Here is a 57,671-nt window from a genome sequence, read left to right as displayed (position 1 = left end):
AACGCTGGGTTCAACTATGGCGCGATAGCCGGGCCATCGAATTGATGATCAAACCGCAGCATAATGCTGATGACAAGGTGGTTGCAAAAATTGATTTTAAGGATGGACGAAACGTTGTCATCACAGCAGTTGATGATGCCTCCAGAGTGGTATTTTACCGCGCAAACGAACAGATTGGTTATTTGTTTACAGATTCAGTAAGCCGGCAATTGCTTAATCCTGCTGGTATCGGGCAAGAGTAGTCCGGAAAAAATTGCGGAATCTGGAACAGGCAATTTATCATGCCAGAATTACCTGAAGTTGAAGTTACGCGTATGGGTATAGCGCCGTATCTCGAGGGACGGCGTATTTCACAAGTCATTATCCGGCAGCCAAAGCTGCGCTGGCCGATTCCCAGGGAATTGCCGTTTCAACTGCAGGACCGGAAGGTGGTTTCAGTAACAAGACGAGCGAAATATCTTTTGCTTAATTTTGACAAGGGTACTTTGATTATTCATCTGGGCATGTCTGGCAGTTTGAGAATGCTGCAAACCGATAATCAACCGCTAAAAGAAGTAACAGAAGCATCGGCGAAAATTGAAAGTGTGGAATCCGGATATCCTCCGGGCAAACATGATCATTTTGATTTGATTCTGGTAGACGGCAGTGTCCTGCGGTTCAAAGATCCGCGTCGATTTGGTGCTATTTTGTGGCATCCAGGTTGTGTTGATCGACATACTTTATTCAGTCATCTGGGGCCCGAACCGTTCAGTAGCCATTTCAGCGCAGTATATCTGTACCAATTATCGCGGGGTCGTAAAATACCTATTAAAACATTTTTAATGAATAATCAGGTGGTTGTTGGCGTGGGTAACATCTATGCTAATGAGGCGCTATTTCATGCGAAGGTAAGTCCGCGTACAGCCGCTGGCAGGATAGGGCTTTCACGTTATGAGAAACTTGTGCAAAATGTAAAATCCGTATTGCAAAATGCGATAGACGCTGGCGGCAGCAGTTTGCGCGATTTTGTCAACAGCGATGGCAATCCGGGTTATTTTCAGCAGCAATATTGGGTATATGGTCGTGCGGGAATGCCTTGCAGGCACTGTGGCAAGCAGATAAAGCAGATTAAGCAGGTACAACGATCCAGTTTTTACTGCCCGGTTTGTCAAAAGTAGTAGAACGTATTCTACCGCTGTTTTAAAAAGATCAAACGTACAACTCTTTTTAACTTTTACGAAAACGGATAATGAAAATAACATTTGTTGGTGGTGGTAATATGGCATCCGCCTTGATTAGCGGGTTGTTGAAGCAAGATTTTTCCACTGAACAGATCGGTGTGATTGAAATTAATGAAGAAGCTCGTGCCAGAATACAAGCTACGTTTGGCATTACAGCTTTAGCAGATATGACCGATGGTCTTTCATCAGATACGCAGAACAGTGATTCTCATGTAATTATGCTTGCGGTTAAACCACAGCAGTTGCAGGAGTTGGCTCAACGTATGAAAGGATTGCTGGGTGGGCAATTGGTGATATCAATAGCGGCGGGTATTCGCAGTTCGGATTTAATAAGATGGCTGGGTGGTTATCAGCGGGTTGTGCGCGCCATGCCCAATACACCTTCTCTTGTCGGAGCCGGTGTAACCGGGCTCTATGCAGCGCCAGAAGTCAATGATCAGGACAAACGCACTGCCGAGTCTATCATGAAGTCAGTTGGAACGACGTTATGGGTGGATGACGAGGACATGTTGCATACCATCACGGCGATTTCCGGTAGCGGACCAGCATATGTGTTTTATTTTATTGAATCCATACAGGCAGCAGGGATAAAATTAGGTTTAAGTAGGGAAGAAGCACGAGAGCTTTCATTGTTGACATTTCAGGGAGCAATCAAACTTGCAAACGCAGGAAATGATGATGTGGCTGCATTGCGGGCACGAGTTACATCGAAAGGTGGGACCACGGAACAGGCAATTGCAACAATGGATGCAGACGATCTACAAAACAGAATTATTGCTGCAGTTTTTGCTGCCAATACACGTTCACGCGAGATGAGCGATGAATTCGGTCAACAATAGCCTGATATTAGGTAGATATTAAGAGCAGTATGTATGCAACCGCAAATAACAATTAAAGGGAACGAATGATGACTAACCAGATTATGATTTTCCTGATAGATACGATTTTAGGTCTTTTTTCCCTGGCGTTATTGCTTCGTTTTTATTTTCAGTTGTTACGGGTTCCATATTACAACAATATTGTGCAGTTTTTGATCGCAGTAACAGATTTTATTGTACGGCCTGCACGTCGTATCATACCCGGCTGGAAAGGACTGGACTTGTCTACACTGGTTCTGGCATGGTTGTTAGAATGCATTATTGTCTCAACCGTGTATCTGTATCAGGGATTTGATTTCGGTTCAAATATGATTTCTGCGGGAACCGTAATGGGTTTGCTGGGAATGGTTGAAATTATCAAGATGACACTCTACATTGTGTTGTTCATGATAATAGCCCAGGCCATTATTTCATGGGTCAACCCCTATAGTCCGATTGCACCTTTGCTTAATACATTCACGCAACCATTTTTATCAGTCTTTCGACGTCGTATTCCGCCAATTGCCAATGTGGATCTTTCGCCATTATTTGTACTGATTGTTATCCAATTGTTGCTGATGGTCGTGGCCGGCGTTCATATGGAAATCAGGACAATACTTGATTAAAACGCTGTCAGTTCATCATGGTCAGACTAATATTGTGATTAATGACTTTTATGGCCTGGTATCAGTATGAAAGCAAACAATATTGTACTTTAACTTTGTATATACAGCCTGGAGCGAAACGGACCGAGGTTTCAGGGTTGCACGGCGATGCATTAAAAATAAAGATAGCGGCCGCACCGACTGAAGGAAAAGCAAATGCTGCACTGATGAAATACCTTGCAAAATGTTTCGGTGTGCCGCGAAATCAGGTCGTGCTAAAGCATGGGGCGACATCCAGGCGAAAGGTTGTGCTGATTTTGGAGCCCAGGTATTCACCAGATATGGCGCTTCAGGCTCAACAACAGTAAGTGTTTGTTTATAATCTGATGGGGCAATTGACCGATAAGGGCACGAAGCAGGTAATAAAGGTGGCAGTGTGGGTTATTAATGAAATTCGCTATTGCTTTCGTGTCTTTTCAGCCTTTTTTCGAGAACTTAAAAGAACAATGATCGCATTGTGTGATGATTTAGATTTTTTGTGTGAACGCTGGGGTCAGGTGAGAGTCTAATTTTTTTGTTGGTTACTGTTAATTGGACTTGTGGTAGAGATGCACTTTCATCAGATCTGCTCACAGCCAGGTGTCTGAGTATGTTAAGGGCTTTTTGCTTGCTGATACTGCTGATGAGATTCAGTAGTCAATTTGATGTCACGATTGATATTGTTTAACAAACCTTATGGGGTAGTTTGTCAGTTTACTGCGGTTTCTGGCCACTGTTCGCTTAAAGATTATATATCTCTGCCGGGTTTTTATGCAGCTGGTCGTCTGGACGCTGACAGTGAAGGCTTGCTGTTATTAACTGACGATGGGAGTCTGCAAAACCGGATTAGCCACCCGAAATACAAGCTGCCCAAAACTTATTGGGCCCAGGTGGAAGGTATACCGAGCAAGAGAGCTCTACAGCAACTGCGTCGAGGGGTGATGATTAAGGATTATCAAACGCAACCGGCTAAGGCTGAACTGATGAGTGTGCCAGAAAATCTGTGGCCAAGAACACCGTCAGTACGTTTTCGCAAACATATTCCTACGGCCTGGATAAAACTTATTATACACGAAGGAAAAAACCGTCAGGTACGGCGAATGACTGCTGCAGTTGGACATCCGACATTGAGATTGATTCGGTTTGCGATCGGCGATTATTCGTTGGATGATCTGGCAACCGGCAGTTGGCGTTTATGCCATATTTAATATTTGTCAGTGCTTTATGATCCTGTTTTGCAGATTGAATTGTTAGTGGCTCGGTTAAATTATAGGTTCGCTTTTTCCATGGATAGGATTTAGAATAGGTTAAATTCATGTGACAAATTTTGACAGTCGCTGTCATTAAAGTGTTAAGATGTTGCATGTTAAATGTCAATCAGTTTGACAGAAGGAATGTGGTTTAATTATTAAATACGCTTACAGGTATTAAAGATTAAAAAGAATACTTGTTGACAACTGGATTTGTATAATTTGAATTGCCATGTTTGAGCTGTAATTCATGTTTCAAGAACCAGCTGGTATCTGGGCAATCAATTTTTTTGTTATTAAAATTTCTACTATCAACTTGTATACAGGATTCAGGTTTTAAGAAGGACGATCTTTTATGATTTCAGATTTTCTCAATTTAATTTCAGGTGTTGTAGATATGCCATGGTGGGGATATGTTGTGGTTACACTTGTTCTAACGCATATTACAATTGCCAGTATTACAATATATTTACATCGGCATTCAGCCCATAGGGCGCTGGATATTCATCCTATCCCCAGCCATTTTTTTCGTTTCTGGCTCTGGCTGACTACTGGAATGGTGACAAAAGAATGGACAGCGATTCATCGTAAACACCATGCCAAATGCGAAACGCCGGATGATCCACACAGTCCAATGATATACGGTATCAAAAAAGTTCTGACCGAAGGTGCAGAACTATATCGGATTGAATCGAAAAATAAAGAAACATTGGAACGCTACGGATACGGTACGCCGGATGACTGGGTGGAACGGAATATATACAGTAAACACAGCGCAAAAGGTATTGTATTGATGTTGATTATCAATGTGATATTGTTTGGTCCGATTGGGTTAACCATCTGGGCTGTTCAGATGATGTGGACGCCGCTTTTCGCTGCTGGTGTAATTAATGGTGTAGGACATTACTGGGGGTATCGTAATTTTCAGGCGGAAGATGCGAGTCGTAATATTGTGCCATGGGGTATTCTGATCGGTGGTGAAGAACTGCATAACAATCACCATGCTTATGCAACATCAGCCCGGTTGTCAAATAAGTGGTATGAGTTTGATATTGGATGGTTGTATATACGGCTACTGGAAATGATGGGGCTGGCGAAAGTTAAAAAAGTTGCACCCAAGTTAAGATTTAATAGAGAGAAGACACAATGTGATCTGGATACATTACACGCAGTAATTTCTCATCGCTATGAAGTTCTTGCCAAATATTCAAAATCACTAAAGGTAGCCTTTGCAGAAGAAATTGTTCATCTGAAAGAGTCAATTTCGCATTACGATATTGATAAATCAACACTAAAACGCTGGCTCCTGGCTGATGCAAAAACACTACAGGCGCATGAGCGTGAAACTCTCAGTCAAGTTCTTAGTAAAACCAAAACCCTCGATACAATTTATAATATGAGAGAAGAATTGATTGAGATTTGGCAACGCTCTACAGCATCAAAAGATGAACTGGTCAAACAGTTGGAAGACTGGTGTAAGCGTGCTGAAGAAAGCGGTATAGAAGTATTAAGATCTTTTTCTCAACGTTTGCGTTGTTACGCTTAAGTAATCAATAATGCTATTTATTGATTGTTTAAATTACAAAATGATTGTACGAAGATTCAAGACCAACGTTCTGTGATTTTGTGAATTAAACTGGAAAAAGTATAGTCGTCGAAAACAAAAAAACCCGTTATCAGACGGGTTTTTTTGTATCTGTAGTTTGTGCTCGATAAGAATGACTAATTCGTATTTTCAGGATCAATTTTTATATTTGTTGTTTGAAACTATCTTAAAGACTTTTGAATAATTAATAGCTGTCAAACAAATCATTCCGTTCAAATTCCCGTTTCTTATTTTTATTGAGAATTTATAAATGCTGCATACAAACAAGCGATCTATGCGATTGCCCATTGCGGCTTTAATATTTGGTGCTTTTATATGGGGTTTGGTCTGGTATCCAATTCGTGCGCTGGAACAAGCCGGGATAAGCGGTGTGGTTGTAACAACATTTACTTACTTGATCGCCCTGGTACTGGGTGTGGTTCTGTTTTATAAAAATATTCGAAATGCCAATATTTTTAATGAAGATGCCCATTTATTGTTTTGGATATGTTTTTTTGCTGGATGGGCAAATGTCGCATATATTCTCGCCATTATTCATGGAGAAATTGTCCGCGTACTTCTATTATTTTATTTAGCGCCATTATGGACAGCTGTTTTTGCCAGAATACTGCTGAGCGAACAACTAGGTACGCAAGGGTTTTTTGTTATGGCACTTTCAGTTGCCGGTGCAATAGTCATGCTTTGGCAGCCAGAAGCACTTGTTCCCTTGCCTGATTCTTACGGTGACTGGATGGGATTACTCGGTGGCGTTATGTATGCGTTGGTTAATGTGCTCATTCGTAAGGATCAGTCGCATTCAATTCAAATTAAATCAATTGCTATCTGGCTTGGCGCGACTGTAATAGGGCTTGGCTGCAGTTTTATTTTAGCGCTGCCGCCCGTTATTTCAGAAATTAATTTGCAAAGCTGGATGGTTTTGCTGTCAGTTGGCATATTGATGTTTGTCTTAAGTATTGTAGTTCAGTATGGGTTGACATACGTGCCAGCAAATCGGGCAATTATCGTTTTGATGTTTGAACTGGTAGTAGCTGCAATAGCATCCTATGTGCTTGCGGCTGAAACGCTAACATGGAAGGAAATTGTGGGAGGTGGCATGATAATCTCAAGCGGTTTGTTTTCTGCAAAACTGAATCCGGCTTCTTCACAAGGTGTTGCAAAACCATGTCGTTAATGGACTATTCAGAATTTGTTCAGGCAAGCAGTTTTACAATTGTCACTACAATCAAGAGATGATTAGAAAATATTTCGTAAACAGGGAATCATGATTCACAATAAAATATCAAGCGTAGCTTTTTGGCAAATTGTTGTGATACCGGTGGATCAGCCAGTGATCGGCCCAGTAGCTGCGCCGTTGTTGTGTTTAATCATCAATAAAAACGTGTGTCCGTTAAAACCTAGTACTCTATCAATATGATATTGCCGGGTTCAGTGCGCTTGTCAGCGCTCATGGCGAGGCGTGTCTTGCAGGAAATAGTCATTCTATTACCAAAAGACACAACACAGTCCAATGGGCGCTGACAAGCGCACCTACCGGGCGTTACCGTGGTGTCCTGCAGCCGCGTTACAGTACTTGAAAAGGGAATAACCCTTTCCCGTGTACTGTGCCTTGCTGCATAACATCACGATAACGCTGTACCTGACAATATCATATTGAAAGAGCACTAGTTGCCTGTGATACTAAAAGCACCAGACACCAACAATACCATGCTACTGTCGCAGTCTCTGTTAAGTTTCTAAATGATTTGCCGATAAATGGGTAAATGAACATGCGCTTTGTCGATTTTGATTCATGGATAAACGTAAATTGTTTGAACCCGAGTTTAATTGGAGTACAGAATGCCAGATAAAAATTTAAAATTCTTGGTTGTAGATGATTTTTCAACGATGCGCAGAATTGTTCGTAATCTGTTGAAGGAACTTGGTTTTATTAATGTGGATGAAGCAGAAGATGGCGCTGCTGCATTGCGAAAACTTCAAGATGGCAACTATGATTTCGTAGTATCTGATTGGAATATGCCTAATATGGATGGACTCACAATGCTGCAGACTGTGCGTGCTGATGAGAGATTGAGCAAAATCCCGGTACTCATGGTGACAGCGGAAGCAAAAAAAGAAAACATTATTGCTGCGGCTCAAGCCGGTGCCAGCGGTTATATTGTGAAACCCTTCACGGCCGCAGTACTTGATGAAAAACTAAACAAAATTTTCCAGAATATGGAAAGCAAGGTATCTGCCTAAGGGTACTGATATCAAGTCTACAATATACCAAAGAGTCCAGACATGAATACGAGTACACATATTCGGGAGGAAGCAGGCATGCTATCTTCTAATAACATGCATGATGTATCTGAATCTGCGGAGATGGGCAGGGCTACTGAAGCGGATTCAATAACTGTAGAAGATAATTTACAGCCATGTTCTGATGATAACAATTCCAGTAAAAAACATTCGAATTGTGCACCATCTGCTCATACTACTGAATCAATAATATCACCGAAGATAGATAACAATACAGGTACGTCTGAACATGTTGTTCCGGAAACGGTGTTGATGCAAGTAGTCGATGAAATGTCACATTCAATCAATACAGATCCTCTTCAGGAAACTGTCGATTCTAAAACCGCCGGTGTGACAACCAGATCAAATGAAGAGGATAGAAATATCCTTGACCAGGTTGGCTGCCTGACACGCAATCTGCATAATAGTTTGCGTGAACTTGGTTATGATAAACGTATAGAATCACTTGTATCAGAAGTACCCGAAGCTCAGGATAAGCTGGCTTATGTAGCCACTAAAACAGAACAGGCGGCAGAACGGGTTTTGAATGCAACCGAGACTACCATGCCTATTCAAGAGAAGCTTTCATTGGAAGCGACTCAGCTTTCTGAAAAATGGAAGCTCGCATTCGAAGAGCAAAGGTTGCAGCCAAATACAGAAAAATTCAAACAGTTATTGATCGAAACACTCAGTTTTATTGACAGAGTACCCGAGCAGACCGATGCAACTAATGCGCAATTAATGGAGATAATGATGGCACAGGATTTCCAGGATTTGACGGGTCAGGTGATAAAAAAAATTACGCACATGGTGCAACGACTGGAGCATGATCTTGTTCAACTTCTGCTGGCAAATGTGCCACCCGCAAATAAACAGAAAGTAATCAATGAAGGGCTGCTGAATGGTCCTGTGACAAACCCTGAGAAATCATCTGAAGCAGTGACCAATCAGGATCAAGTTGATGACTTATTGGCAAGCCTGGGATTTTAATTATTGTAAATTCGTGAGTATGACCGGATGCCAACTGGCCATACTCATGACTGCTACATAATAATTACATCATATTGTTCCTGGGAATAAGTTTCTTCAACCTGAAGGCTGATAGGTTTGGCAATAAAATCACCAAGTTGTGCAAGGCTTTGGGATTCTTCATCAAGGAATAAATCTATAACCTGCTGAGATGCGAGTATGCGGAATTCATTGGCATCAAATTGCCGCGATTCCCGCAACAGTTCCCGCAGAATCTCGTAACAAACCGTTTGCGCAGTTCTAATTTCTCCGCGTCCGCTACAGGTTGGGCATGGCTCGCAAAGAATATGAGATAGGCTTTCACGCATGCGTTTGCGTGTCATTTCGACGAGACCAAGTGGACTGAAATCGTTTACGGTCATGCGTGTGCGATCTTTTGAAAGCGCTTTCTTGAATTCAGTCAAGACTGCTCTTTTATGCTCTTCTGAATCCATGTCGATGAAATCGATAACAATGATGCCGCCAATATTGCGTAAACGCAGTTGCCTGGCAATAACCTGGGCGGCTTCCAGATTGGTTTTAAAAATTGTGTCATCAAAGTTGCGTACTCCAATAAAACCACCTGTGTTGACATCCATGGTGGTTAATGCCTCTGTTTGATCTATGATGAGATACCCTCCGGATTTCAGATTGACACGTTTTGCCAAAGATTTTTGAATTTCGTCATCGACGCCATAAAGATCGAACAAGGGACGTTCGCCGGTATATAACGAGATTCGTTCGGCTATGTTTGGCATATAGCGACGAGCAAATGTAATCAGACGCTGGTGATTTTCTCGTGAATCGATCTGTATACATGATGTACTCTCATTAACAAAATCGCGCAGAACTCTATGGCTCAAATCCAAATCTTGATAGAGTAGTATAGGAGAAGAAGCGGTTATGGCGGTTTCTTGAATATTGTTCCAGAGTTTGTGCAGATAGTCGATATCTGCTCTGAGATCATCTTCATCTGCAGTTTCAGCCATTGTGCGTATTATATAGCCACCGGATTCTTCCTGCGGCAGTACCTGCATTAACTTTTTACGCAAAAATTCACGTTCGACATCATCCTCAATACGTTGCGATATTCCTATATGGGATTCCTGAGGCAAATAAACAAGCATGCGACCTGCTAAACTGATTTGTGTGGACAGGCGTGCACCTTTCATGCCGATTGCGTCTTTAATCACCTGAACCAGGATATAGTTTCCTTCAAATAATAATTTTTCGATGGGCTGAGTCAATCGACCGTTATGACTGGGTTCCCAGATGTCGGCAACATGTAAGAAAGCTGCACGCTCGAGTCCAATATCAATGAAAGCGGACTGCATACCCGGTAATACACGGCTAACACGTCCGTGATAAATATTTCCGACAATGCCGCAATTGCTGGTGCGTTCAATATGCAGTTCCTGGGTAACAGCTTGCTCCAGAATGGCAACACGGGTTTCCTGAGGTGTAATGTTGATTAGAATTTCATTATCCATAGAAAGAGACAGGCAAATCAAACAGCAATAATATAATGCTATGAATGGATTAAAACAAAGATCACTTACATCATAGCTGCCATTATTTGAAAATTTCTATCCCCACCTCTTCCAGCAATTGTGATGTTTCAAACAGCGGTAGTCCTTTGACGCCACTGTAACTACCATTGATTTCAGAAATAAAAACTGCGGCTAAGCCCTGAATTGCGTAGGCCCCAGCTTTGTCATATACATTGTCATAATCAATACAGTAGCGGATTTCCTGTGGCGTGATATCACGAAAACGGACAGTTGTAGTCGACAGCTTTATTTGAGTTTTATTTTTAAAAACAATGCCGATGGCAGTCAGCACTTGATGAGACCGGCCCGAAAGTGCGGTTAGCATTTCTTCAGCATGCGCCTGATTCTTTGGTTTTCCTAGAATACAGCCATCCAATGAAACTACGGTATCTGCCACCAATACAGGTAATAATGGTAATTGTCTCTGAGTCAGTCGCAACCAGCTTGCTTCTGCTTTTGTGCTGGTAATGCGATATACGTAATCATTCGGTGATTCGTCCTTAAATGGTGTCTCGTCAATGTCACTGGGACGGCTCAAAGTCTCTCGCATGAGTAGAATTTTAAATTTAACACCAATCTGCTTTAGTAGTTCTCGTCTTCGTAAACTGCGTGATGCGAGATAAATCTTATTCTCCGGAAACGCCATAATGATAAATATTTCAAAAAAAATTTTAATAACCAATTCTTAAAGTCGTGATTATTTACGATGATAGGGATGGTTCTTAATCAGTGAAACAGCACGATAAAGTTGCTCAATGAGCATCACGCGAACAAGTCCGTGCGGAAAAGTTAGTTTGGACAAAGCAAGGGAGTGCTGAGCGTTTGATTTAATCTCGTCATGTAATCCATCTGCCCCACCAATGATAAATGCATAATCACTGCCTTCAAACATCCATTGCTTCATAGTATTGGCAAGTTGAACAGTCGTCCATTGTTCGCCATGTTCGTCAAGTGCTATGATGCGACACCCCGCAGGTATCGCTGCTTCAATACGCTGCCATTCAGCGTGTAGTACCTGCTCTTTATGCTTGCCGCTGGTCCGTTTTTCAGGCTTTATTTCGAACAAGTATACTTTTATTTCCTGGCAAAGACGTTTTGCATATTCTGAAAAAGCGGCGTTTATCCAATCAGGCATTTTGTTACCTACGGCAAAAATATAGAGCTTCATGTATCACAATCAAAAAAATTCTCAGCAGACCGTCTTTTGGCCACACAAGTATCCTGTATCATAAATGGATTATAGAGCTAAAACGGTTTCAATGGATAACATCCTAGTACTCTATCAATATGGTATTGCCGGGTTCAGTGAGCTTGTCAGTGTTCATGGCAAGGCGTGTCTTGCAGGAAATAGTCGTTCTATTACCAAAAGACACAACGCAGCCCATGGACGCTGACAAGCTCACCCACAGGGCGTTACCGTGGTGTCCTGCAGCCGTGTTACAGTACTTGAAAAGGGAACAACCCTTTCCCGCGTACTGTGCCTTACTCCATAACACCACGGCAACGCTGTACCTGGCAATATCATATTGATAGAGTACTAGTTTCACTTGAACGGGGAAATTGATTGTGCAGGAATTCTAAAAAATAAGAATATTGAGTGCCGGAGTGAGATGAGGGTAAGACAAGCGATTTAAAATATGCAAGACTATTGTTGTTGGCGGCTCTTTTCAATGATCGCCTCAGTCAGTTTGTATAAATTTAAATTTTTTTCAGTATCGACGATTATTTGAAATGGTAACTCATCCTTGTGTACGGATTCAGCTGTGCGCAGTTGCTGTTCAAGAACAGAAATATCGGCATCTGAGACACCTTTTGGTCTTGCTTGTATGCGTTGGCGCAGCGTATCGGGAGACGCAATCAACGATAGCATAACGAAAGGTGTCTCTCGGTTTTGAGCCAGTTTCAAGAAGCTGCGCCGTTCATTGTATTTAAGAAAAGCTGCATCGACAATCACAGAAAAGCCGGATGCTAGTACATCATCGGTCAGTTTGTAAAGTTGAGAATAAGTCTCGTCGCTGGCTTTTTGCGAATAAATATGTGTAAGTTTCTCATTCCGGTTGTGTGTGTGATCGGAATTCGAATCGCTGTTTATTGCGCCTGAACTATCAAGCAAACCAAACATTCGTTTTCGCTCAACATCTGAGCGTATGCGAATGGCGCCGATATGCTCAAGCAATATTTGTGACAGCGTGCTTTTCCCTGAAGCAGATAAGCCGTGCACAATGATCAGAACCGGTTTGTTGGGCCTGGCGTACGACAGTGCAAGCTCCAGATAGTCTTGACAATCTTTCTCAGCTTTGTGTTTTTTCTCGGCTGTGACGCCTGTTTCTTCAGCACTGATTGCATTCACCATTGCTCGAATGATTGCGCGGTAGACCAGATAGAAACGAAACACCTGCAGGCCGGAGTAGTCACCGCAACATTCCATATAGGTATCCAGGAAGTGATAAGCCAGTTGCGGATGTTGTCTGTCCTGCAAATCCATGACTAGAAATGCAATATCTGAAAGTGTGTCTATCCAGCGCAAATTGGGATCAAATTCAAGACAATCAAAAGCGAGTGGTTTGTCATTTAACCAAAGCAGGTTGCGTAAATGCAGATCACCGTGGCATTCCCGAATAAAACCGTCAAGTTTTCGCTTTTCAAACAGTTGTTTATGAGTCGATAAAAAGGTTTTGTTCCATTCTTCAAGTTCTGTCAGGCGTCTACTGTGTTGCTGTACTTGGGTGCATGAGTGGATTTTTTCAAATGTCCGTGTAACAGGCTGATAAACATGTTCAGGGCTGCCAAAACAGGTATCCGCATTGGCCGTTTCGGTATTTTGGTGGAATTCCGCCAGCAGGTGCGCAAATGCATCTATGTGCTTGTTACCAAGTTTACCTTCAGCGAGCATGATATCCAGTTGAGCTTCTTGAGGAAACTGAACCATCTTGACTGCATATTCAATGGTTTCTCCAGGCCCCTGTAAAACAGGGTGAGTAACGCTGCCCGATATGGCCACAATGTCGAGGTAAACAGAGGCGGCGAGCCGTTTATTCAGACGTAGCTCTTCAAGGCAAAACTGCCTGCGTTGCGACAAGGAGGAAAAATCGAGAAACCCAAGGTTGTAGGGTTTTTTTATCTTATAAGCATAAGTGCCAGTCAGGATTACCCAGGAAATATGTGTTTCAATAAGTTTAATGGATTCTACGGGATGATCGTATATTTCAGCCCGCATCATTGAATGAATAAGTGTGTTGGAAGGATTGCTGTTTGTATGCATAAGCGGCTCACACGCTGGAAGCGATACATTATAATTGGTTGGTACGCCATACCGCTATGAAAGTTTAGTACATAACGCCATTATATTTCCAGTCGGTAAGAAACAGGCGCGTCTGTTACTCTCTATTACTCTATCGAGCGAATAACAATCGTCACAGCTAATTCGCAGCTCTCTGATGTAAACTTTACCATTGACGTTCTCAAATAACAAAAAGGAAATTTTATGGAACACAGCCTGATTCTGATAACAACAATTGCGGCCGGCTTTGGCCTTGCTTTGATGCTTGGTTTTATTGCAGAGAAGCTGAAAGTTCCCGCACTTGTTGGTTATTTGCTGGCCGGAATTGCCATTGGTCCTTATACGCCCGGTTTTGTCGCAGACACGCAGATTGCGTCTGAGCTGGCTGAAATCGGTGTGATGTTATTGATGTTTGGTGTCGGTCTGCATTTTTCTCTGGGTGATTTGCTTGCAGTTAAACGCATTGCAGTACCTGGGGCTATTGTTCAAATGACAGTCGCAACCGTGCTTGGCATGATGCTCGCCGCATCGTGGGGCTGGGATATGTCAGCTGGGTTGGTGCTTGGTTTATCGCTCTCATGTGCCAGTACGGTCGTATTACTCAAGGCACTTGAATCACGCGGTCTGCTGGAAACCATGAACGGCCGAATTGCAGTTGGCTGGCTGATTGTCGAAGATCTGGTTACGGTTTTAATACTGGTGCTGTTGCCTTCATTTGCGCATTTGCTGGGGGATTCGGGAGAATCGTCGGCTACCGCAACACCATTATGGCAGACTGTAGCCTATACACTGTTGCTGGTATCTGTTTTTATTGCGCTGATGTTGATTGTCGGTCGCCGTCTGCTGCCCTGGCTGTTGTGGCATGTTGCCGAAACAGGTTCACGTGAGTTGTTTACACTGGCTGTTGTTGCTTTTGCCATTAGTATTGCCTATGGTGCAGCGGAATTATTCGGCGTGTCGTTTGCTTTGGGCGCATTTTTTGCTGGAATGGTAATGCGCGAATCAAAATTCAGTCAACGTGCTGCTGAGGAGTCGCTTCCATTACGAGATGCGTTTGCTGTACTTTTTTTTGTTTCGGTCGGAATGCTGTTCGATCCGTTTGTGCTGATAGAAGAGCCAATGCATGTACTGGGTGTTGCGGCGATCATAATTGTTGGAAAATCCATCGCTGCATTGTCTCTGGTACTGGTATTCCGTTATCCTTTGAATACAGCGCTGACCGTTGCGGCCAGCCTGGGGCAGATCGGTGAATTTTCGTTTATTCTTGCTGGCCTTGGCTTGTCTCTTAACCTGTTACCTGTAGAGGGGATGAGTCTGGTGCTTGCCGGTGCTTTGATTTCGATTGCCTTTAATCCGATCGCTTTCGCGGTCATTGCGCCTGTCAGCGGATGGATTACCCGTTATTCAGAATTCGCACGTCGCCTGGCCACTCGCGACGATCCGTATGCCGAACTGCCTATGAGCACTGAACGAAAATATCTTGAAAAACAGGTTGTTATTGTCGGTTATGGGCAGGTTGGCAAGCGTATTGCCCGTGTTTTGAGTCAGCAGGATATACCATATATTGTAGTCGATCAAATACGCGAGCGTGTACAGGATTTACGCAATCAGGAGCTGGCGGCCGTTTCCGGTGATGCGTCGGAACCATCAGTGCTGATCCAGGCGCATATAGCAGAAGCTTCGATGCTTGTTGTCGCAGTGCCTGATCCGATCAATGTGCGTCAAATGGTCAAAACCGCGCGCACGCTAAACCCGGATATCGAAGTCGTAATACGGACCAATAACGAAGATGAATCGGAGCTGTTGCATAGCGATAATCTCGGTACAGTGTTTTATGGCAAAGAAGAGCTTGCGAAAAATATGACACAGTATGTGTTGAAACGTTTTGACCGTGAAATTCCGGAAAGATAATCCGGTTTTTTTCGAAACTGTCTGATCAGTGCGCATGCTGTGAATACATGTTTTTTTCACGATATAACAGTGAAGCTGTGAAGAGCGGATGGGTTTTATCGCTGTAGATTTTGTATCAGACGGGCAAGTGCCTTGCCCCGGTGGCTGATTGTGTTTTTGACATCCGAGTGCAGTTCAGCTGCCGTTTTTTGCAGCTCCGGGATGTAAAAGTAAGGATCATAGCCAAATCCGCCATCGCCGCGTGGAGTCAAGATAATGTTGCCCTGCCACAATCCTTCTGAAATGATGGGTTGTGGATCATCAGCGTGTCGCAGCAGCACGATGACACAATAATAATAAGCGCTGCGGTCAGGCGCCTGACGGAGTGTGTCGACCAGCTTCTGATTGTTTCGCTGATCCGATTTCGGTTCGCCGGCGTAACGTGCCGACAGAACGCCAGGCGCACCGTTTAAGGTGTTAACACAGATGCCGGAATCGTCGGCCAACGCAGGTAAACCGCTATGGCGGCAGGCGTGTCTGGCTTTGATGAGTGCATTTTCAATAAACGTAGGATACGGTTCATCAACTTCTGGCATTTCAAATGCTGATTGTGGCAACAGTTCTAAATTCAATGGATCAAGCAGTGCGCTGAATTCGCGCAACTTGCCCGGGTTGCCGCTGGCTATCACCAGTTTTTTTATATCATTTAGCAAATCAGTGTGTTCCTAAAGCGGATTTCTGTATTGATATCAGTTCCTGAATACCGGATTCTGCCAGATCAAGCATTTGGTCGAGTTCGTTACGCGTGAAAGCTGTTCCCTCGGCTGTACCCTGTATTTCCACTATGCCGGAATTTCCTGTCATGATGACATTCATGTCAGTATCGCACGCTGAGTCTTCCCGATAATCCAGGTCGAGTACTGCTGCACCCTGGAAAATACCCACTGACACTGCTGCCACATGGTCCAGAATCGGGGATGTTTCGATAAGCTGCTGATACAACAGGCGTTCTACAGCATCGTGCAAAGCGACAAATGCGCCGGTAATACTGGCTGTTCGTGTGCCGCCGTCAGCCTGAATTACGTCGCAGTCGATCTGAATGGTTCGTTCTCCAAGCATATTCAAATCAATGATTGCACGCAATGAACGACCGATCAAACGCTGAATTTCCATAGTGCGTCCGGATTGTTTTCCGCGCGCGGCTTCGCGTTGAATGCGCTCATGAGTGGAGCAGGGGAGCATGCCATATTCTGCTGTCAGCCACCCCTGATTTTTGTCCTTGAGAAAGGGGGGCACCTTTTCACTGATACTGGCGTTGCAGATAACTTTTGTATGCCCGTATTCAATCAGCACGGAGCCGTCGGCGTGTTCGATATAGTTCCGGTTAATTTTAACAGGGCGAATTTGCGTGTTAGTGCGGTTATGGCTGCGGGTTATCATGTCAATGGTTGATAATCAAAAACGGTAGATAGGTTTGGGCGTCGCGCCGTTGGAAACAGTCAGAACTTCATGTCCATCCTCGGTTACCAGTACGGTATGTTCCCATTGAGCTGATAAGCTGCCATCCTTGGTGGTCACTGTCCAACCATCTGGCAAGTAACGGATTGCAGCCTTTCCTGTGTTGATCATCGGCTCTATGGTAAACGTCATGCCCGGTTCGAGTTCAAGCCCTGTTCCTGCTTTTCCGTAATGCAGGACCTGCGGATCTTCGTGAAATTTTTTGCCGATGCCATGACCGCAAAACTCTCTGACAACGCTGTAACCAACCCCTTCAGCGAGTTTTTGAATAGCATGGCCTATATCTCCAAGATGGTTGCCTGGTTTGACCATGTCTATGCCGCGCCACATGGCTTCCAAGGTAACTTCACAAAGACGCTTGGCCTGGATGGACGGTTCCCCAACATAAAACATACGGCTGGTATCACCATGATAACCCTGGCTGATGACGGTGACATCAATGTTGACGATATCACCGTTTTTGAGCTTTTTCTGGCCTGGAATGCCGTGGCAAATCTGATTGTTGACCGAGGTGCAGATGGATTTGGGATAGGGTTTATGGCCCTTTGGAGCATAATTCAAAGGTGCAGGTATGGTCTTTTGCACGTCAACCATATAATGGTGGCATAACGAATCCAGTTCTTCAGTTGTTATGCCGGGTTTTACGAATGGTGAGATGTAATCCAGAACCTCGGAGGCCAGCTTGCCTGCAACACGCATTTTTTCAATTTCTTGTGCTGTTTTTATGGTTACTTGCATAAGTGATTCAATGATATTTCAAGCGAAACGAGTTTATTTGATTTGAGAAATATTATAAGCGTTCACAGGTTGTCTGTGTCAGCTTGCTGTCTGGAAATTGTTCAATCAATGGCTGTAATGCAATATTATTGCTGGTGTCTGTTTCAAAAATTAAAAACTTTTTTTGTTCGGTTATATACTTACTGATAATTGTGCCAGTTATATCCTGAAGGTTGAGTTTTTTTTGCAGCTCTTGTGCTGATAACGCGTCAGCAAACTCACCAAATGAAATCGAATTAAACCAGATGCCCTGTTCCATAATGCGAAAGCTGCTGATGCCGGAATTTCGAAATTTGGTAATTTCTCTATCGGCAGCCTGCTGATCTTCGAACGGATCAGTGTGAACTCGATACTGTGTCAATGGTGTGGCTGAAGTTACTCGGTATGGTCTGTTCAGATCTAGCGCCTGTAGGGCTGTCTCAGCGGATTCGATTTCTGGAAGCGAAAAATTTCCCCACTCAATGCAGCTTACTTCAGCTGGCAATAAAATGATTTTTTCTGAATTTACAGCATGAGTATTGGAATTGTTATTCCTTGCCTGCATTGCCGGTTGGTAGACTTGCAATGCTATCAGCAGAATATTTGCGGCCAGGAGCAGGAAAAAAATTATTTTCATTCAGTGGCTCAATGGAGGCGGACACTTTCAATGAATCTTGTTGTGAACAATGCTATGCCTTGATAAAATAACATGTTATTCCAGGAATCAAGAGTTATCCTTAAAAATAACAGAAATTTAATGGCATAAAAATACGGAATACATGAAATTATGAAAATTTTGAAAAATAGCTTTGTCGTGGTAAGCACTTTGGTTATCGCATTATCGTCATCGGCTTTTGCGGCAGGTGATGTTGCCAGAGGCCAGGAGATCGCGGCGGGTGTTTGTGCAGGTTGCCATAATCCAGATGGTAATAGCATTATACCGATTAACCCCAGCCTGGCCGGTCAGCACGCCGAGTATATTATTAAGCAGTTAATGGATTTTAAAGCCAAGGAAGGTGAAAAACCCAATCGAAACAGCCCTGTGATGGCATCTATGGTTGCTCCACTTTCACAGCAGGATATGGAAGATGTTGCTGCCTTTTATGCTGCCCAGACACCAGAACCGGCCGGAAACATCAGCAGTGATGAAGATCTGCTCGAAATGGGAAGGATTATGTATCACGGCGGTAATATTGAAAATGGCGTGCCTGCCTGTGCAAGCTGCCACGGACCGACCGGTACGGGAATTCCACCGCATTACCCCGCGTTAGCAGCTCAGCATGCCGAATATACATACACACAGCTTGACCTGTTTAACAAGGCCGAGCGTGGAAACGATAACGGTGTTATGCAAAAGGTGCTCACACGTATGAGTGGGGCGGAAAAACGTGCGGTTGCCGAATATATCCAAAGTATGGATGTGCAGTGATTCTGTTTGATATTCCCTGGTTGCGCATCAGTTGGCTGATGGGTATTGCAACGATGCCCTAGTGCTATTTCAATTTGATATTGCCGGGCTCAGTGAGCTTGTCAGTGTTCATGGCAAGGCGTGTCTTGCAGGAAATAGTTGTTCTATTACCAAAAAGACACAACACAGTCCATGGGCGCTGACAAGCGCACCCACCGTGCGTTACCGTGGTGTCCTGCAGCCGCGTTACAGTACTTGAAAAGGGAATAACCCTTTCCCGTGTACTGTGCCTTGCTGCATAACACCACGATAACGCTGTACCTGACAATATCATATTGAAAGAGCACTAGTGGTGAAAGCGGCAAATGGTATGGTGTAAGATGCAGCTGTTGTGCAGTTGTGGTTTGTCGTGATTTTAATTATTTCAAGCCAATAAAGCGTCAGGCGTATCACTATCATCAAAAGGCTGATAGCAGACGCCTGCCGTTTTTTTGTGTTCCGCCAGCCTTACCAGGCTGCAAAAATATTCTCAGCAGCACTCAATGTTTCGTTAATTTCCTTGCTGCCATGCGTGGTAGAGACAAAACCGGCTTCAAAAGCGGATGGCGCAAAATATATGCCTTTATCCAGCATTGCATGAAAAAACCGGTTAAAGCCGTTTTTATCACAGGCCATCACTTCAGCAAAGCTGGCTGGAATATTTTTGCTGAAATAGAGTCCAAACATGCCGCCGATTGACTGCGCACAAAAATCAATTCCGTGTTTTTGTGCACAGGTGGTCAAACCATCAGTTAACTGGCGCGTTGTATCAGAGAGATTTTCATAAAACCCTGGTTCCTGAATCAGCTTCAGCGTTGTCAATCCGGCTGCGACGGCAACAGGATTGCCTGATAATGTACCAGCCTGATACACAGCACCGACAGGTGCCAGACATTGCATGATATCCCGGCGACCGCCAAAAGCCGCCATTGGCATGCCGCCACCAATCACTTTGCCAAGTGTGGTTAGATCGGGTTGAATTTGATAGACGCCCTGTGCACACTCAAGACCGACACGGAATCCTGTCATGACTTCATCAAAAATCAACACGCTGCCATGTTGAGTGCATAATGAACGAAGGGTTTCAAGGAATCCGGGTTTGGGCGTGATCAGATTCATATTCCCAGCAACCGGCTCTACAATAACCGCAGCGATCTCCTTGCCGATTTGTTTAAACGTTTCTTCTACGCCGGCGGCATCGTTAAAATCCAGTACAATTGTGTGGCCTGCGATTTCCTGCGGCACACCTGCTGAACTTGGATTGCCGAATGTTAATGCACCAGAACCGGCTTTTACCAGCAGTGAATCATCGTGCCCATGATAACAACCCTCGAATTTAATGATTTTGTTGCGACCAGTAAAGCCACGTGCCAGCCGGATGGCGCTCATACCTGCTTCAGTGCCTGAACTGACCAGCCTTACCTGCTCGATAGATGGGACCAGTTTACAAATCAATTCAGCAATTTCCAGTTCCGCCTCGGTTGGTGCTCCAAAGGTAAGGCCATTTTCTGATGTCTTCTGGACGGATTTGACGACATCCGGATGTGCGTGACCTAATATCAATGGTCCCCAGGATCCGACATAATCAATGTAAGACTTACCGTCGACATCCCATACGTGCGCGCCTTGTCCCCGTTGAAAGAAAACGGGATTGCCGCCAACAGATTTGAACGCGCGTACTGGTGAATTGACACCGCCAGGAATAATTTTTTGTGATAGTTCAAATAATTGTTGATTTCGTGAAGTCATTGAATTGCTCTCAAGAAAAATTAAAAATAAAAAAACTTAAACTGAGTGAAATCAGCCAAACAACCTTGAAATCGTAGCAGCTGATTCGCGTTCGTTACCCGTCTGATATATCGCCTGGCATACAGCTACCGCATCAGCACCGTTTGCGATTAAAGACAGCGCATTGTGCGCATTAATACCGCCAATACAGACAACCGGCACATCGAGAACACTTTTGGCGTGCCGTACAATATCAATTGATGCATCAACTGTATCATGTTTGGTGGATGTGGGAAAAAATGCGCCAAAAGCGACATAATCGGCACTGTTTGCAGCAGCTTGCACAGCAAGTTCTATGCGGTTATAACAGGATGCGCCGATGATTTTATCCAACCCCAACTTTCTTCGCGCCAGTGTAATGTCCATATCCTTTGCGCCAAGATGAACGCCATCGGCATCAATTTGTAGTGCGAGCTCAACGTTATCGTTGATCAGTAGGGGAACATCATATTTTCGACAAAGCTGCAGAAGCGTCTCTGCCTGCAGCAAGCGCAATGTTTTGTCGGCAGATTTGTTCCGCAATTGTACTAGTCTGGCGCCGCCCTCAAGTATTTGATGGGTTTTGTCGAGCAGAACATCGGTGTCTGCCAAGTCAGGTGTTATTCCGTACAGTCCGGAAATTTTATAGTTATTCAACGCTTTGCCGGATACAGGTGGTTTGTTCTTTAATGCTATTACGAAAATAGCGGTCGGGAATGTATTGTCCAAGCCCAGGTTGGAATCCGGCGCTTAATGCGCCCCATGTATACGATTGCGCTGCAACAACACTGTCGATTATCGTTTGCCCGGAAGCAATAGACGCGGCAATAGCCGATGCAAGCGTACATCCGGAGCCATGATAGCTGTGAGGCAGCCGTGTCCAGCTATCGGTGCGTATAAGCTTGTCGTGTGTATACAGCGAATTGGTAACCTGGGCAGTGTGTTCATGTGTGCCAGTAATCAGGACAAAGTCACATCCTGTATCAAGAATTCTGGATGCGCACGTATCAAGTGAGTGATTGGGCGATGAAGCAGCATCGATTTTGTCTGCAAAAGCAAGCCGCTTTGCTTCCATACTATTGGGCGTCAGCAGCGTGACCCGTGGTAACAGTAATTTGCGCATTGATTTTATCATGACTTCCGTGGTTAACGCGTCACCACGACCGGAAGCCAGCACTGGATCCATGACCACAGGTATATCAGGATAATCCGTCAGAATTTCTGCAATCACGTTTATGATCGCGTCGCTGCCCAGCAGGCCGAGTTTGAATGCGTGCACAGGTATGTCATTCAGGATGGCTCTGGTTTGACGCGCTACCCAGTCCGGTTCAAATGGGTACAGATCATGAACACCAGAAGTATCCTGAACAGTTATTGCTGTGATGACTGAAAGGGGATGGCATCCCATGCTCGCAATAGTCATTACATCTGCCTGACTGCCAGCGCCGCAGCTTGGGTCGCTGGAAGCAAACGAAAGTACAATTGGGGGTGGCTGTGACATGCATTAATACCGTAAAATACCATTTTAACCCAAATGAGAATGACGATCTATTATGTCTGCTGAGGAAAATCAAAACTATAATCGGTACATGTGTCTAATCTGCGGCTATGTTTATGATGAAGAAAAGGGAGCGCCGGAAGAAGGCATACCTCCAGGTACACGCTGGGAAGATGTTCCAATCAATTGGACATGTCCTGAATGCGGTGCACGTAAAGAAGATTTTGAAATGGTGAAAATGTAATGCGAATTCTGCATACGATGCTGCGAGTCGGTGATCTTGAAAAATCACTGGAATTTTATACCCAAGTGCTGGGTATGCGATTGCTGCGGCGCAAGGATTATCCGGACGGTCGATTCACATTGGCATTTGTCGGTTACCAGGATGAAGCCGATGGAACAGTTTTGGAATTGACGCATAATTGGGACACTGATCAGTATGAGCTTGGTGAAGGTTTCGGTCATATAGCGATAGAAGTCGACGATGCTTACACCGCCTGCGAAGAAACACGAAAGCGGGGTGGTAAAGTAACACGGGAGGCAGGGCCGATGAAGCATGGCACCACTGTGATTGCTTTTGTAGAAGATCCTGACGGTTATAAAATCGAATTCATTCAGAAAAAAAACCAATAGTAGCCTACCGGTTGGCATGCAATAAAAAGATGGTGGGTATTTTTTGGAAGTCTGGTTGCTTCGATTTCCACTGTTTGATCGATCGAGTCGTGACACGCTCTTCCACGGAAGTCAACTGCATTGCAAGGCATAAATCTGTATCATCACGGCAGGTCTTTACGAGCAATTCAAAGAGATTTTGATTCCGGTACGGAGTTTCAATAAAAATCTGTGTTTGATCCTGTTTGCCGGATTGTTTTTCCAATGCAGTAATTGTTTGTGTGCGTGCATTTCTATCAATCGGCAGATAGCCGTGAAAACAGAATCGCTGTCCGTTGAGTCCTGAAGCCATTAATGCCAGCAGTATTGATGAGGGGCCGGTGAGCGGGATGATTTTGATTTGTTTGTGGTGCGCCAGTCGAACCAGGTTGCTACCCGGGTCGGCTATGGCCGGGCAACCGGCTTCAGATAACAAACCCATATCATGACCAGCCAGTAAAGGCTGCATCAGAGTCTCGAGTTCATTTGTGCGGGTGTGTTCGTTGAGAATTCCCATGTGAATGTCCTGTAGCGGGTAATTGCATTCAATCTGCTTCAAAAATCGTCGGGCTGTTTTGGGCTGTTCAACGATAAAAAATCGAAGTTGTTGAATGGATCGTTTTACCGCGATAGGTATTATCCAGTCCAGATTGCAGTCGCTTAAAGGTGTTGGAATCAGATACAGAGTTCCTGTCATATCAGTTAGTTTGAATGTTTGACCGAATTGCCGGGCAAGCCGATGTACCGTTTTATATGGAGTGTAGAAAGACCTGCAGAGAAAGTAAAGCGCAGAAACTGAGTAAGATTCTGCGCTTTTAATATTAGTGCATCATGCCGGTCTGGTACCGGCTGGCTAATTTTTGATGTATGGTCGCGACGCGGCGTTATAATACGCCACTTATTTTTTCTGACTTTTTTAGATTATTTTATTTTGCTATGAAAATTTCTGCTTTTGAGGTTCGTGTCGGCAACCTGATCGAATACCAGAATAAACTCTGGAGGGTTAATAAAAAGAATCATGTCAAACCGGGTAAAGGTGGAGCCTTCGTTCAACTGGAAATGAAAGCCGTCGTTGACGGCACCAAACTCAACGAGCGGTTTCGTTCAGAAGACAAAGTAGAAAAGGCACATGTTGAACCGCGTCAGATGCAGTTTCTTTATAATGAGGGCGATTCTTATATCTTTATGGATAACGAATCATATGAACAGCTGGCTTTGCCGGCAGATGAGCTTGAAGATCAGGCGCCATATTTACTGCCCAATACAGACGTTTTGATCAATTTTTATAATGAAGACCCGATTGGGCTCGAACTGCCAACGAGTGTCATATTGGAAGTGACTGAAACCGAGGTCATGATGAAGGGACAGACTGCGGTCAGCGGAGGCAAGCCAGCCGTTTTGGAAACCGGCCTAAAGGTTTCCGTGCCTCAGTTTGTCAATATAGGCGATAAAATTAAAGTCAATACGGACACAGGCGAGTACATCGAACGCGCGTAAACGGAATCATCGTTCATTACAAAAAAGAATTGATAAGCAATTAGTAGATTGAGCTAACCTGATATTCTCAATGCCATATTTTGTATTCTTCTTCTCAGAATGTATGATCAGATATAACAACCAGATTCGGTAACTTGCTGGCAAACCGGCTAATTTCTTTGAAAATTCCTGTGTGAGTGTAGATGGCAGCGTAGTGTGTGAAAAGAGCCCGGTTGAGAATCCTGAATGTGATTTCACTATAACGCCGTACTGATTCTTGGGGGGTCATATGGAACTGGAGAAGCTTGTGACGATTGTATCGGGGGCGGTAGCAGTGATAGCAACGGTTGCGGGTGGTGTTTGGGGATATTATCGATTTCATAAGTCGCGATCTTTTGAACCGCGTCTGATTCTTGACGTAAAAGCCGATCTCGTTCGCAGCTTGTCCGACAGTAGCCTGCTTTGTACGTTTGATGTCAAAAACGTTGGTTTATCAAAAGTCGACATTGAAAAGGCCTATGCAAGATTAGGTATTATACAGGGTAACGGTAAACGTAAACATTTGACTACACGGAAGGTACTTCTGGCGCACTCATGGTTAGAACCCGGAACGACATTGAAAGAACAAGAACTGATCTCTTGTCCTGAGTGCCATGGAGCTGTAAAAATTGAATTTAGATTGGTAGCCGCGGGTATTGCCTACAAAACGACACATATACTTCAATTACCAGAGATCAACGCGCGTTTAAAGCAAGACGGGTCAAGGTCGTCTACACAGTTTACGAAAGGAGATACGAACTCATGATGAGTCAGGTTAATAAGTATCGGCCGGTGGATTCTTTCGTTTTCGTCCCCTTTTTGCGATTGGAGGAAGAGTATCCCGAGGAAACGCAGATTTATGAAATCGAGTCGGAAATAGATGACGCACATAGAGTGGGCCGTCCAGTCAAAGACCTGATTCAAAAGCGTCAACAAATTATCGATTCTTGGGTAAGTCGTGTTGAAAACGAACTATCGACTGAATGTAACAGCGAACGCAAAAAAGAACTTGAGCGGGAGCTTAATCGAGCAAGGCAATACGAAAATGAGATTATCACTGATGATTGAGGTCAGCAGCGATTGGTAACGTCACTGATTAACCGTTTAAATAATGCGTATAATGTGCTGTTGACCCTATACATACGTTCTAAGCGCCCAGTTTTATAGTGGGCGAATATCAATCCAAAAAATGACTGCCCGGTCAAAGTTCAAATCTTTATAAATGGTTTCCCGGAGTCAAATTCGATGAAGAATTTGTTTGCCCGCTGATGGACTGGCTGCAGCGGGTTATGTAAATTCGATGATGCTGAGAAGTCTGCTTCTTTCTCCTAAACTATTCGCTGGCTTAAGCAAAGGATAAAACAATGACTGATGCAGAACCGCTTGCGTATGGTGCCATGATTACCGGTCTAGGCGGTGGGCTCGCACTTTTTTTGTACGGTATGCGCAAAATGACCGAGGCATTAAAAATTGTGGCGGGTGGCGGGATGAAAAACGTTTTGGCCCGTCTCACCTCGAACCGTTTTAGCGCAGTTACCGCGGGTGCTCTTGTCACTGCTGTCATTCAGTCTTCTTCGGTTACTACTGTAATGGTAGTCAGTTTTGTCAGTGCCGGCGTGATGACCTTCAGTCAATCCATCGGCGTAATTCTTGGCGCAAATATCGGCACAACGATAACTGCGCAAATCATTGCCTTCAAGATTACCAAATACGCGCTCGTTATGATTGCTGCCGGTTTTCTAATAGAGATATTGGCCAAGCGAAGGAAAACGCGATATTACGGTACCATGCTGATGGGACTTGGGTTGCTGTTCTTTGGGATGGAGCTTATGAGCAACGCAGCATTGCCGTTGCGCACCTATCAGCCATTTATTGAGGTGATGCAGGAAATGCGCAATCCATTTTTTGGTATGCTGGCCGGAGTCGTTTTTACCACCTTGGTTCAAAGCTCGTCAGCAACCACTGGCATTGTTATCGTTCTGGCTACCCAGGGTCTCATCACGCTGGAGGCTGGTATCGCTTTGTTGTTGGGAGCCAGTGTGGGTACATGCATCACGGCAATGCTCTCGGCTATCGGCAAGCCCCGCGAAGCCGTCAAAGCTGCGACCGTGCATGTCATATTCAATCTGGTCGGCGTTGTGATTCTGTTGCCATTTATTCCCCAGTTTGCAGACCTTGTGCGTACAGTGTCGCCTGAAGTGCATGTCCTGACCGATCTGGAACGCCTTGCGGCTGAAGTGCCACGACAGATTGCCAATGCTCACACATTGTTTAACGTCGCAAGTACCCTGGTGTTTATCTGCTTTACAGGAACTCTGGCCGCACTGGTTGAATATATGGTGCCGTCACCGGCCGTTGTGTCGATTCATAAAGGCAAGCCGGTCTATTTACAGGAATTATTTCTGGATCAGCCAGCGCTGGCACTGGATCAAGTAAAGCTGGAACTGGGACGTATGGGGGGCATGGTTGTCAACGCTGTCGAACAGTCACTGCCATCGGCGATAAGTGGCGATGAGGAAACTCTGGAAACGCTCAGGTTAAATGATGATGCAATTGACAAACTACACGAAGAGATTCTTGCTTACCTTGGCAAGCTTTCTTTGGGAGATCTGGTAGAGCCGCAGCCTCTGCGCATAGAAGAGTATACTGGTGTGGCCAACTATCTGGAGAATCTTGGTGATATTGTGGAATCCGGATTCGTACCTGCCGGTTTTAAACGATTAGAGCGGGGGGACCGTATTCGATACCGAGCTGGCTGATCAATTCAATGTCCTGAATCAACTGGCCGTGAACGCGCTACGTGATGCCCTGTCTTCATTTTCTGCCGATGATCCAGTCAAGGCACATAATGTGCTGAACACCAAGAAAAAACTGAACCGGAATGCCGAGGCGCTTCGACTGCGACTGGGGCGCGACCTTACTGTAGGGAAGCAGACAAATCTTGGAACTTACAGACTGGCCATGGACCATGTAGAGAACCTGAAACGCATCCATACGCTTGCCAAGCGTGTGGCCCGTCTGGTTCTGAAAACGCTGGAGGCTGAAAATTCGGTCAAGCTAAAATAAGATGGATAGCACCGGAAGCAGTAGTGGCCGCATGTGAATCGACGTTCAAATTTGACGGATTATTTTGATAAATCGATGTAAGGTGAAGATGAGGTTGTTTTGTTAATGCAAAACGCGCGGTACTGTTAAAATAAATTCTGGAATAGGAACATCAAAATGAACGCCATCCTCGGCGGCCATCTGGTAGCTACCCTTCATTGAGCCGACTGCGGCGGAGATGACAGTGCCGCTGGTGTATTCAAACGTGTCTCCGGGTTTAAGTAAAGGTTGTTCACCAACGACCCCCAGGCCGCGAACCTCATGTACTGTACCGTCGCCGTTAGTAATAATCCAGTGTCGACTGATCAACTGTGAGGCAACTGTGCCTTTATTGGCAATGGTAATGGTATAGGCAAATACATGTTGATCGGATTCTTCGTCTGATTGATCCGGTAAATAAGCCGTCCGGACACTGACGTTGATTTCATATTTTTTTTCTTCTGACATAAAACTAAAATTCCACCCTGTTTTCTTAATTGTATCACGTACAAATTTCGGCGAATCCGTAAATCATTTTGTTTCTCATTAACGCGGTAAGATCATTTGCGGTTAAAATAGCGTATTTGATTTTTGAGAGGCCGTTGTATGTACCGTATAGCACCCAGTATTTTATCAGCAAACTTTGCCAAACTCGGTCAGGAGATTACAGACGTAATCGATTCTGGCGCCGATATAATTCATTTTGACGTCATGGACAATCATTACGTACCGAATCTGACCATTGGCCCACTGGTCTGCGAAGCAATCAGACCTTTGACTGATGCAATGATTGATGTGCATCTTATGGTTGAACCTGTTGATCGGATCGTTCCTGATTTCGCCAAGGCCGGGGCCAATATTATTTCGTTTCATCCCGAGGCGTCTTCACATATCGACCGCACCATCGGCCTGATCAAGGATCAGGGGTGTCTGGCCGGGCTGGTGTTTAATCCGGCTACTCCGCTGCATTATCTTGATCATGTGCTGGATAAGCTTGATCTGGTGCTGATTATGTCGGTTAATCCGGGATTTGGCGGCCAGAAATTCATCCCTGAGGCACTTAATAAGCTCAAGGCGGTGCGTCAACGGATTGATGAAAGCGGCAAATCAGTCATGCTGGAAATTGATGGCGGCGTCAAAACCGATAATATTGCAGAAATTGCCCGTGCAGGCGCCGACACGTTTGTAGCAGGTTCAGCGATCTTTAATGCAGGCAAAGACAATGATCCGCATCGATATGACACCATTGTGTCTGAGCTACGCGCAGAACTGGACAAGGTATAAGGCCTGTCTACAGAATAACAACACACCGGATGTATCCGCTATTTTCTGCCATTGACATGAATAAAGAACTTTTTTCGTATGCTAAAAGTACGGTTGATAGATTGCATTTTCCATTGCCCGTCAAAGTTGTAATGATTGATCTGGACGGCACCCTGCTCGATACAGCTGAAGATCTGGCGCTTGCGGCCAATCTGATGTTACGCGAATTGGGCAGGCCAGAGCACTCGGTTGCAACGATCAAATCCTATATCGGGAAAGGTATACAAAGGCTGGTTAAACGTGCATTGACAGGTGATTTGAATGCCGAGCCGGAACCGCAATTGCTTGAAGTTGCGTTGCCGATTTACAAGAAGCATTATGCTGAAAACGTACATGTACACACCAAACCTTTTCCCGGCGTCAAAGAAGGCGTTGAGTTGCTGCGCAAGGCAGGATTCCGCCTGGCATGTATAACCAACAAGTCGGAAAGTTTCACGCTGCCACTGTTACGTGCGACCGGATTCCACGATTATTTTGAAATCATTCTGTCTGGTGACAGTCTGCCGAAAAGAAAGCCGGATCCAATGCCGTTAACGCACATTTGTAAGTATTTTAATGTGCAGCCACATGAAGCGGTTCTGATGGGCGATTCGCTGAATGATGCGACCGCCGCCCGCGCAGCAGGCTGCCATGTTTTCTGCGTTCCCTACGGGTATAACGAAGGGCGCGATGTGCGTGAGCTGGACTGTGATGCAATAGTGCCTTCACTGGTAGAAGCGTCACAACTCATTGTCAAGGCCACGCCGCAGTGATGATGTTTTCGCCCATCCTTTGTCTGATAATTGCATCAATTCTTTTCAGTATTTCATTTGCGATAATGCATGTTTTTCCTTCAGAGCTGTTGAATGACTGAGAGCGAATTTAATCGGCTCGCACGTCAGGGTTATAACCGTATACCCGTGATACTGGATACGTTTGCCGATTTGGACACTCCGCTTTCCGTGTATCTTAAATTGGCAAACAAGCCTTATTCCTATTTACTCGAATCAGTGCATGGCGGAGAGCGTTTCGGTCGTTATTCATTTGTAGGTTTGCCTGCGAGCACACGTATAGAGGCGCGAGGCAATCATATCAGAGTGGTGAGCGGGGAACATGTCGAGGAGAAGGAAACCGATGATACACTCGCATTTATAAATCAGTATATTGAACGATTCAAAGCTGTGCCGTATGAAGGTCTGCCGCGGTTCAGCGGTGGTCTGGCGGGTTATTTTGCGTATGATACGGTCCGCTATATTGAGCATAAGCTGGCCGGGCACGCGCAGCCGGACACTCTTGATACGCCGGATGTGCTGCTGCTGTTATCGGAAGAGCTGGCTGTACTTGACAATCTTGCCGGTAAACTTTATCTGATCACTTATGTCGATCCGGGCGCCGATAGCGCTTATCATACGGGTAAAAGGCGTCTGGAAGAGCTGTTAACATTGTTGCGGCAACCGGTAGAAATACCAGCCGAACGTGCCATCAGCAAAGGTGAAACGGTTTCCGAATTCAAGGAAAGTGATTTTCTGTCAGCCGTGGACCGGGCAAAGCGGTATATATACGACGGTGACATCATGCAGGTTGTGTTGTCGCAACGTACCAGCAAACCGTACCAGGCATCCCCGCTTGCTTTGTATCGCGCTTTACGCAGCCTGAATCCATCGCCTTATATGTTTTATTATCATTTCGATGATTTTCATGTCGTTGGGGCCTCGCCAGAAATTCTGGTACGGCTTGAGGACGATCTTGTAACAGTGCGGCCCATCGCTGGCACACGTCCGCGTGGAAAAACGCCGCAGGAAGATGCGGAACTCGCCATTGATCTGCTGTCCGATCCCAAGGAGCGTGCCGAGCATGTCATGCTGATGGATCTGGGGCGTAATGATATTGGGCGAGTTGCGCAAACCGGCAGCGTCAAAGTTACCGAAAATATGCAGATTGAAAATTATTCCCATGTCATGCACATTGTTTCCAATGTGGAAGGCAAACTGAAACCCGGACTCAACGCTATGGATGTATTGCGCGCGACATTCCCGGCCGGAACTGTCAGTGGCGCGCCGAAAGTTCGGGCAATGGAGATTATTGACGAGCTTGAAATCTCCAAGCGCGGAGTTTATGCCGGCGCAGTCGGTTATCTGGGGTTTAACGGCGATATGGATCTGGCAATCGCCATACGCACCGGTGTGATCAAAGACGGTAAATTACATGTTCAGGCCGGTGCTGGGATTGTCGCCGACTCGGTACCGAAAAATGAATGGGTTGAAACTCAGAATAAGGCCAAGGCGATATTGCGTGCAGCCGAAATTGCCGAAGAAGGACTGGATTATAAGTTTGAATGAACGCGTAATATCAAATTGAAAAGTACTAGAACTCTATCAATATGATATTGATAGAGTTCTAGTCAATCCGTGAAATGAAATTCCGGACCAACCATGTTTTTGGAATTTACTATCTTTAATAGGGCCGATCGTAGGGATCTGCCTGCGGTGGTGGCGGTGGCGTTTGTTGAGGAGCCGGTTCATAAACGAATACTTCAACGCGACGGTTCATGGCCCTGCCGGCTGGTGTATCATTCGATGCGATCGGTTCATATTCACCACGCCCGTCGATTTGGATACGATGGTAAGGCACGCCACGTTGAACCAGATAATCCCGGGTGCTTGCTGCACGATTGACCGATAGTGGATTGTTGATAGCATCCGATCCGGAGCTGTCTGTATGCCCGATAATTGTCACCTGGGCAGTAGAATTTTGCATCAGGCTGGCTGCGAAACTGTCAAGTATCGGTTTCATATTCGGTTTAATTTGCGCCCGCCCGGTATCAAAGGTGATATCACTCGGAATATCCAGCTTGAGTCGGTTGTCAACTGTCTGCGATACTTGAACGCCGGTACCTTGAGTGACTGCCTGCATTTGCCTTTTTTGCTCTTCCATACGCTTCGACCACAAATATCCGCCAGCGGCGCCTGCAGCCGCGCCGGCTGCGGCACCAATTGCAGCACCCTTGCCATCACCGGCCAGTCCACCAATCAATGCGCCTGCTGCAGCACCTGCCAACGACCCCTGGGCTGTGCCGCGCTGCGTTTCAGACATGCCCGCACAACCGCCGAGTACCAGGACTGTTGCAATTGTAATCAATAGATAACGTTGCATCATATTTCCTCCAAAAAAAGGATTATTTGAATCAAACAGAATATTCACGCATATTGCAGAACTTATGCGCAGCTCATTTACGCTGCTACTTTTTTTCGCTTATATTATAGGCTTGGCACGTTACGAAAGGAATCAATGATTGTGGAGAAGAATGTGATTGCATGTGAACTGCATGACTACGTCGAAGTAGCATGTATGTATGGGTATCAGCTTAAGCTGACTTTAAAGGATGGACAGATCATGGAAGGCAAAGCGGTTGATATCACCCAGTCCGCTGATCAGCGTGAAATGTTGATAATTGACAATGGCGAGCAACAGCATATTGATCTCATGGCATTATCCAGAATGCAGGTATTAACGCCCAATGCGAAATTTGTTGAAGTTGTGTTTTGATGAAGCTGTCTTGAAATAAATGGTCTAATTAATTTGTATGCAACGCTTTTTTCTTTTTGCGTTGGTATCCATTGCAGTGCTGGCATGTGTGGTAAGCATACTGATAATGTCGATATTTTTTGTGCCCAATAATTTCAAACCACTCATTGAACAATGGGCTAGGATTGACAGTCAGCGAACATTAACGATTGGTGGAGACGTACGCGTAGACTTCAATAATCCACAAGTTATCATTCATGTCAGCGATGTGACACTCAGTGAGTTTCGGCAGGATACGCCGTTTGTTACCATTGAGGAGGCGCAGTTGTCATTGGCGCCCGGGCAACTGTGGAATCAGCGGATCATTGTCGACAATGTTGTAATCAAAGGTTTGCGGGCTCAACTGATACGCGATCGAAATGGTCGTTTTAATATCGAAGATCTGTTGACGCAGTCTGAAAAACCTTTGCCATTTGCTCTCGAAATTAAACGAGCCGAAATGACGGGAAGCGATTTTGTCCTTCGGGACGAAGTTACACAGCATCGAATTGAATTCAGTCAAATACATATGGCAACGGGTCGGGTCACCGCAGCCTTTGTAGAGACACTTGCCTTAACGGTTCCACTGATTGAGGCCGAACAGGCTGTGTTCAAGAACGATGACGCTTCTATGGAAAACAAATTAGACATGGCCTTGGCAATGCAGCTGGATGTGAAACAACTTGAATTCAATGAAACTGGATTGAGTGACGGGTCAGCTGTTTTTTCCTTGCGGGACATCGAAGCTGACAGTTATATGAATGTTCGTTTTTCAATACTCGAGATCGATCAATTTGAGCAGGCGGACGAAGCGCTGGCAAATGTACATCTGGATACGGAGATGACGGTGCAACATGGCTTGCAGATTATGCAGCTGGTTCTGGGTACAACGCTAACTGTCGGTAAGGGCGGCAAACAGTGGTTATTTACCGATATCGAATCAGAATTTACAGATTTCCATCCGGAACTGTTACGCGGTCCAGTTCGTGGTCGATTCGGCGGCAACCTGAAACTTGATATATCTGCAGAACACGTACAAGCTGAATTGCAAGGTATACTGGCTGACAGCAGGTTTAACGTTACCTCGTCGATACAGAATTTTACCAATCCGGTGGCAACAGTTGATATTGAGCTTGATGCGCTGGATCTTGATGCGCTGGTTGCCACAGATAAATTTAACACACCGCAAAAAGATGTCGATTCAAATGGCCTGCCGGATTTTTCGTTCCTGAGTGACTTGGAGCTAAACGGTGAAATCACGATTGGATTGCTTACGGCGGGCGGTGTTCGGTTTTCTGGCTTGCATTTTGTCGTGACGCCCGATGATCAAAACTTGTTTGATTTGAATAATTTCAGGCATTAAATGAGTAAAGCAATGCGTTTTATCGCCGACCAGTTGATACCATGGCAGAAAACAAGCGGTCGTCATGACCTGCCTTGGCAGCAAAAATACGATCCTTATGCCGTATGGTTGTCTGAAGTTATGCTGCAACAGACACAGGTTGGTACCGTTATTCCATACTTTCAACGTTTTATCAGTAAATTTCCTGATATCGGAAGTCTGGCGCAGGCTTCGATTGATGATGTGCTGGCTAGCTGGAGCGGATTAGGATATTACTCTCGTGCGCGAAACCTGCATCGAACTGCACGTATGATTGTGCACGAATTTCATGGCATATTTCCGCAATCCCGTGAAGCGTTGCAACAACTGCCTGGTATTGGTCGTTCCACCGCGGCGGCTATTGCAGTATTTGCCTTTGGGCAACGAGATGCAATCCTTGATGGAAATGTAAAAAGGATTTTTGCGCGCTTTTTTGGTATCGATCGTTATTCAGGGCAATCCGAAACGCTGACAAAAATGTGGCGACTGGCAGAAGAATCGCTACCACAGCATGGAAATCCTGACGAGTTGAAGGTTTATACCCAGGCACTTATGGATCTGGGAGCTACGGTCTGCGTTCGTAACAGGCCGCTATGTGGCCAGTGTCCACTACGAACACGATGTGTCGCCTATATACAGGACCGAGTTGCGCTATTGCCGGTATCAAAACCCAGGAACAAATTACCGGAAAAGGAGACCGTTTTTATGATTTACCGACACGAAAATAAGCTGTTGCTGGAAAAAAGGCCTGACGAGGGGATCTGGGGAGGATTATGGTGCTTCCCGGAAGTTGAACTGAATCAGAGCACACTGAAACTGAAGAAGAAATCGCGTTCGTTTGCGTTGCCGCAATTACGGCATACCTTTACCCACTTCAGATTATTGATACGACCATGTCTTCAGGATGTGGTCGCAAATAATGAAGCTTCAGCCGCATTTGTCTGGAAAAGTCCGGAAGATGCGTTGATGCTGGGGATTCCGGTGCCCGTTAAAAAAATTATTCAGCAGTATTTTGTCTCATGATTGACATTTCACAACTTTCGCAATCGATATCAATGATGTGTTCATTGAGAATCAAAATAATCAAACGAATGCCATGAAAGACTGGAAAGCCTGGCGAAAACGCGAGCGTGAACGCATCATCGCAGAGCGCATGGCCATCCCTTCGGCACAATGCCAAAAGTGGAGTGCGGCGATTTCTGATTTGTTGCAGCAAGGATTTCCGAACTTGCGAGGAAAAAAAATCGGCCTGTACTGGCCATTTCGTGGTGAATACGATCCACGTCCGCCAGCACGTGATTTTATGGCGTCGGGCGCGGTGCTTGCCCTGCCGGAAGTCGTTGAAAAAAACAAACCGATGCATTTTCGGGAATGGTGGCCGGATGCGCCGATGCGCGTGGGCGCCTACGATATACCTGTGCCACATGAAACGCGGTGTATCCAGCCGGATGTGCTGATTGTTCCAATGGTCGGGTTTGATCAAAAAGGCTATCGATTAGGGTACGGTAGTGGCTATTTTGACCGTACGCTGGCAACGTTTTCAGTGTGTCCAATCACCATTGGTGTCGCATTTGAAATGCAGCGACTGGAGAACGTTCATCCTCAGCTCCACGATATCGCAATGCATTATGTAATCACCGAAATGGGTATTTTTCAGGCGTGTCGGGAACTGTTGCGACAGATTCCGGTTGAGTTGTGTGCGAAGAGCAATGCTGTCACCTGATAATATAACAACGGCATATTATCTGTATACTATCAGGCGTCCAAACAGTACCTGGAGCGCTGATAGTATTTGTGTCTGTGGTATTGAGATTACAAACCAAAGATAACCATGTCTGCAGTAATATCGTTGATATTGACGCCGACGAGATCAATCCATGCAGCATTTGAACCAAAATGAACGGTCACACCATCATCCCTTTGATCAATATCACTGATGAGCCCAACCAGCGTGCCAATATTGTCAATTCCGGTTTTCTCTGCATCGAAAAATAACAGGTCTTCGCCTGGAACAAAATCATTGACGCGATAAAATCCCAGGTCATAAAAACCAAAGATATCATTACCTGGCTCACCGCCGATGACACTTCCATCCAGATTGCGAGGATCTCCCTGTAACTGGTCGCGGTTAAGTTGAGGGTTATCTCCCGAGCCGCCCGCCAGAAGAATATCATCACCGAGACCGCCAAATAATTTGTCGGTTCCACCCTGACCATCCAGGGTGTCGTTGCCGGAATCACCGTCAATTATATCGTTGCCGTCACCGCCAAGTAATTCATCATTGCCGTCGTTGCCTTCAAGTTCGTCGTTTCCAGGGCCGGCCTGAATGAAATTATCCAGTGCATCACCAATATAGAGAAAATCATCATCACCAAAACCGCCGGAACCGAATCCTTCAAATTCAAAACCGTCAATTATCTCAATTAAACCCGAAGAACCGATATTCGGGCGATTAATAATATCCACTGCCATACGTGCCTCCTTTCCTCCAAAAGAATAAATATTGTTTACAATTATGTAATTGCAGATCTGTCTATATCCGCTGAATTGTAGATCTTTTATAATAAAACAAATAATAATAAGATTGATTCTCAATATTATCAAATTATAGCTATATTTCAAGTGTATCAATCAGAGTAATGAAAAAAATTACATTGAATAAAATCGACAGTGATGCCTTGCTGCAGTCAAAACAGAACATTGAAGCGGGTCGTCTTGAAGAAGCGGGTGATTTGCTAAATATGTTGAAAAGGAAACTGCCTTTGCATGCTGATGTGGCACGGCTGTGGTGTGCATGGGCGATACGTTCAGACCGTGCGCAGGAAGTTCCGGTATATGCCGAGCAGCTTTTTTTAGCAGCCGGAAGTGAGGCTGAGAAAGCGTATTGGGCGCACTTGTTAGGTACATCTTATTTCTATACGCTGGATTTACAGCGATCACTGGAATATTTTGGCAAGGCGCTGGATCAGCTGTCAGAGTTGGCGCGTTCGGGGAAAGCGCCGGCACCGAAGAAAAAAAAGAAACCACGGGCTTCAGGTGAAAGTATTTTCGCATCGGGACACGCCGAGCAGTTGTTATGGTCGACTTGCGCCATGCTTGCCGGGGAAGGGATTCCTGCATTTCCATATGCCGGAACCCTGCTGGGGCTGGAACGGGAAGGCAGGCTGCTGGATTATGACAAGGATATCGATATTGCCGTTTGGCTGCCATTGTTTGAGCAATGTTGTACAGTGCTGGAAAAACATGGCTGGTCCGCAGTGCCGCTGCGTATCGGATACCAGAATTATCGCGACTTTATACATCAGGAATCCGGTATCACCCTGGATGTTTGCGGTCTGGAGAAATGTAACGGTCAACAGATTGTTGGCGGTTTTAAGCTGCCGGATTATTCAGAAAACTATCAGCGAGTTACGGTTTTTCCGTATTTTGATCTGACACAACGCACTACATCTTATGGAAATACCTGGTATCCCGAGCAACCGGAAAAAATATTGACATCGTTTTACGGTGACTGGCGTACGCCGAATCCGCTCTGGGATACGGTGATTTCATCTCTCAATCTAAAGAAATTCACGTTACTGGTGCGTTGTTATGGCTATCATCGTCTGGTCAAAAGCTGGTTGTCGGGTGATTTGATCAAGGCATGGAGTTATGCATACCAGATTGCCATCAAAGATCCGGACGATGTGCAGGTTCTGCGTGCAAGGCAGTGGCTTGAACGCATAATAACGCGAACCGGTCAGGTATTACCGCATTGGCCCCAGAACAGGCCGCAGCGAAGAGTTTATACGCGTATGGTGGCTGATCTGTTTCATGAAGGCCATATTAATTTTTTACGGGCCGCAAAATCGCTGGGTACACATTTGACAGTATGCGTCGTTTCGGATCAGCGTGTGTTGGAGAACAAGGGCAAATTACCGGTAATGACGCAGACGGAACGGGCGGCTGCTGTTGCCGCGTGTAGATATGTTGATACCGTAATCACAGAAAGCCCGGTAAATGCGACACTCGAATTTATGCAGCAACATGGTTTCGATATTTATACATTTGCCTGTGCCGATGAGCGGGAGCGTGCAGACAAATACCGTCAATGCGCTTTGTTGCCTAAAACCATGATTAGGGAACTTGACTATACACCAGGCATTTCATCAACAGAAATCGTGCGCCGCATTCAAAAAAATGTCGAAGATAAGCGTTGATCGTATTGATTAGCGCAGTTTTGTAAAAATACCCTTAAACACTGCATACTGATTTTGTCTGGCATTCAATACGTAATATAATGAACAGTTATCTTAATTCCGATGACGGGTAATTGTTGCATATCAAAACCGGGTAATAGCTCGATAGAGTTAGTAGCAAGAATCAGGTCAACAGACGATTAATTTTGTGAACATGCGATCAATAACAAAATCCAGCAAATTAGCCAATGTCTGCTATGACATTCGTGGTCCTGTACTAGAACGTGCTCGACGAATGGAAGAGGACGGCCATCATATTATCAAACTTAACATTGGCAATCCGGCCACGTTTGGTTTTGAAGTGCCCGAAGAAATCCTGCAGGATGTAATTCATAATCTGTCGGCAGCTTCCGGGTATTGCGATTCCAAGGGTTTATTTGCAGCGCGCAAAGCGATCATGCATTATTCTCAGGAGAAAAAAATTCCCAACGTCCAGATGGACGACATTTTCATTGGCAACGGCGTTTCAGAACTGGTGGTGCTGGCAATGCAGGCGCTGTTGAATAATGGCGACGAAGTGCTGATTCCAATGCCCGACTATCCATTGTGGACGGCTGCAGTCGTGCTCTCCGGAGGTGTCGCAAGACATTACGTCTGTGATGAAGAAGCCGGCTGGTTGCCGGACTTGGATGATATTCGATCTAAAATCAATGATCGTACACGCGCTCTTGTCATTATAAACCCCAATAACCCGACGGGTGCACTTTATCCCAAGGCGCTCTTGCTCGAACTGATAGAAATTGCGCGCCAGCATCAGCTGATCATTTACTCAGACGAGATATATGACAAGATCCTTTATGACGACGCGACGCATACTTCTATAGCATCACTGGCTGATGACATTCTGTTTATCACTTTTAATGGTCTGTCAAAGAATTATCGTGCAGCCGGATTTCGTTCCGGGTGGGCGATTGTCTCGGGAGAAAAAAATCACGCCGAGGATTATATTGCCGGCCTGAATATGTTGGCATCCATGCGGTTGTGTGCGAACGTGCCGTCACAGTTCGGCATACAAACTGCGCTCGGCGGTTATCAAAGTATTTACGATCTGACACTGCCAACCGGTCGCCTGAAACGTCAGCGCGATGTCGCCTGGGAGTTGCTTACCGATATTCCGGGAGTCAGTTGCTATAAGCCTCAAGCAGCAATGTATCTGTTTCCAAAACTGGATCCCAAAATTTATCCGGTTATGGATGATCAGCAATTGATACTCGACTTATTACTAGAGGAAAAAGTATTGGTTGTGCAGGGCAGTGGGTTCAACTGGATGAACCCTGATCATTTTCGCGTGGTTTTCCTACCAAATATAGATGATTTGAAAGAAGCCATCAGTCGTATTGCCCATTTTCTGCATCGCTATCGTAAGCGGCATGCAACCTGATGCAAGCCATGCATTTTTTCTGAATATTCATGCATGGGACTTAATTTTTAATTCAATAGGATTGTTTTAGTACTGAAATGATGAAACCGATAAGAGTTGGCATACTTGGTGTTGGAACCGTGGGAGGTGGCACGTACACCGTGTTAAAACGTAATCAGGAAGAAATTGCGCGTCGTGCAGGCCGGGGTATCGTAGTGACCATGATTGCAGACAAGGACCTGGATCGGGCTCGTAGCATTGCCGAAGGGGGGGAGACGGTTACTGATAATGCGCAGGATGTTGTAAACAATCCAGAAATTGATATCATCGTCGAATTGATCGGGGGAACAACCATAGCCAAAGACCTGATACTCGCGGCAATTGGGCAAGGTAAACATGTGGTTACCGCTAATAAAGCGTTACTGGCCAATCATGGTACTGAAATTTTTGCTGCAGCACGCGAAAAAGGCGTCATGGTTGCGTTTGAGGCCGCTGTAGCTGGTGGCATTCCAATTATCAAGGCGTTACGTGAAAGTCTGACAGCCAACCGGATTGAATGGATTGCAGGAATTATCAATGGAACTGCAAATTTTATTTTGTCCGAGATGCGCGCAAAATCACTGCCGTTTGCGCCGGTGCTGGAGCAAGCGCAAAAGCTGGGTTATGCTGAAGCTGATCCAACCTATGATATTGAAGGTATTGATGCTGCGCATAAAATTACCATTATGTCTGCGATTGCCTTTGGTATTCCAGTACAGTTTGATAAGGTTTACATAGAAGGAATTACCAAGCTGACACAGGAAGACATCAGCTACGCCGAGGAACTGGGTTACCGTATTAAACTACTGGGTATCACACGGCGTGTTGAACAGGGTATTGAGCTACGCGTTCATCCGGCGCTGGTGCCGACAAGCCGTTTGATGGCCAATGTAGAAGGCGTCATGAATGCCGTTGTCGTCAAGGGGGATGCCGTTGGAGCAACATTGTATTACGGTGCGGGCGCTGGTGCTGAGCCGACAGCCAGTTCAGTGATTGCGGACTTGATTGATGTCACACGGATGCAGACGGCTGATCCGATGCACCGTGTGCCGACACTTTCGTTTCAACCGGATTTGCTGTCAGACACACCTGTGTTGCCAATGGATGCAGTTGAGTCAGCCTGCTATCTGAGATTACAGGTCATCGATAAACCCGGTGTTCTGGCTGAAATCACCCGCTTACTGGCGGAATGCGATATATCCATCAGCGCTTTTATTCAGAAGGAAAGTGTTGATGAAGGCAAACTGGTAAATATTATTTTGCTGACCCACAGAACTACAGAAAAGAACACCAATACAGCAATTCAGTCAATAGAAGCCTTACCCGTGGTGATGGGAAAAGTGACGCGTATTCGTATTGAAGAATTAAATGACTGATTAGATATATATCCAATCTGCGATTGCCGATTGCTAACGTATCGTAATTGCAGTGTTTTAAAATTTTGAATTAATTCGAGATGCGCTATATTTCAACACGTGGTGGTATGCCGCCAAAATCTTTTTCAGAAATTTTACTCAGCGGTCTGTCACCAGATGGCGGGCTTGCGATTCCGGAAGCCTACCCAAAAATAGATGCTGATGAATTGAAAACCTGGCGCGGCATGAATTATCAGTCGCTGGCATTTGAGGTTCTGTCACGCTTTGCCGATGATATTCCCGCAGATGATCTGCAGGAGATAATCGCCCGTACCTATACGGAAGAGATCTTTGGTAGTGACGATATTACACCACTCAAGACGCTGGAACCCGGTTTTCATATCCTGGCGCTGTCAAATGGACCTACATTGGCATTCAAGGATATCGCCATGCAATTGCTTGGCAATTTGTTTGAATATACGCTTGGTAAGAGCGGTGAGACGCTCAATATTCTGGGTGCGACATCGGGCGATACCGGTTCAAGTGCAGAATACGCAATGCGTGGGAAACAGGGTATTCGTGTTTTTATGTTATCCCCGCATGGGAAAATGAGCCGTTTTCAGACTGCTCAGATGTTTTCACTGCAGGAAGAAAATATTTTCAACATCGCCATTCGTGGTGTTTTTGATGATTGCCAGGATATTGTCAAGGCGGTGAGTAACGATCATGCATTTAAACAGGCTCAACGGATTGGTACGGTAAATTCGATTAACTGGGCGCGCGTCATGGCGCAGATTGTGTATTACTTCAAGGGTTATTTTGCAGCGACACAGTCTAATGAAGAAGAAGTGTCGTTTGCAGTTCCCTCCGGCAACTTCGGTAATATTTGTGCGGGCCATGTCGCGCGCATGATGGGATTGCCAATCCGGCAGCTGATTCTGGCGACAAATGAGAATGATGTGCTGGATGAATTTTTTAAAACAGGTGTTTACCGACCGCGTACAACACGTGAAACAAAACATACCAGCAGTCCGTCAATGGACATTTCTAAAGCTTCCAATTTTGAACGTTTCGTTTATGATCTGACCGGCAGGGACGCAGAAAAAGTTACCGAGCTATGGTCTGCTGTTGACAGGGGACAGGCTTTTGATTTGTCTAATTTGTCATTGTTTAGAAAAATCAAGGATTTCGGTTTTGTTTCCGGAAACAGCAATCATGCGGCCCGCATCGCTACAATACGAGAGATTTACGATAAATATCAAGTGCTTGTAGATACACATACCGCAGATGGATTAAGGGTTGGTCAGGCATTACGTGAGCAGGATGTGCCGCTTATCTGCATGGAAACCGCCCAGCCCGCCAAATTTTCTGAAAGCATACAAGAAGCCATTGGACAGGAACCACCGCGGCCTGCGGGTTATGAAAACCTGGAAAACCTGCCGCAGCGATATGTAATCAAAGACGTGGACGTGGAAGCGATAAAAGCTTATATCGCAGAGCACTCAAAAGATTAGATATTGAAAGTAAGCATATGCGTGATCAGGTTTGGAATATGCGCTAAACAAGTTGAAATGTCACGAAGGAATTGATTGAGTGACCTGACGGAATGTTGTAGGGTCAGGCGATATAACGTGGCAACGTAACTTTGCTGGATGGTTTCGATTTTGTTTGATTTCTTTGAATTGATGTTACCTGAGTAGAGCAAGCATCATTTCGGGGCTCGAATTTGCCTGTGCGAGGATGGCCGTGGCTGCCTGCTGCATGATTTGTGTTTTCGTCATCGTGGCAGTTTCTATCGCAAAATCAGTGTCCTGAATGCGAGACCGACTCGCTGTCAAGGATTCCGAACTGATCTGGTTATTGGTAATAGTTGATTCCAGACGATTGAGTTGTGCGCCTATTCTGGCTCTTTCTTTATTGATGTGATCCAATGCGAGATCCATTTTAAAAGTGGCAAAGCCGGCATTGTTGACAAGATCAATATCGCTGATACTCATTGCCGCGGCATTGACTGCACCAAATGATACCTCGAGTGTTTCATTTTTATTGGCACCCACCTGTAAGGTTTTTTCATTACCCGGTACATAGAGCGCAATATTTTCCCATACTTCATTGAATCCGCTCAATGGATTCGTTCCACCTCTGGAACTGCTGTTTTGTATGACGCTCTCCGCTGTCCTGATGGCGCCGCCGTCCACGTTAGCACCACCTATTGCGCCGGTATCTTCATCGCTCAGATTTAAACCGGCAATATAAGCGGCTCCATTGGCTACGAAATCCGCATTAAATGCATCGGCGCTGGCCCATAATCCACCAGAAGCGGCATTGATGGCGTCATTCAGCGTTGCGTTTTGATTTTGATTCAGATGGGTCATGACATCTTTTATGCCTGAACCCCCATTTGCTTTGATCTGCTGGTGCATATAACCGACAGCTGCATATCCGGCTGAATATTCATCTGAACTGCCACCCCATGCGCCGCCTGCAGATCCAAAATTACCAGCCAGTGCCATGACACCACCAATCCCGATACTATTTATCGATGATTGCAGTCGTTCGTCAGCGCCATGAATAAATTCGGCAGCACCTTCAAGAAACCATATTTGATCTACCGCCGGGTCGAACATTGAGGCGATGTTCATACTGCGGTACATAACCGCGTGGACCATTTCATGCGCTATGATTCTGTCATTGTAGAATGGTGCGGTGCCTCCATTAGGTAAATTGGGCGGCGTAAAGTCGCTCATGTCGATTTGCAGTTTGACGTCGGTTGCTTTTCCGGTAAAACTGCCGGGTATCATACCTGCCACTTGTGCAGCTACACCACCGGCTCCGTCTGTAAACGTTGTCAATTCGATTTCAATGTCAGCGCCATCGGCTGTGATTCCGTAATATTGCTGAATTAAACTTTCTGCCTGCTCCAGCCAGCCATTTTGCAAACCGTACACTACGGCGAGCTGATTGGAATCACCCAGAACGCTGCCTCCCGTGTAGTCAAACACTTTTTCGCTGTTAAATGCAGTTGTTGATGAAACTCTTTCTATTTCCTGAATCAACTGGTTGGCTTCTTCCTGCAAGGCTTTTTTGTCACTGAGGCTGTTGGTGGCGTTTGCTGCCTGAATAGAAAGTTCGCGAACACGTTGTAATGAGTCTGATATCGAGCCCAGCGCGCCATCTGCAGTCTGCAACATGGAAATACCATCGTTGGCGTTTCGCGTTGCCTGGTTCAGACCGCGTATCTGGGAAGTCATGCGTTCAGATATCGCCAGACCGGCAGCATCATCGCGAGCACTATTGATACGCAATCCCGATGACAGCCGTTCCAACGCACGGTTCAGATGCGTTTCTGTCATCGATAAATGGCGCGTACTGTTTAATGCACCAATATTGGTGTTGATTGATAGGCTCATTAATTCAGAGAAATTAATTAAATAATGATTGTGTTTGTATCAACGGAAAACTGAAAGACTTATTTAGCTGCACATGATATTCGCAGTATGAACTTGAAGGTTGGTTGGATTCGACATTCTATAGGTGTGAATGAGATGATTTAAAAGATATAAATCATGGGCCTGAGTGTCTCATGTGCTCAATTCTGTAATTCCGTAAATGCAGGGCTCATTCAATATCCAGCGGCTGTTGATTGCTATGCCGCAGGGGATAGATACATTCTTCACTTACCAGAAGCATTCATTGCATATTCGGTTCAATAATAAAGACTGGTTAGAATGCTGCTGGATTACCGGCAGCAGGGAAAATATAGTTGAATATCGATCCTTCTCAGCTTGAATCACTTTTTGGATAAAAAGAAAAATCAGTCAGTTAAACATTTTTTCTATCAGGTTGATATTATCGCTTAATAATTGATATACAGCGTTACTCAAAGTAGAATCCATCAATTGGGTGCGGTGGGATCTTCATAATTGTATGTGAATAGAGTGAATATTTTGATTTGCCTGATCCCGTTTTATTTATGTAATTATTGGTTGGCTGAACTCTGATGACTCCCGGCTGACCATCCTTTTGAACGACTCTTTAACGATATCATAACGGCCAGCTCTAATTTGTCAGGAAATTGTATGGACAGACACATTAAGATTTTAATCGTGGAAGATGAGCAAATTGTTGCACTCGATTTGAAAAGACGTTTGACCAAACTGGGATACGATGTAATAGGTACTGCGGCAAGTGGGGACAAGGCTTTTGCCTTGATCAGTCAGGAGTTGCCGAGTGTGGTACTCATGGATATCCATATTCAGGGGGAAATGGATGGCGTTGAAGTGGCTGCCAGGCTGCAGGAAAAACACAGTATTCCTGTAATTTATCTGACGGCTTATTCTGAAGAAAAAACGCTGAGCAGAGCGAGAGCCACCATGCCTTATGGATATTTGTTAAAACCGTTTTCCGACCGTGAATTGCACGTCATGATCCAAGTCAGCATGGAGCGCTTTGAGAACGATACAAGAATTGCCAAGAGTGAAGAACATTTTCGATTGGCGCTCGAAGCAGCCCGCCTGGGAACATGGGAAGCGACAGAAGAAAAAAATGAAATATTTTTGAGTAAAAGCCAGAATGGCAATCTTGAGCCAATATCTGACTGGAAAAAATTCGATCTTTCAATCGATAAACGTGATAAAAATAAAGTGTCGGACTTTATTCAGAAACTGCGGCTTAATAAAGGGGCTGCTGAGGAAATAGAATTTCGAGTAAATTCGGATTCAGGAAAAGAATATTGGTACAAATTATACGGAAAATCATTTATAAGTACAAAGCCGTATAAATATCAGGTAATCGGGGTTCTACAGGAAACGACTGAAATCCGGCATGTACAAAACCGCCTGGCACAGGCAGCGACCGTTTTCGAATGTGCGACGGAGGGAATTATATTATTGAAGAACAGAAAATTCCATTGTGCCAATAAGGCTTTTTATACAATTACCGAGTTCGAGGAAAACGATATTCTCGACAAGGAATTGACATTTCTTACAGAGCGCTTTCTGGGTGAAAGTGCTTATAACCGTTTATGGCGATACGTTGAAGAAAGCGGCCACTGGCAGGGTGAAATCAAGACATATAAAAAAAATAAAGAAGCAATGTATATCTGGATAAATATCGGCCGGATACCTGTTAAGAATGATGATGACGACCAATCGGTTGTAATGATATCGGATATCACGACCGTACGGAAAACACAGGAGCAGTTAGCTCGAATTGCTTTCTATGACTGCCTGACCAATTTACCTAACCGCATGCTGGTGATGGATCGGCTAAAGTTCGCGCTTGAAAAGGCAAAGCGGGAATCGTTGATACTGGGGGTCCTGTTTATTGATCTCGATAATTTCAAACGCATCAACGATACACTCGGACACAAGGCCGGTGATAATATGTTGCGTCTTATCTCACAAAAAATACAGTCAGAGTTGCGAAAAAGCGATACGCTTGGGCGGCTTGGCGGCGATGAATTCATTGTGATTGCGGCAGATGTTGATTCTAAGGACGCGCTGACCAGGATCGCCGAAAAAATTCTGGATTGTCTTTCTGCGCCGGTGATTGTTGAGGGCATGGAAATCATACCGTCCTGCAGCATCGGTATCAGCGTTTATCCGGAACATTCCGACCACCACGATGCACTCGTGCAAATGGCCGATACTGCTATGTATCAGGCCAAAAGCAGTGGCCGGAACATGTATGCATACTATCACCCCTGCCTTACCCAAAAGGCAAGTCATTTTTTGATGCGTGAGCGTGAGTTGTACCAGGCTCTTGAGAGAAATGAATTTATTCTTCATTATCAACCGCAATTCTCTTCATCTGACCGAAAAGTTACAAGTGTTGAGGCATTAATTCGCTGGCAGCATCCTGAGAAGGGATTATTGTTTCCGTCAGAGATTATTCCCGTTGCAGAATCCAGCAAGTTGATGGTAGAAATTGGAAACTGGGTATTGGCCGAGGCATGTCGCCAGCTCAATGTATGGCGGTCGGAAGGACTTTCTGATTTGGGTATTGCTGTCAATATGTCGATACGCCAGTTCTCAGACGCCAGGCTAACAAAATTAATTGATCAATTATTGCATCAATATGGGTTGCCGGCGCACTCACTGGAGTTAGAAATAACAGAATCCTGCCTGCAGGATGATTTGGTTGATAATGCGCATCTGAGGGAACTCGAAAAATCGGGGATATCAATTTCGATTGACGATTTTGGAACCGGTTATTCCTGCATGAGCTCACTGAAAAATCTGCCAATTCATAAACTGAAAATTGATCGCAGCTTTATAAAGGATATCCCCCATGATAAAAATGATTGCGCAATAGCTTCGGCGATCCTGGCGCTTGGCAAGGAACTGAATCTAAAAGTCGTTGCGGAAGGTATCGAGTTCCCGGAACAAGTAGATTTTCTGGATGCGCATGGATGTGACGAATTCCAGGGATTTTTGTTCAGTAAGCCGGTTCTGCCGGGCAAAATTACCGAATTGATAAAAAGTCAAGCGAATTATCATTAAAGCGGACTGTAATAAGTTTCATGTATGCAGTTTTTTATTGAGATGATCGGTATGCAAGGGGATGTTATGTCAGCGGTGACTCGATTCAGTGATGCCAATAATACTGCAGATATGATGCGTCTGGCAGTGGAAGCTTCTCCAAACGGTATGGTAATGACGAATCAAGAGGGTCATATCATCATGGTGAATTCGGCAACGGAGAAACTGTTTGGCTATTCGAGAGAGGAATTAATCGGTCATCCGATCGAAAAGCTGATACCTCAACGCTTCCGCCAACATCATCCTGAATATCGCGAAGTCTATATCAAAGAATTGAAATCGCGCCCAATGGGTCATGGATCTGATCTATACGGTTTGCGTAAAGATGGAAGGGAATTTCCCGTTGAAGTGGGGTTGAATCCGGTTAAAACTGAACAGGGTGTTCTGGTGCTGGCAGCCATTGTCGATCTGACTGATCGAAAACAGGCTGAAGAAATGATACATCTGGCTGTGGAAGCTTCACCCAATGGTATGATCATGACCAATCAGACCGGCATAATTGTTATGGTAAATTCCGCAACTGAATCGTTATTTGGTTATTGCCGTGAGGAACTGATCGGTCAGTCGATAGAAATCCTGATACCGGAACCACACCGTTCGATTCATCCTCAATTAAGAACAAAATTCATGGAGCAGCCAACTACGCGTGCTATGGGTCATGGAAGAGATCTCTTTGGCTTGCATAAAAATGGCAGAGAGTTTCCGGTCGAAGTAGGGTTGAATCCAATCAAGTCGCTGCGTGGAATTATGGTGCTGGCATCGGTAATTGATATCACAGAGAGGAAGCATCAGGAGCAACAATTAAAAGCAGCATTGAAAGAAAAGGATTTGCTGCTGGCAGAAATTCATCACAGGGTGAAAAACAACCTGCAAATTATCGACAGCTTGCTTGGAATGCAGTCAGACATGGTTATTGATAATTCGGTGATATCCGTGTTGCGAGAAAGTCAAAACAGGGTAAAATCCATGGCCCTCATTCATCAGATACTCTATGAGTCTTCGGATTTTTCACGAGTGGATTTTGCCAGTGTCATCGTTTCACTCATGAATACGCTGTCATATTCATATGCTTTGGATACCGCTAAATTTCAGGTGAATGTTAATACCGATCCGGTTTATCTATCGATTGACGTCAGCATACCGCTCGGACTGATCATCAATGAGCTTTGTTCTAATGCAATGAAATACGCTTTTCCTGGACGTGAATCCGGAAACATTGATGTAAGCCTGAAGTATCTGGATTCATGCAGACTGCAACTACGAGTTGCGGATGATGGTGTTGGCATACCGGAAGAGTTTGATATTGACCAAGCTTCGACACTCGGCCTGCAATTGGTACAGTTATTAAGCGAGCAAATATCGGCGGAATTGATTATTCAGCGAAAAAATCCGACGAGTTTTTCCCTGATACTTCCTTATTCGACCGATACAAGTTAACCGGAACTGTGCGCAGCGAATGAGATGGCCTGGTATTATGCACTGACGCTGAAACAAAGTATCAACAATGCCGTTCAATATGCTGATTCCAGTGCTTCATTATCATATTTATACGATGAGTCGGAATACGATCTGTATCTATCGTTTTAAATTCTATTTTTAGCATGGACTGCGTTGCGTCTTTTGGTAATAGAACGACTATTTCCTGCAAGACACGTCTTGCCATGAACACTGACAAGTTCACTGAACCCGGCGATACCAAATTAAAGAGTAATAGATACTGTGGCCTTCTTTTTACATTATACTGATCTAATTTGTATCGATATCTTAGGGTGATGCTTTGAAAACTTTTCGGTGCGCATGCGGGAACAATCTCTATTTTGAGAACAGCCAATGCCTGGCATGTGGCCGAATGGTTGGTTATTTGCCCGATCAACGGACATTAAGCGCTTTGGAACCTTTAGATAAAGATACCTGGCTGGCCGTATCAAATCATCAGCCTTATCGACAATGCAAAAACAGTGTTGATTACAATGTATGCAACTGGATGGTTCCGGAGCAAGATGCACATTCATTATGTGTCTCCTGTCGTCTGAATCATCTCATCCCGAACCTCACCGAGGCGAAGAATGTGGCGTTGTGGTTCCGTGTAGAGCAGGCCAAACGCAGATTGCTTTACACTTTATATAATCTGAACCTGCCTGTCATCGACCGTGAACAGGATCCGGACAGCGGACTCTGTTTTGAATTTTTGCAGGATATAAACGAGTATGGGGAGTTTAATACTGCTGTAACTGCCAATCAGAATGTCGTCACCGGTCATTATTCGGGAAAAATCACCATCAATCTGCGCGAGGCGGACCACAGTGCGCGTATTGAAATGCGTGACAAGATGAATGAGCGTTACCGCACCCTGCTGGGCCATTTCCGGCATGAATCGGGTCATTATTACTGGGTATACCTGATTGAGAATACGGATAAAATAACGGATTTTCGCGCATTGTTTGGCGATGAGCGGAAAAATTATCAACAGGCATTAGCCGATTATTATCAGTATGGGCCGCCCCCCTCATGGCAGCAGAATTGGATCAGTGCCTATGCCAGTGTACACCCATGGGAAGACTGGGCTGAAACCTGGGCGCACTACCTGCATATGTTGGATACTGTCGAAACTGCACATGATTACGGTTTCAAAATTCAGGGCAGTGATATTTCACAACCCGGTGTCGGTGCTCATATGGGCGATAATCCCTTTGCAACTGCCGTGTTTGATTCGCTACTGGATGACTGGTGCCGGCTGTCTGTTGCTATGAATGCGTTAAATCGCAGTATGGGTATGGATGATGCTTATCCTTTTGTAATCACTGATGTTACACTTGCAAAGCTGCGGTTTATACATGACATTGTACTGAATGCGGGCCTGCGTTCATTTCCGGCGCCTACTCCCAGTCAAAACGTGGTAACCGGCTGAAAGCATCGCGCAAACCTTCGTTCCATTGCTTCTGGAGAGATTTGTACATCGGAGAGTTCAGCGTCAGTTTCATACGGACTGGCTCGTGAAGTTCGTTGATTGTATGGATAGCCAGTTCCAGAGGCGGTCCAACTGATATATTGCTGCGTATCGTCGATTCCAGTGAAACCAGCGCGCACCGTGCGGCGTCTTCAAGGGATGTGGCCGGTGTGATAATCCGGTCCAGAATGGGCTTTCCATATTTATTTTCACCGATTTGCAAAAAGGGTGTTTCCGGTGAGGCACTGATGTAGTTCCCTTGCGGATAGATCAAATAAATTTCCGGCGCCAGCCCGGCAATTTGTCCGCCAAGAATGAAACTGGCCTCCGCGCTGCTGTTGCCGCTTTTTTGCAGCGCATCTGCATGCTCGCGTTGTTCCGCCTGGCTGAGCTGTCCCACGTAGTGCGCGACTTCATGCAGGTACTTCCCTTTGCGCAGATTCATGCCGGAGCCCTGTGCAGCGAGTCCGGTTTTGATGTTGTTTACGACTGCCTGGGATGTGGCAAGATTCCCGGCGGTCAGCAATACACAGACGCGTTCGCCGGGCCAGACAAAAGAATGCATTTTGCTGTATGTCGTTACATAATCAACACCAGCATTGGTTCTTGAATCGGAAGCAAAAATAAGACCTTTATTAACGCTGATTGCCAGACAATAAGTCATAAAATAATGAGTCGTAAAATAAATGCGGATCAAAGGCCCGGTTGTCAAAGTAACGATGCCGCATGTTAAAATCGAAATTATTATAGTGATTTATGGTGATTTTTGAAATCACGCATGAGAATGAAGCGCTGATTTTTTCCGATATTTACGAAACGAATAATTACTATGGCAATTCGCTGGGGAAGTTATAAAGTAAAAAATCTGTATGACGAGCTGCTTCGTGCAACCGGTCGCCCGCGCCCAGCTGCTCAGGCGTTGTGTAGTTATCTGCGTTCGCTCAAAGATAACGAAATCGAAGAGTATAAAGTCGCGGCTGAGTCTGCTATTCATGTAATGGGTATTACATTTACTGTTTATAATGAAGAAGAAGGGTCTATTGATCGTGCCTGGCCATTTGACATGATTCCGCGCATTATAGATAAGCGTGAGTGGTTGCGGGTTGAAGCCGGCCTTGAGCAGCGTGTACAGGCGCTCAATCTGTTCATCGATGATTTGTATCACCAGCAGCGTATCGTTAAGGATGGCGTGTTTCCCGCTGAATTACTTCAGGATTCCAAAAACTTTAGACCCGAGTGCGTCGGTGTTCAGGCACCGCTTGGTATCTGGGCACATATTTGCGGGTCCGATCTGGTGCGGGACAAGGATGGCACTTTTTATGTGCTTGAGGATAACTTGCGCGTGCCCTCGGGCGTTTCCTATATGCTTGAGAACCGGCTGGTAATGAAGCGGTTGTTTCCCGAAATGTTCGAACAGAATAATATTCTGCCGGTTGATGATTATCCATCGCAGCTCTATGATACATTGGCTGCCTTATCACCACGACCGGGCGATCAACCGGAGATTGTTGTATTGACGCCGGGTATCTTTAATTCAGCTTATTTCGAACATGCTTACCTGGCGCAGCAGATGGGTGCTGAACTGGTCGAAGGCAGTGATCTGACAGTGGAAAATGATATTGTATACATGCGCACAATTGAGGGGCTGACGCGTGTAGATGTCATTTATCGTCGTATTGATGATTTATTCCTCGATCCGGAAGTGTTCAATCCGGATTCCTTGCTCGGCGTACCCGGACTAATGCGTGCCTGGAAATGCGGTAAGGTCGCGCTGGCCAACGCGCCTGGTGCCGGCGTCGCCGATGATAAGGTTGTCTACGCGTTTGTACCAGAGATTATTAAATATTACCTTGACCAGGATGCGATATTGCCCAATGTGCCAACCTATAAATGCATCAATAAACTTGAGCGGCAACATGTCATTGAGAATATTCATACTATGGTTGTGAAGCCCGCGAACGAATCCGGCGGCTACGGTATGCTGATCGGGCCGCAGGCCAGTAAAAGCGAGCGCGAAAAATTTGTTCGTCTGATCCGTCGGGATCCTCGCAATTATGTTGCACAACCGATGCTGACATTGTCCACTGCACCCACGCTGGTCGACCATCACGTGGAGCCGCGCCACCTGGATTTACGTCCATTTATTTTAAGTGGAGAGAGAGTTAACGTGACCAACGGCGGTCTGACACGCGTCGCTTTACGTAAAGGATCGACGGTGGTGAATTCTTCGCAAGGTGGCGGCAGCAAAGATACATGGATTGTAGACATGGAGGCGACATGACGATGCTATCGAGTGTTGCCAACCGGATATACTGGATGGCTCGCTACCTGGAACGGGCTGAGAACACGGCCCGGCTGATTAATGTCAATACCCACCTGCTGCTTGATCTGCCTAAACGCGTGCGACTTGGCTGGGAGCCGATTGTGGATATCTCAAGTCGGCGCGATTACTTTTACAATCTGTATGATGAAGCGGATGAACGCAGTGTGATTCGTTTTATGGTGTCCGATACCCGTAATCCCGATTCGATTCTCAGCGCGTTGAACATGGCGCGCGAAAATACCCGGACAATCCGCGATATTATCCCGCGTGAGGCCTGGGAGCAGGTCAATACACTGCATTTGAATTCCAAGGCTAATGCGCGAAGCGTCGTCACACAACGACACCGATACGATTATTTGCGTTCGGTTATTCTGGGCGTGCAGACTGTCAGCGGCATGCTGGCCGGAACCATGACGCATGACGAAGGATATGATTTTCTACGTATGGGACGCAATCTTGAACGCGCCGATATGACAACGCGTATTATTGATGTGCGCTCCGCCACTCTGCTGCCGGATATGCCCGAAGATTTGACGCCGTTCGAAAATCTGCAATGGGTGAGTGTGCTCAAGTCGTTGACAGCATACCAGATGTATCGCCGCAACGTGCATCAACGTATCCGCCGAACTGATGTATTAAAATTCCTGTTGCTGCAGGAAAATTTTCCGCGATCCTTTAATCATGCGTTATGCCAGGTTGGAAACTGTTTGAACAATCTGCCGCGCAAGGAAAAAGTACTGCAAATACTGACTCGGCTACAAAAAAAGCTGTTGCAGGCCAAACTTCAGGAATTCAACCAGGAAAAACTGCATGCATTTATTGATGAGCTTCAGCTTGGCGTCATCAAAATCAACGATAGCATCAGTAAAAATTATTTTTAGCAGAATCTAACCGCAGCACTACTGTTACCAATAGTGTGATAGTACATCTATGTTCTGCTAATTAAATATCCATACCATACATGTATGAGTCTGCATCGGATTGCATGCAGCATCAGCCAGAACCGGTAATAGAAAAAATACAAATTCTCAGTGCACGGGGTCTTTGTATCGTCGTTTATTGTTGCAGGTCAGGTTTGATCAGAGTGTGATCGGTAATAGTAGAATAATTTCACTCAATAGAGGAAATATACGCAATGATAGAACAGGATAATCCATCAGGCGAAACAGCAAAAATCTCATTGGATCAGATTTTTGAATTGCTGCAAGAGCAGGAATATGAACAATTACGTACTTTGCTGGAAGTAATACATCCCGGGCAACTGGCCGACATACTTGAAGCCATGCCACCAAAAAAACGGATGCAGCTATGGATGCTGGTACCCGAATCGCAGGAAGCTGAAACGCTCTCATTTCTGCATGATGAGGTCAGAAACAGTTTGATCATCACCATGAAACCCGATGAACTGGTTGCAGCTGTAGAGCAGATGGATGCAAACGATCTGGCGTATATTTTCGAAGAGTTTCCGGAACATGTTCGTCAGTCCATAGAAGAAAAATTACCCGATGAAATTCTTGAGAGGCTTGAGACCAATCTTTCATTTGAGGAGGGTACGGCAGGGCGTCTGATGAGTCAGGATGTCATTACTGTCAGAAATGATGTCACCCTTGAAGTCGTACTGCGTTATCTGCAATTACACGAAGAATTGCCCGATTATACGGATGGATTGATGGTGATAGACCGAGCTGGATTTTACCAGGGAAAACTGTTGCTCAACAAAGTGCTGACACATAACAGGGAAATACTCGTTAAAGATGTGATGGAAAAGCAGCAGGCTATTCTCGCAACTGATGATGAACATGCGGTAACACTTTTTTTTGAACAATTCCACCTGGTTTCAGCGGCGGTTGTAGACCTGAATAATAGGCTGATTGGCCGTATCACGATGGATGATGCCATGGAAATTTTGCGTGCCGAAACAGACCGTACGCTTCTGGGGCGCGATGGTTTGGATGAAGAAGAAGATTTGTTTGCGCCGGTTATCAGCAGCACCAAGCGTCGTACTGTCTGGCTTGGCATCAATCTGATCACGGCTTTTCTGGCAGCGTGGGTGATTGGAATATACACGGATACACTGGACAAGATTGTAGCGCTGGCCGTACTGATGCCAGTCGTGGCCAGTATGGGCGGAATCGCCGGCAGTCAGACACTGACATTGACCATAAGAGGACTTGCGCTCGATCAGATTACCAGTGGCAATAGATTCTGGCTGGCCCGGAAGGAGATATTCATTGGCATTTTGAACGGATTGTTATGGGCAGTGGTTATAGCGGTGATGGCCTGGTTGTGGTTTCAGAATATCGGAATCAGTATGGTGATTGCAGCGGCAATCATTATCAATCTGGTTGCTGCTGCAGCATCCGGAATTGCCATTCCATTGATTCTGCAGCGCATGCATATTGATCCGGCGCTCTCTGGAGCGGTTATTTTAACGACTGTTACAGACGTGGTTGGTTTTATGAGTTTTCTGGGTCTGGCTACTTATTTTCTTCTGTGAACGGGGCTGAAAACTAATGTTTAATTGATTGCCAGTACTCGATTAAATTTTTTTTATCAGGCGACGAGAATCGGTAGAATGTGCCCATCTTGAAATCTTGAGCAGTTCGCGGTTGTGCCAAAAACACTGTATCAATTTTAAGAGCTTGGATGGTAGGTCTTCAACACGACGAGGTAGAAATGCACGAAGAAACACATATGCACGGACTAAAGGCCAAGGGGCTGCAAAAAGGATCAGTATCCAGGTGGGCAGCGGTAACCATTGGCCTTGCAGCGACTGCACCGGCTTATTCGTTGGCTGGTGCGCTGGGCTATGGCGCCGCCGGCAGCGGTTACCAACTGCCAGTCGTATTTGTTTTGTCTGTGATACCAATGTTCTTTGTTGCACTGTCGTATAAATATCTTACAGCCGCTGCACCCGATGCCGGTACAATTTTTACCTGGGGAACAAAGGCAATCGGTCCAAAAGTCGGATGGTTTGGCGGATGGGCGTTATTACTGGGCAGTATACTGGCAGGTGTTGCAGCCACTCAGATCACTGTTATCTCAGTTGCTGTTATTTTTAACATGAGTGATACGCCTGTCTGGTTTCACCTGGGCGTGGCTCTCGTTTTTATTTTCAGCACGACGTATTTAACTGCGCTGGGTGCCCGCGAGTCGTCGCAAACCACAATGATTTTAACTTTTGCGCAATACGGCATTCTGATTTTGCTGGCAGTTATACTGTTTGCACGTGTTCAGCAGGGTGAGGCTCTGGACAGTGCAGAACCGTTCTCGTGGGAATGGTTTAACCCGTTTGCGATTCCATCATTCGATGTATTTCTCAAGGGCTTTATGATTGCATTATTTATTTTCTGGGGATTCGATGCGTCGCTAGCCATGTCAGAGGAAACTGACGGCAGCCCCGAGCAAGCAGGGCGCAGTGGCGTCATTGCAATGAGTATTACAATTTTTACGTATGTTGTCTTTTCGATTGCGGCGCTATCCTACGCTGGAATCGATGCAAATGATGAATCCAGCCTGACGCATGCCAACAATATTGATTCCAGCATTACGACGCTCGCGACAAATATTATAGGGCCGAATGGCGCGCTGGTTGCTGCGGTAATTATCTGTGTTTCCGCATTCTCGGCAACGATGTCTACAATCATGCCTTCAGCGAGGATAGCGCTGGCAATGGCAACGTACCGGGCGATTCCATCGCATTTTGCATCAGTCAATGAAGTGACACATACACCAAAATTTGCTACCTGGACGATCGGTTTGATGACGCTGATTATTTACACTACGTTGAGTCTGATCAGTGAATCAATTGTAGAAGACACGATCCTCAGTGTCAGCATAGCAGTGTGTACTTTTTATATTGTGGCGGCATCTTCCTGTGCACTTTATTTTTTTCGAACAGCTTTCACCCACTGGCATACGGCGTTACTGCAAGTCATTTTGCCTGCAATTGCTGCCGTAATTCTGTTTGCCGTGGCAGTGCTTCAGACATGGAACATGATGGACCCCGGTTACGGCTCCAGTGGCTCGATTGCTGGTGTTGGGGCCGTTTTTATCATCGGTGTCGTCACGCTGCTGTTTGGTGTGGTCCTGATGCTGTTATGGAATCTGTATGAGCCCAGATTTTTCCGCGGTGAGACATTGCCACTTGAAAGAGCCCATATGGTTCTGGATAGCGAAGACAAGCGTATTGCCGGTAGTGTCATCGTTAAAAACAGGTATTGATTTAAGTAGTCAAACCCACTGCTGTCCCGTTAACTTGAAGCCAATGTTGTTATAACTTATTGAAATAAATGAAAAATTAAACGTTAAGATTTGCCTAAGACATGAGAATTGTTTGTTTAATAATTTCAACGAGTTAAGCCCCTAAACGGGACTGCAGTGAGTCAAACCTAAGAAAGTTTTGCTGAAAATTTTCAGAAGAAACTTTTTCAGGTCTGACTGATTGTTTTAACATTATCGGTCGATTCAAACAGAAAAAATACAGCTATTTATATTTAATATCAATTATTTGGGTATATTTTCAGGACTGACTATTTATATAAAATTACTACAGCAAAAATACCATCTATATTCTGTACCTTATTTTCAATCGTCGAATTATCAAACTTCAACATTCCAGGATTAGCTTCCACATAAAAACCAACTATTTCAGTTTTCTCAATCCCTCCAAAATAGTTGTTGAACTCGTCAAATACGAATTGAAGGGTAAGCGTTTAGCCCCACCATATATAAATTAGAAATTGAACTGGTTATCCTCGAATATTTTCACAGGAGGATGGCCGATGACAACACATGAACAA

55 protein-coding genes (1 of these 55 running past the window's edge) are annotated in these 57,671 nt (G+C 45.2%); 38 read left to right on the top strand and 17 right to left on the bottom strand.

What is annotated here, in order from left to right; all coding sequences use genetic code 11:
* The 10 genes from BMY62_RS10115 to BMY62_RS10070 all read left to right on the top strand — a co-directional run.
* On the top strand, window positions 1-242 hold the final stretch of the coding sequence (locus BMY62_RS10115; RefSeq protein WP_090659200.1) for a DUF4340 domain-containing protein. Its footprint begins 610 nt before the window's first position; 242 of the gene's 852 nt are visible here — the last part of the coding sequence; the start codon falls outside the window, past its left edge; it ends in the stop codon at window positions 240-242.
* A 39-nt stretch (window positions 243-281) separates the two neighbouring features.
* Entirely contained in the window at window positions 282-1,157 is an 876-nt protein-coding gene (mutM, locus tag BMY62_RS10110; protein ID WP_090659199.1) for a bifunctional DNA-formamidopyrimidine glycosylase/DNA-(apurinic or apyrimidinic site) lyase, read from the top strand.
* 71 nt (window positions 1,158-1,228) lie between these two features.
* Entirely contained in the window at window positions 1,229-2,059 is an 831-nt protein-coding gene (gene proC / locus BMY62_RS10105; RefSeq protein ID WP_177170354.1) for a pyrroline-5-carboxylate reductase, read from the top strand.
* Window positions 2,060-2,127: 68 nt separating this feature from the next.
* The gene (locus BMY62_RS10100) at window positions 2,128-2,703 is read left to right on the top strand and encodes a YggT family protein (RefSeq protein ID WP_090659195.1); all 576 of its coding nucleotides are present in this window, start codon (window positions 2,128-2,130) and stop codon (window positions 2,701-2,703) included.
* A 50-nt stretch (window positions 2,704-2,753) separates the two neighbouring features.
* Complete coding sequence (locus BMY62_RS10095) at window positions 2,754-3,050, top strand: DUF167 domain-containing protein (RefSeq protein WP_090659193.1); 297 nt, start codon at window positions 2,754-2,756, stop codon at window positions 3,048-3,050.
* A gap of 336 nt (window positions 3,051-3,386) precedes the next feature.
* A complete protein-coding gene (locus BMY62_RS10090) occupies window positions 3,387-3,929 on the top strand; it encodes a pseudouridine synthase (RefSeq protein WP_090659191.1) in 543 nt (180 codons plus the stop codon).
* Between the two features lie 397 nt (window positions 3,930-4,326).
* Window positions 4,327-5,517: a DesA family fatty acid desaturase gene (locus BMY62_RS10085; RefSeq protein ID WP_090659189.1), complete on the top strand. Its 1,191-nt coding sequence runs from the start codon at window positions 4,327-4,329 to the stop codon at window positions 5,515-5,517.
* Window positions 5,518-5,827: 310 nt separating this feature from the next.
* On the top strand, window positions 5,828-6,748 hold the full coding sequence (locus tag BMY62_RS10080) for a DMT family transporter (RefSeq protein ID WP_090659188.1): 921 nt from the start codon (window positions 5,828-5,830) through the stop codon (window positions 6,746-6,748).
* 665 nt (window positions 6,749-7,413) lie between these two features.
* Window positions 7,414-7,815, top strand: coding sequence for a chemotaxis response regulator CheY (cheY, locus tag BMY62_RS10075; protein WP_090659187.1), 402 nt, complete (start codon window positions 7,414-7,416; stop codon window positions 7,813-7,815).
* Between the two features lie 42 nt (window positions 7,816-7,857).
* Window positions 7,858-8,844: a protein phosphatase CheZ gene (locus tag BMY62_RS10070; RefSeq protein ID WP_256207553.1), complete on the top strand. Its 987-nt coding sequence runs from the start codon at window positions 7,858-7,860 to the stop codon at window positions 8,842-8,844.
* Window positions 8,845-8,897: 53 nt separating this feature from the next.
* On the opposite strand, the gene rng is transcribed toward BMY62_RS10070, so the two are convergent.
* From rng to rlmH, 3 genes are all read right to left on the bottom strand, one after another.
* On the bottom strand, window positions 8,898-10,352 hold the full coding sequence (gene rng / locus BMY62_RS10065; protein ID WP_090659185.1) for a ribonuclease G: 1,455 nt from the start codon (window positions 10,350-10,352) through the stop codon (window positions 8,898-8,900).
* Window positions 10,353-10,434: 82 nt separating this feature from the next.
* Window positions 10,435-11,058: a Maf family protein gene (locus BMY62_RS10060; RefSeq protein ID WP_090659239.1), complete on the bottom strand. Its 624-nt coding sequence runs from the start codon at window positions 11,056-11,058 to the stop codon at window positions 10,435-10,437.
* Window positions 11,059-11,109: 51 nt separating this feature from the next.
* A complete protein-coding gene (gene rlmH, locus BMY62_RS10055) occupies window positions 11,110-11,580 on the bottom strand; it encodes a 23S rRNA (pseudouridine(1915)-N(3))-methyltransferase RlmH (RefSeq protein WP_090659183.1) in 471 nt (156 codons plus the stop codon).
* A 91-nt stretch (window positions 11,581-11,671) separates the two neighbouring features.
* Here rlmH and BMY62_RS16505 point away from each other — a divergent pair, with 91 nt between their 5' ends.
* Complete coding sequence (locus BMY62_RS16505) at window positions 11,672-11,806, top strand: hypothetical protein (RefSeq protein WP_256207552.1); 135 nt, start codon at window positions 11,672-11,674, stop codon at window positions 11,804-11,806.
* Between the two features lie 251 nt (window positions 11,807-12,057).
* Here the strand turns inward: BMY62_RS16505 and BMY62_RS10050 are convergent, their stop codons facing one another.
* Entirely contained in the window at window positions 12,058-13,674 is a 1,617-nt protein-coding gene (locus tag BMY62_RS10050; protein ID WP_090659181.1) for a bifunctional aminoglycoside phosphotransferase/ATP-binding protein, read from the bottom strand.
* Window positions 13,675-13,896: 222 nt separating this feature from the next.
* Here BMY62_RS10050 and ybaL point away from each other — a divergent pair, with 222 nt between their 5' ends.
* The gene (ybaL, locus tag BMY62_RS10045; protein WP_090659179.1) at window positions 13,897-15,603 is read left to right on the top strand and encodes a cation:proton antiporter domain-containing protein; all 1,707 of its coding nucleotides are present in this window, start codon (window positions 13,897-13,899) and stop codon (window positions 15,601-15,603) included.
* A gap of 95 nt (window positions 15,604-15,698) precedes the next feature.
* On the opposite strand, the gene rdgB is transcribed toward ybaL, so the two are convergent.
* From rdgB to BMY62_RS10025, 4 genes are read right to left on the bottom strand one after another with little or no spacing between them, the layout of a single operon-like run.
* Complete coding sequence (rdgB, locus tag BMY62_RS10040) at window positions 15,699-16,283, bottom strand: RdgB/HAM1 family non-canonical purine NTP pyrophosphatase (protein ID WP_090659237.1); 585 nt, start codon at window positions 16,281-16,283, stop codon at window positions 15,699-15,701.
* A 13-nt stretch (window positions 16,284-16,296) separates the two neighbouring features.
* Window positions 16,297-17,022: a ribonuclease PH gene (gene rph / locus BMY62_RS10035; protein ID WP_090659178.1), complete on the bottom strand. Its 726-nt coding sequence runs from the start codon at window positions 17,020-17,022 to the stop codon at window positions 16,297-16,299.
* A gap of 15 nt (window positions 17,023-17,037) precedes the next feature.
* Entirely contained in the window at window positions 17,038-17,838 is an 801-nt protein-coding gene (map, locus tag BMY62_RS10030) for a type I methionyl aminopeptidase (protein WP_090659176.1), read from the bottom strand.
* A 52-nt stretch (window positions 17,839-17,890) separates the two neighbouring features.
* On the bottom strand, window positions 17,891-18,493 hold the full coding sequence (locus tag BMY62_RS10025; RefSeq protein WP_090659174.1) for a hypothetical protein: 603 nt from the start codon (window positions 18,491-18,493) through the stop codon (window positions 17,891-17,893).
* Window positions 18,494-18,643: 150 nt separating this feature from the next.
* Between BMY62_RS10025 and BMY62_RS10020 the strand changes: the two genes are divergently transcribed.
* Window positions 18,644-19,285: a c-type cytochrome gene (locus tag BMY62_RS10020; protein ID WP_090659172.1), complete on the top strand. Its 642-nt coding sequence runs from the start codon at window positions 18,644-18,646 to the stop codon at window positions 19,283-19,285.
* Between the two features lie 486 nt (window positions 19,286-19,771).
* On the opposite strand, the gene hemL is transcribed toward BMY62_RS10020, so the two are convergent.
* From hemL to thiD, 3 genes are read right to left on the bottom strand one after another with little or no spacing between them, the layout of a single operon-like run.
* On the bottom strand, window positions 19,772-21,052 hold the full coding sequence (hemL, locus tag BMY62_RS10015) for a glutamate-1-semialdehyde 2,1-aminomutase (protein WP_090659170.1): 1,281 nt from the start codon (window positions 21,050-21,052) through the stop codon (window positions 19,772-19,774).
* A 51-nt stretch (window positions 21,053-21,103) separates the two neighbouring features.
* Window positions 21,104-21,727: a thiamine phosphate synthase gene (thiE, locus tag BMY62_RS10010; RefSeq protein WP_090659168.1), complete on the bottom strand. Its 624-nt coding sequence runs from the start codon at window positions 21,725-21,727 to the stop codon at window positions 21,104-21,106.
* On the bottom strand, window positions 21,720-22,571 hold the full coding sequence (thiD, locus tag BMY62_RS10005; RefSeq protein ID WP_090659166.1) for a bifunctional hydroxymethylpyrimidine kinase/phosphomethylpyrimidine kinase: 852 nt from the start codon (window positions 22,569-22,571) through the stop codon (window positions 21,720-21,722). The genes thiE and thiD overlap by 8 nt, the downstream gene beginning before the upstream one ends.
* Before the next feature lie 52 nt (window positions 22,572-22,623).
* Between thiD and BMY62_RS10000 the strand changes: the two genes are divergently transcribed.
* Entirely contained in the window at window positions 22,624-22,812 is a 189-nt protein-coding gene (locus tag BMY62_RS10000; protein ID WP_090659165.1) for a rubredoxin, read from the top strand.
* Window positions 22,812-23,201: a lactoylglutathione lyase gene (gloA, locus tag BMY62_RS09995; RefSeq protein WP_090659163.1), complete on the top strand. Its 390-nt coding sequence runs from the start codon at window positions 22,812-22,814 to the stop codon at window positions 23,199-23,201. The genes BMY62_RS10000 and gloA overlap by 1 nt, the downstream gene beginning before the upstream one ends.
* A 4-nt stretch (window positions 23,202-23,205) precedes the next feature.
* On the opposite strand, the gene BMY62_RS09990 is transcribed toward gloA, so the two are convergent.
* A complete protein-coding gene (locus tag BMY62_RS09990; protein ID WP_090659161.1) occupies window positions 23,206-23,916 on the bottom strand; it encodes an SAM-dependent methyltransferase in 711 nt (236 codons plus the stop codon).
* 239 nt (window positions 23,917-24,155) lie between these two features.
* Between BMY62_RS09990 and efp the strand changes: the two genes are divergently transcribed.
* The 5 genes from efp (at window position 24,156) to BMY62_RS09965 (ending at window position 27,800) form a co-directional block, all read left to right on the top strand.
* Window positions 24,156-24,716, top strand: coding sequence for an elongation factor P (efp, locus tag BMY62_RS09985; protein WP_090659235.1), 561 nt, complete (start codon window positions 24,156-24,158; stop codon window positions 24,714-24,716).
* 268 nt (window positions 24,717-24,984) lie between these two features.
* Window positions 24,985-25,500: a hypothetical protein gene (locus BMY62_RS09980; RefSeq protein WP_090659159.1), complete on the top strand. Its 516-nt coding sequence runs from the start codon at window positions 24,985-24,987 to the stop codon at window positions 25,498-25,500.
* Window positions 25,497-25,802 (top strand): hypothetical protein, encoded by a 306-nt coding sequence (locus BMY62_RS09975; RefSeq protein WP_090659158.1) that lies wholly within the window; start codon window positions 25,497-25,499, stop codon window positions 25,800-25,802. Before BMY62_RS09980 ends, BMY62_RS09975 begins: the two co-directional genes overlap by 4 nt.
* 296 nt (window positions 25,803-26,098) lie before the next feature.
* Entirely contained in the window at window positions 26,099-27,493 is a 1,395-nt protein-coding gene (locus BMY62_RS09970) for a Na/Pi cotransporter family protein (RefSeq protein WP_090659156.1), read from the top strand.
* A gap of 28 nt (window positions 27,494-27,521) precedes the next feature.
* Window positions 27,522-27,800, top strand: coding sequence for a hypothetical protein (locus BMY62_RS09965; RefSeq protein ID WP_090659154.1), 279 nt, complete (start codon window positions 27,522-27,524; stop codon window positions 27,798-27,800).
* 102 nt (window positions 27,801-27,902) lie between these two features.
* Here BMY62_RS09965 and apaG read toward each other — a convergent pair whose 3' ends face one another.
* Entirely contained in the window at window positions 27,903-28,286 is a 384-nt protein-coding gene (gene apaG / locus BMY62_RS09960; RefSeq protein WP_090659152.1) for a Co2+/Mg2+ efflux protein ApaG, read from the bottom strand.
* A 138-nt stretch (window positions 28,287-28,424) separates the two neighbouring features.
* Here apaG and rpe point away from each other — a divergent pair, with 138 nt between their 5' ends.
* The 3 genes from rpe (at window position 28,425) to trpE (ending at window position 31,459) form a co-directional block, all read left to right on the top strand.
* Window positions 28,425-29,102 (top strand): ribulose-phosphate 3-epimerase, encoded by a 678-nt coding sequence (gene rpe, locus BMY62_RS09955; RefSeq protein WP_090659150.1) that lies wholly within the window; start codon window positions 28,425-28,427, stop codon window positions 29,100-29,102.
* A gap of 56 nt (window positions 29,103-29,158) precedes the next feature.
* Window positions 29,159-29,893, top strand: coding sequence for a phosphoglycolate phosphatase (locus tag BMY62_RS09950; RefSeq protein ID WP_090659233.1), 735 nt, complete (start codon window positions 29,159-29,161; stop codon window positions 29,891-29,893).
* Window positions 29,894-29,986: 93 nt separating this feature from the next.
* Window positions 29,987-31,459, top strand: a complete 1,473-nt coding sequence (trpE, locus tag BMY62_RS09945; protein WP_090659148.1) for an anthranilate synthase component I — start codon at window positions 29,987-29,989, stop codon at window positions 31,457-31,459.
* Between the two features lie 115 nt (window positions 31,460-31,574).
* On the opposite strand, the gene BMY62_RS09940 is transcribed toward trpE, so the two are convergent.
* Complete coding sequence (locus BMY62_RS09940) at window positions 31,575-32,273, bottom strand: YiaD family glycine zipper/OmpA-like lipoprotein (protein ID WP_090659231.1); 699 nt, start codon at window positions 32,271-32,273, stop codon at window positions 31,575-31,577.
* Between the two features lie 135 nt (window positions 32,274-32,408).
* Between BMY62_RS09940 and BMY62_RS09935 the strand changes: the two genes are divergently transcribed.
* From BMY62_RS09935 to BMY62_RS09920, 4 genes are all read left to right on the top strand, one after another.
* Window positions 32,409-32,666: a Rho-binding antiterminator gene (locus BMY62_RS09935; RefSeq protein ID WP_256207551.1), complete on the top strand. Its 258-nt coding sequence runs from the start codon at window positions 32,409-32,411 to the stop codon at window positions 32,664-32,666.
* 37 nt (window positions 32,667-32,703) lie between these two features.
* On the top strand, window positions 32,704-34,047 hold the full coding sequence (locus tag BMY62_RS09930; protein ID WP_090659146.1) for an AsmA family protein: 1,344 nt from the start codon (window positions 32,704-32,706) through the stop codon (window positions 34,045-34,047).
* Window positions 34,048-35,088, top strand: coding sequence for an A/G-specific adenine glycosylase (gene mutY / locus BMY62_RS09925; protein WP_256207550.1), 1,041 nt, complete (start codon window positions 34,048-34,050; stop codon window positions 35,086-35,088).
* A 73-nt stretch (window positions 35,089-35,161) separates the two neighbouring features.
* Window positions 35,162-35,788 (top strand): 5-formyltetrahydrofolate cyclo-ligase, encoded by a 627-nt coding sequence (locus BMY62_RS09920; RefSeq protein ID WP_090659144.1) that lies wholly within the window; start codon window positions 35,162-35,164, stop codon window positions 35,786-35,788.
* Between the two features lie 89 nt (window positions 35,789-35,877).
* Here BMY62_RS09920 and BMY62_RS09915 read toward each other — a convergent pair whose 3' ends face one another.
* Complete coding sequence (locus BMY62_RS09915) at window positions 35,878-36,537, bottom strand: calcium-binding protein (RefSeq protein WP_090659142.1); 660 nt, start codon at window positions 36,535-36,537, stop codon at window positions 35,878-35,880.
* Window positions 36,538-36,704: 167 nt separating this feature from the next.
* Here BMY62_RS09915 and BMY62_RS09910 point away from each other — a divergent pair, with 167 nt between their 5' ends.
* The 4 genes from BMY62_RS09910 (at window position 36,705) to thrC (ending at window position 42,571) form a co-directional block, all read left to right on the top strand.
* Window positions 36,705-38,264 (top strand): FAD synthase family protein, encoded by a 1,560-nt coding sequence (locus tag BMY62_RS09910; RefSeq protein ID WP_090659140.1) that lies wholly within the window; start codon window positions 36,705-36,707, stop codon window positions 38,262-38,264.
* Window positions 38,265-38,457: 193 nt separating this feature from the next.
* On the top strand, window positions 38,458-39,684 hold the full coding sequence (locus BMY62_RS09905) for a pyridoxal phosphate-dependent aminotransferase (RefSeq protein WP_090659139.1): 1,227 nt from the start codon (window positions 38,458-38,460) through the stop codon (window positions 39,682-39,684).
* A gap of 80 nt (window positions 39,685-39,764) precedes the next feature.
* Complete coding sequence (locus BMY62_RS09900) at window positions 39,765-41,078, top strand: homoserine dehydrogenase (protein ID WP_090659138.1); 1,314 nt, start codon at window positions 39,765-39,767, stop codon at window positions 41,076-41,078.
* An 80-nt stretch (window positions 41,079-41,158) separates the two neighbouring features.
* Window positions 41,159-42,571 carry a threonine synthase gene (gene thrC / locus BMY62_RS09895; protein WP_090659136.1) on the top strand — a complete coding sequence of 471 codons (1,413 nt, stop codon included), beginning with the start codon at window positions 41,159-41,161 and terminating at the stop codon, window positions 42,569-42,571.
* Window positions 42,572-42,745: 174 nt separating this feature from the next.
* Here thrC and BMY62_RS09890 read toward each other — a convergent pair whose 3' ends face one another.
* Window positions 42,746-44,467 (bottom strand): flagellinolysin, encoded by a 1,722-nt coding sequence (locus tag BMY62_RS09890; protein ID WP_090659134.1) that lies wholly within the window; start codon window positions 44,465-44,467, stop codon window positions 42,746-42,748.
* A 669-nt stretch (window positions 44,468-45,136) separates the two neighbouring features.
* On the opposite strand from BMY62_RS09890, the gene BMY62_RS09880 reads away from it, so the two are divergent.
* The 3 genes from BMY62_RS09880 to BMY62_RS09870 all read left to right on the top strand — a co-directional run bounded on the left by BMY62_RS09880 (window position 45,137) and on the right by BMY62_RS09870 (window position 50,507).
* Complete coding sequence (locus tag BMY62_RS09880; RefSeq protein WP_090659130.1) at window positions 45,137-47,560, top strand: two-component system response regulator; 2,424 nt, start codon at window positions 45,137-45,139, stop codon at window positions 47,558-47,560.
* 24 nt (window positions 47,561-47,584) lie between these two features.
* Entirely contained in the window at window positions 47,585-49,036 is a 1,452-nt protein-coding gene (locus tag BMY62_RS09875) for a PAS domain S-box protein (RefSeq protein WP_256207549.1), read from the top strand.
* Window positions 49,037-49,376: 340 nt separating this feature from the next.
* Window positions 49,377-50,507, top strand: coding sequence for a zinc-binding metallopeptidase family protein (locus BMY62_RS09870; RefSeq protein WP_090659128.1), 1,131 nt, complete (start codon window positions 49,377-49,379; stop codon window positions 50,505-50,507).
* Here BMY62_RS09870 and BMY62_RS09865 read toward each other — a convergent pair.
* The gene (locus BMY62_RS09865; protein ID WP_090659126.1) at window positions 50,476-51,210 is read right to left on the bottom strand and encodes a proteasome-type protease; all 735 of its coding nucleotides are present in this window, start codon (window positions 51,208-51,210) and stop codon (window positions 50,476-50,478) included. The genes BMY62_RS09870 and BMY62_RS09865 overlap by 32 nt on opposite strands.
* Window positions 51,211-51,375: 165 nt before the next feature.
* On the opposite strand from BMY62_RS09865, the gene BMY62_RS09860 reads away from it, so the two are divergent.
* From BMY62_RS09860 to BMY62_RS09845, 4 genes are all read left to right on the top strand, one after another.
* Window positions 51,376-52,827 (top strand): circularly permuted type 2 ATP-grasp protein, encoded by a 1,452-nt coding sequence (locus BMY62_RS09860; RefSeq protein WP_090659124.1) that lies wholly within the window; start codon window positions 51,376-51,378, stop codon window positions 52,825-52,827.
* Entirely contained in the window at window positions 52,824-53,750 is a 927-nt protein-coding gene (locus BMY62_RS09855; protein WP_218142966.1) for an alpha-E domain-containing protein, read from the top strand. Before BMY62_RS09860 ends, BMY62_RS09855 begins: the two co-directional genes overlap by 4 nt.
* Window positions 53,751-54,004: 254 nt before the next feature.
* Window positions 54,005-55,366 (top strand): magnesium transporter, encoded by a 1,362-nt coding sequence (mgtE, locus tag BMY62_RS09850; protein WP_090659122.1) that lies wholly within the window; start codon window positions 54,005-54,007, stop codon window positions 55,364-55,366.
* A gap of 179 nt (window positions 55,367-55,545) precedes the next feature.
* Window positions 55,546-57,093 carry an APC family permease gene (locus BMY62_RS09845; RefSeq protein WP_090659223.1) on the top strand — a complete coding sequence of 516 codons (1,548 nt, stop codon included), beginning with the start codon at window positions 55,546-55,548 and terminating at the stop codon, window positions 57,091-57,093.
* Window positions 57,094-57,671: the final 578 nt, after the last annotated feature.

The sequence above is a fragment of the Nitrosomonas marina genome (assembly GCF_900111605.1).
GTDB classification, from domain to species: domain Bacteria; phylum Pseudomonadota; class Gammaproteobacteria; order Burkholderiales; family Nitrosomonadaceae; genus Nitrosomonas; species Nitrosomonas marina_A.
Note: the sequence above shows the minus strand (reverse complement) of the source record. Positions and strands in the feature narration are given on the sequence as shown.

Excerpts from the sequence above, each read along its gene's own strand:
- mutM (WP_090659199.1), top strand. The coding sequence starts at position 282 with ATGCCAGAATTACCTGAAGTTGAAGTTACGCGTATGGGTATAGCGCCG.
- gloA (WP_090659163.1), top strand. The coding sequence starts at position 22,812 with ATGCGAATTCTGCATACGATGCTGCGAGTCGGTGATCTTGAAAAATCA.
- rph (WP_090659178.1), bottom strand. The coding sequence starts at position 17,022 with ATGATAACCCGCAGCCATAACCGCACTAACACGCAAATTCGCCCTGTT.
- BMY62_RS10050 (WP_090659181.1), bottom strand. The coding sequence starts at position 13,674 with ATGCATACAAACAGCAATCCTTCCAACACACTTATTCATTCAATGATG.
- BMY62_RS10090 (WP_090659191.1), top strand. The coding sequence starts at position 3,387 with ATGTCACGATTGATATTGTTTAACAAACCTTATGGGGTAGTTTGTCAG.
- BMY62_RS09950 (WP_090659233.1), top strand. The coding sequence starts at position 29,159 with ATGAATAAAGAACTTTTTTCGTATGCTAAAAGTACGGTTGATAGATTG.
- thiD (WP_090659166.1), bottom strand. The coding sequence starts at position 22,571 with ATGTCACAGCCACCCCCAATTGTACTTTCGTTTGCTTCCAGCGACCCA.
- rng (WP_090659185.1), bottom strand. The coding sequence starts at position 10,352 with ATGGATAATGAAATTCTAATCAACATTACACCTCAGGAAACCCGTGTT.
- efp (WP_090659235.1), top strand. The coding sequence starts at position 24,156 with ATGAAAATTTCTGCTTTTGAGGTTCGTGTCGGCAACCTGATCGAATAC.
- BMY62_RS09980 (WP_090659159.1), top strand. The coding sequence starts at position 24,985 with ATGGAACTGGAGAAGCTTGTGACGATTGTATCGGGGGCGGTAGCAGTG.
- BMY62_RS10100 (WP_090659195.1), top strand. The coding sequence starts at position 2,128 with ATGACTAACCAGATTATGATTTTCCTGATAGATACGATTTTAGGTCTT.
- BMY62_RS10060 (WP_090659239.1), bottom strand. The coding sequence starts at position 11,058 with ATGGCGTTTCCGGAGAATAAGATTTATCTCGCATCACGCAGTTTACGA.
- BMY62_RS09915 (WP_090659142.1), bottom strand. The coding sequence starts at position 36,537 with ATGGCAGTGGATATTATTAATCGCCCGAATATCGGTTCTTCGGGTTTA.
- BMY62_RS09930 (WP_090659146.1), top strand. The coding sequence starts at position 32,704 with ATGCAACGCTTTTTTCTTTTTGCGTTGGTATCCATTGCAGTGCTGGCA.
- ybaL (WP_090659179.1), top strand. The coding sequence starts at position 13,897 with ATGGAACACAGCCTGATTCTGATAACAACAATTGCGGCCGGCTTTGGC.
- BMY62_RS09860 (WP_090659124.1), top strand. The coding sequence starts at position 51,376 with ATGGCAATTCGCTGGGGAAGTTATAAAGTAAAAAATCTGTATGACGAG.
- BMY62_RS10095 (WP_090659193.1), top strand. The coding sequence starts at position 2,754 with ATGGCCTGGTATCAGTATGAAAGCAAACAATATTGTACTTTAACTTTG.
- BMY62_RS09845 (WP_090659223.1), top strand. The coding sequence starts at position 55,546 with ATGCACGAAGAAACACATATGCACGGACTAAAGGCCAAGGGGCTGCAA.
- BMY62_RS09910 (WP_090659140.1), top strand. The coding sequence starts at position 36,705 with ATGAAAAAAATTACATTGAATAAAATCGACAGTGATGCCTTGCTGCAG.
- BMY62_RS09975 (WP_090659158.1), top strand. The coding sequence starts at position 25,497 with ATGATGAGTCAGGTTAATAAGTATCGGCCGGTGGATTCTTTCGTTTTC.
- mutY (WP_256207550.1), top strand. The coding sequence starts at position 34,048 with ATGAGTAAAGCAATGCGTTTTATCGCCGACCAGTTGATACCATGGCAG.
- rlmH (WP_090659183.1), bottom strand. The coding sequence starts at position 11,580 with ATGAAGCTCTATATTTTTGCCGTAGGTAACAAAATGCCTGATTGGATA.
- BMY62_RS10080 (WP_090659188.1), top strand. The coding sequence starts at position 5,828 with ATGCTGCATACAAACAAGCGATCTATGCGATTGCCCATTGCGGCTTTA.
- cheY (WP_090659187.1), top strand. The coding sequence starts at position 7,414 with ATGCCAGATAAAAATTTAAAATTCTTGGTTGTAGATGATTTTTCAACG.
- mgtE (WP_090659122.1), top strand. The coding sequence starts at position 54,005 with ATGATAGAACAGGATAATCCATCAGGCGAAACAGCAAAAATCTCATTG.
- trpE (WP_090659148.1), top strand. The coding sequence starts at position 29,987 with ATGACTGAGAGCGAATTTAATCGGCTCGCACGTCAGGGTTATAACCGT.
- BMY62_RS10070 (WP_256207553.1), top strand. The coding sequence starts at position 7,858 with ATGAATACGAGTACACATATTCGGGAGGAAGCAGGCATGCTATCTTCT.
- BMY62_RS16505 (WP_256207552.1), top strand. The coding sequence starts at position 11,672 with ATGGATAACATCCTAGTACTCTATCAATATGGTATTGCCGGGTTCAGT.
- rpe (WP_090659150.1), top strand. The coding sequence starts at position 28,425 with ATGTACCGTATAGCACCCAGTATTTTATCAGCAAACTTTGCCAAACTC.
- BMY62_RS09905 (WP_090659139.1), top strand. The coding sequence starts at position 38,458 with ATGCGATCAATAACAAAATCCAGCAAATTAGCCAATGTCTGCTATGAC.
- BMY62_RS09890 (WP_090659134.1), bottom strand. The coding sequence starts at position 44,467 with ATGAGCCTATCAATCAACACCAATATTGGTGCATTAAACAGTACGCGC.
- apaG (WP_090659152.1), bottom strand. The coding sequence starts at position 28,286 with ATGTCAGAAGAAAAAAAATATGAAATCAACGTCAGTGTCCGGACGGCT.
- BMY62_RS09880 (WP_090659130.1), top strand. The coding sequence starts at position 45,137 with ATGGACAGACACATTAAGATTTTAATCGTGGAAGATGAGCAAATTGTT.
- BMY62_RS09865 (WP_090659126.1), bottom strand. The coding sequence starts at position 51,210 with ATGACTTATTGTCTGGCAATCAGCGTTAATAAAGGTCTTATTTTTGCT.
- BMY62_RS10085 (WP_090659189.1), top strand. The coding sequence starts at position 4,327 with ATGATTTCAGATTTTCTCAATTTAATTTCAGGTGTTGTAGATATGCCA.
- hemL (WP_090659170.1), bottom strand. The coding sequence starts at position 21,052 with ATGACTTCACGAAATCAACAATTATTTGAACTATCACAAAAAATTATT.
- BMY62_RS09970 (WP_090659156.1), top strand. The coding sequence starts at position 26,099 with ATGACTGATGCAGAACCGCTTGCGTATGGTGCCATGATTACCGGTCTA.
- BMY62_RS09855 (WP_218142966.1), top strand. The coding sequence starts at position 52,824 with ATGACGATGCTATCGAGTGTTGCCAACCGGATATACTGGATGGCTCGC.
- BMY62_RS09935 (WP_256207551.1), top strand. The coding sequence starts at position 32,409 with ATGATTGTGGAGAAGAATGTGATTGCATGTGAACTGCATGACTACGTC.
- BMY62_RS09875 (WP_256207549.1), top strand. The coding sequence starts at position 47,585 with ATGCAGTTTTTTATTGAGATGATCGGTATGCAAGGGGATGTTATGTCA.
- BMY62_RS09990 (WP_090659161.1), bottom strand. The coding sequence starts at position 23,916 with ATGACAGGAACTCTGTATCTGATTCCAACACCTTTAAGCGACTGCAAT.
- BMY62_RS09940 (WP_090659231.1), bottom strand. The coding sequence starts at position 32,273 with ATGCAACGTTATCTATTGATTACAATTGCAACAGTCCTGGTACTCGGC.
- BMY62_RS10000 (WP_090659165.1), top strand. The coding sequence starts at position 22,624 with ATGTCTGCTGAGGAAAATCAAAACTATAATCGGTACATGTGTCTAATC.
- thrC (WP_090659136.1), top strand. The coding sequence starts at position 41,159 with ATGCGCTATATTTCAACACGTGGTGGTATGCCGCCAAAATCTTTTTCA.
- BMY62_RS09920 (WP_090659144.1), top strand. The coding sequence starts at position 35,162 with ATGAAAGACTGGAAAGCCTGGCGAAAACGCGAGCGTGAACGCATCATC.
- proC (WP_177170354.1), top strand. The coding sequence starts at position 1,229 with ATGAAAATAACATTTGTTGGTGGTGGTAATATGGCATCCGCCTTGATT.
- BMY62_RS10025 (WP_090659174.1), bottom strand. The coding sequence starts at position 18,493 with ATGAAAATAATTTTTTTCCTGCTCCTGGCCGCAAATATTCTGCTGATA.
- map (WP_090659176.1), bottom strand. The coding sequence starts at position 17,838 with ATGCAAGTAACCATAAAAACAGCACAAGAAATTGAAAAAATGCGTGTT.
- BMY62_RS09900 (WP_090659138.1), top strand. The coding sequence starts at position 39,765 with ATGAAACCGATAAGAGTTGGCATACTTGGTGTTGGAACCGTGGGAGGT.
- BMY62_RS10020 (WP_090659172.1), top strand. The coding sequence starts at position 18,644 with ATGAAAATTTTGAAAAATAGCTTTGTCGTGGTAAGCACTTTGGTTATC.